General features: G+C 62.8%; 48 protein-coding genes (1 of these 48 running past the window's edge). 30 read left to right on the forward strand and 18 right to left on the reverse strand.

The features are described 5' to 3' along the window. The 7 genes from ACWKWE_RS26855 to fhuF all read left to right on the forward strand — a co-directional run. Nucleotides 1-2,661 (forward strand): condensation domain-containing protein (locus tag ACWKWE_RS26855; RefSeq protein ID WP_483852198.1); only part of this gene is annotated, 2,661 nt, incomplete at its 5' end. Further along, the gene (locus ACWKWE_RS26860; RefSeq protein WP_483852199.1) at nt 2,654-4,063 is read left to right on the forward strand and encodes a diaminobutyrate--2-oxoglutarate transaminase; all 1,410 of its coding nucleotides are present in this window, start codon (nt 2,654-2,656) and stop codon (nt 4,061-4,063) included. The genes ACWKWE_RS26855 and ACWKWE_RS26860, both read left to right, overlap by 8 nt. 167 nt (nt 4,064-4,230) lie before the next feature. Then, entirely contained in the window at nt 4,231-6,429 is a 2,199-nt protein-coding gene (locus ACWKWE_RS26865) for a TonB-dependent siderophore receptor (protein ID WP_483852200.1), read from the forward strand. 339 nt (nt 6,430-6,768) lie between these two features. Beyond that, entirely contained in the window at nt 6,769-6,969 is a 201-nt protein-coding gene (locus ACWKWE_RS26870) for an MbtH family protein (RefSeq protein WP_081569556.1), read from the forward strand. A gap of 47 nt (nt 6,970-7,016) precedes the next feature. Beyond that, complete coding sequence (locus ACWKWE_RS26875; RefSeq protein WP_483852359.1) at nt 7,017-8,003, forward strand: TauD/TfdA family dioxygenase; 987 nt, start codon at nt 7,017-7,019, stop codon at nt 8,001-8,003. An 11-nt stretch (nt 8,004-8,014) separates the two neighbouring features. Continuing rightward, complete coding sequence (locus tag ACWKWE_RS26880) at nt 8,015-8,848, forward strand: formyltransferase family protein (RefSeq protein ID WP_483852201.1); 834 nt, start codon at nt 8,015-8,017, stop codon at nt 8,846-8,848. A 42-nt stretch (nt 8,849-8,890) separates the two neighbouring features. Beyond that, entirely contained in the window at nt 8,891-9,628 is a 738-nt protein-coding gene (gene fhuF / locus ACWKWE_RS26885) for a siderophore-iron reductase FhuF (protein ID WP_483852202.1), read from the forward strand. Nucleotides 9,629-9,787: 159 nt separating this feature from the next. On the opposite strand, the gene ACWKWE_RS26890 is transcribed toward fhuF, so the two are convergent. The 10 genes from ACWKWE_RS26890 to ACWKWE_RS26935 form a co-directional block, all read right to left on the reverse strand. After that, nucleotides 9,788-10,621 carry an oxidoreductase gene (locus tag ACWKWE_RS26890; protein ID WP_166595195.1) on the reverse strand — a complete coding sequence of 278 codons (834 nt, stop codon included), beginning with the start codon at nt 10,619-10,621 and terminating at the stop codon, nt 9,788-9,790. 264 nt (nt 10,622-10,885) lie between these two features. Next, nucleotides 10,886-12,211 (reverse strand): MFS transporter, encoded by a 1,326-nt coding sequence (locus ACWKWE_RS26895; RefSeq protein ID WP_341963983.1) that lies wholly within the window; start codon nt 12,209-12,211, stop codon nt 10,886-10,888. 343 nt (nt 12,212-12,554) lie between these two features. Then, nucleotides 12,555-12,836: a hypothetical protein gene (locus ACWKWE_RS26900; RefSeq protein WP_341963984.1), complete on the reverse strand. Its 282-nt coding sequence runs from the start codon at nt 12,834-12,836 to the stop codon at nt 12,555-12,557. A gap of 90 nt (nt 12,837-12,926) precedes the next feature. Continuing rightward, entirely contained in the window at nt 12,927-13,667 is a 741-nt protein-coding gene (gene hutC, locus ACWKWE_RS26905) for a histidine utilization transcriptional repressor HutC (protein WP_483852203.1), read from the reverse strand. A gap of 130 nt (nt 13,668-13,797) precedes the next feature. Beyond that, complete coding sequence (locus ACWKWE_RS26910) at nt 13,798-14,622, reverse strand: amino acid ABC transporter ATP-binding protein (RefSeq protein WP_483852360.1); 825 nt, start codon at nt 14,620-14,622, stop codon at nt 13,798-13,800. Nucleotides 14,623-14,701: 79 nt separating this feature from the next. Beyond that, the gene (locus tag ACWKWE_RS26915) at nt 14,702-15,373 is read right to left on the reverse strand and encodes an amino acid ABC transporter permease (RefSeq protein WP_166595199.1); all 672 of its coding nucleotides are present in this window, start codon (nt 15,371-15,373) and stop codon (nt 14,702-14,704) included. Next, on the reverse strand, nt 15,370-16,029 hold the full coding sequence (locus tag ACWKWE_RS26920; RefSeq protein ID WP_401144001.1) for an amino acid ABC transporter permease: 660 nt from the start codon (nt 16,027-16,029) through the stop codon (nt 15,370-15,372). The genes ACWKWE_RS26915 and ACWKWE_RS26920 overlap by 4 nt, the downstream gene beginning before the upstream one ends. A gap of 214 nt (nt 16,030-16,243) precedes the next feature. Continuing rightward, nucleotides 16,244-17,095, reverse strand: coding sequence for a transporter substrate-binding domain-containing protein (locus ACWKWE_RS26925; protein WP_483852204.1), 852 nt, complete (start codon nt 17,093-17,095; stop codon nt 16,244-16,246). Nucleotides 17,096-17,217: 122 nt separating this feature from the next. Next, nucleotides 17,218-18,594: an FAD-binding oxidoreductase gene (locus ACWKWE_RS26930; protein WP_483852205.1), complete on the reverse strand. Its 1,377-nt coding sequence runs from the start codon at nt 18,592-18,594 to the stop codon at nt 17,218-17,220. 4 nt (nt 18,595-18,598) lie between these two features. Beyond that, entirely contained in the window at nt 18,599-19,786 is a 1,188-nt protein-coding gene (locus tag ACWKWE_RS26935; protein ID WP_166595202.1) for an alpha-hydroxy acid oxidase, read from the reverse strand. Nucleotides 19,787-20,113: 327 nt separating this feature from the next. Here ACWKWE_RS26935 and ACWKWE_RS26940 point away from each other — a divergent pair, with 327 nt between their 5' ends. The 7 genes from ACWKWE_RS26940 to ACWKWE_RS26970 all read left to right on the forward strand — a co-directional run bounded on the left by ACWKWE_RS26940 (nt 20,114) and on the right by ACWKWE_RS26970 (nt 29,523). Next, the gene (locus tag ACWKWE_RS26940; protein WP_483852206.1) at nt 20,114-21,073 is read left to right on the forward strand and encodes an isopenicillin N synthase family dioxygenase; all 960 of its coding nucleotides are present in this window, start codon (nt 20,114-20,116) and stop codon (nt 21,071-21,073) included. 205 nt (nt 21,074-21,278) lie between these two features. Then, the gene (kdpF, locus tag ACWKWE_RS26945) at nt 21,279-21,374 is read left to right on the forward strand and encodes a K(+)-transporting ATPase subunit F (protein ID WP_037009437.1); all 96 of its coding nucleotides are present in this window, start codon (nt 21,279-21,281) and stop codon (nt 21,372-21,374) included. 5 nt (nt 21,375-21,379) lie between these two features. After that, a complete protein-coding gene (gene kdpA, locus ACWKWE_RS26950; protein ID WP_483852207.1) occupies nt 21,380-23,074 on the forward strand; it encodes a potassium-transporting ATPase subunit KdpA in 1,695 nt (564 codons plus the stop codon). A gap of 10 nt (nt 23,075-23,084) precedes the next feature. Further along, nucleotides 23,085-25,145, forward strand: a complete 2,061-nt coding sequence (gene kdpB / locus ACWKWE_RS26955; RefSeq protein WP_483852208.1) for a potassium-transporting ATPase subunit KdpB — start codon at nt 23,085-23,087, stop codon at nt 25,143-25,145. 69 nt (nt 25,146-25,214) lie between these two features. Continuing rightward, the gene (kdpC, locus tag ACWKWE_RS26960) at nt 25,215-25,766 is read left to right on the forward strand and encodes a potassium-transporting ATPase subunit KdpC (protein WP_483852209.1); all 552 of its coding nucleotides are present in this window, start codon (nt 25,215-25,217) and stop codon (nt 25,764-25,766) included. 193 nt (nt 25,767-25,959) lie between these two features. Further along, nucleotides 25,960-28,617 carry a DUF4118 domain-containing protein gene (locus ACWKWE_RS26965; protein WP_483852210.1) on the forward strand — a complete coding sequence of 886 codons (2,658 nt, stop codon included), beginning with the start codon at nt 25,960-25,962 and terminating at the stop codon, nt 28,615-28,617. Between the two features lie 216 nt (nt 28,618-28,833). Beyond that, complete coding sequence (locus ACWKWE_RS26970) at nt 28,834-29,523, forward strand: response regulator (RefSeq protein WP_166595208.1); 690 nt, start codon at nt 28,834-28,836, stop codon at nt 29,521-29,523. Nucleotides 29,524-29,544: 21 nt separating this feature from the next. Here the strand turns inward: ACWKWE_RS26970 and ACWKWE_RS26975 are convergent, their stop codons facing one another. Continuing rightward, nucleotides 29,545-30,606, reverse strand: coding sequence for a patatin-like phospholipase family protein (locus tag ACWKWE_RS26975; protein WP_166595209.1), 1,062 nt, complete (start codon nt 30,604-30,606; stop codon nt 29,545-29,547). A gap of 189 nt (nt 30,607-30,795) precedes the next feature. Here ACWKWE_RS26975 and ACWKWE_RS26980 point away from each other — a divergent pair, with 189 nt between their 5' ends. From ACWKWE_RS26980 to ACWKWE_RS27005, 6 genes are all read left to right on the forward strand, one after another. Next, nucleotides 30,796-31,074, forward strand: a complete 279-nt coding sequence (locus ACWKWE_RS26980; RefSeq protein ID WP_166595210.1) for a hypothetical protein — start codon at nt 30,796-30,798, stop codon at nt 31,072-31,074. Nucleotides 31,075-31,390: 316 nt separating this feature from the next. After that, the gene (locus tag ACWKWE_RS26985; protein ID WP_166595211.1) at nt 31,391-32,308 is read left to right on the forward strand and encodes an AAA family ATPase; all 918 of its coding nucleotides are present in this window, start codon (nt 31,391-31,393) and stop codon (nt 32,306-32,308) included. Continuing rightward, nucleotides 32,308-33,261 carry a DUF58 domain-containing protein gene (locus ACWKWE_RS26990; protein WP_483852211.1) on the forward strand — a complete coding sequence of 318 codons (954 nt, stop codon included), beginning with the start codon at nt 32,308-32,310 and terminating at the stop codon, nt 33,259-33,261. The genes ACWKWE_RS26985 and ACWKWE_RS26990 overlap by 1 nt, the downstream gene beginning before the upstream one ends. Nucleotides 33,262-33,286: 25 nt before the next feature. Further along, nucleotides 33,287-35,290: a transglutaminase TgpA family protein gene (locus tag ACWKWE_RS26995; protein ID WP_483852212.1), complete on the forward strand. Its 2,004-nt coding sequence runs from the start codon at nt 33,287-33,289 to the stop codon at nt 35,288-35,290. A gap of 34 nt (nt 35,291-35,324) precedes the next feature. Further along, on the forward strand, nt 35,325-36,104 hold the full coding sequence (locus ACWKWE_RS27000) for a CHAD domain-containing protein (protein WP_483852213.1): 780 nt from the start codon (nt 35,325-35,327) through the stop codon (nt 36,102-36,104). A gap of 99 nt (nt 36,105-36,203) precedes the next feature. After that, complete coding sequence (locus ACWKWE_RS27005) at nt 36,204-36,998, forward strand: acyl-CoA thioesterase (protein ID WP_483852214.1); 795 nt, start codon at nt 36,204-36,206, stop codon at nt 36,996-36,998. Nucleotides 36,999-37,031: 33 nt separating this feature from the next. On the opposite strand, the gene ACWKWE_RS27010 is transcribed toward ACWKWE_RS27005, so the two are convergent. From ACWKWE_RS27010 to ACWKWE_RS27020, 3 genes are all read right to left on the reverse strand, one after another. Further along, nucleotides 37,032-37,253, reverse strand: a complete 222-nt coding sequence (locus ACWKWE_RS27010; RefSeq protein WP_483852215.1) for a hypothetical protein — start codon at nt 37,251-37,253, stop codon at nt 37,032-37,034. Between the two features lie 443 nt (nt 37,254-37,696). Continuing rightward, nucleotides 37,697-39,016: a methyl-accepting chemotaxis protein gene (locus ACWKWE_RS27015; RefSeq protein ID WP_483852216.1), complete on the reverse strand. Its 1,320-nt coding sequence runs from the start codon at nt 39,014-39,016 to the stop codon at nt 37,697-37,699. A gap of 253 nt (nt 39,017-39,269) precedes the next feature. After that, nucleotides 39,270-40,076, reverse strand: a complete 807-nt coding sequence (locus ACWKWE_RS27020; protein ID WP_483852217.1) for a TatD family hydrolase — start codon at nt 40,074-40,076, stop codon at nt 39,270-39,272. 187 nt (nt 40,077-40,263) lie between these two features. Between ACWKWE_RS27020 and ACWKWE_RS27025 the strand changes: the two genes are divergently transcribed. Both ACWKWE_RS27025 and ACWKWE_RS27030 read left to right on the forward strand, forming a co-directional pair. Then, the gene (locus tag ACWKWE_RS27025) at nt 40,264-41,694 is read left to right on the forward strand and encodes an MltF family protein (protein WP_483852218.1); all 1,431 of its coding nucleotides are present in this window, start codon (nt 40,264-40,266) and stop codon (nt 41,692-41,694) included. A 208-nt stretch (nt 41,695-41,902) separates the two neighbouring features. Continuing rightward, the gene (locus ACWKWE_RS27030; protein WP_166595220.1) at nt 41,903-42,220 is read left to right on the forward strand and encodes a class I SAM-dependent methyltransferase; all 318 of its coding nucleotides are present in this window, start codon (nt 41,903-41,905) and stop codon (nt 42,218-42,220) included. A gap of 1 nt (nt 42,221) precedes the next feature. Here the strand turns inward: ACWKWE_RS27030 and ACWKWE_RS27035 are convergent, their stop codons facing one another. The 3 genes from ACWKWE_RS27035 to ACWKWE_RS27045 all read right to left on the reverse strand — a co-directional run bounded on the left by ACWKWE_RS27035 (nt 42,222) and on the right by ACWKWE_RS27045 (nt 45,616). Further along, nucleotides 42,222-43,145 carry a PI-PLC domain-containing protein gene (locus ACWKWE_RS27035; protein ID WP_483852219.1) on the reverse strand — a complete coding sequence of 308 codons (924 nt, stop codon included), beginning with the start codon at nt 43,143-43,145 and terminating at the stop codon, nt 42,222-42,224. A 155-nt stretch (nt 43,146-43,300) separates the two neighbouring features. Next, complete coding sequence (locus tag ACWKWE_RS27040; RefSeq protein ID WP_166595222.1) at nt 43,301-44,317, reverse strand: zinc-dependent alcohol dehydrogenase family protein; 1,017 nt, start codon at nt 44,315-44,317, stop codon at nt 43,301-43,303. Between the two features lie 396 nt (nt 44,318-44,713). Continuing rightward, entirely contained in the window at nt 44,714-45,616 is a 903-nt protein-coding gene (locus ACWKWE_RS27045; RefSeq protein WP_166595223.1) for a LysR family transcriptional regulator, read from the reverse strand. 99 nt (nt 45,617-45,715) lie between these two features. On the opposite strand from ACWKWE_RS27045, the gene ACWKWE_RS27050 reads away from it, so the two are divergent. Continuing rightward, nucleotides 45,716-46,897: an acetylornithine/succinylornithine family transaminase gene (locus ACWKWE_RS27050; RefSeq protein WP_483852220.1), complete on the forward strand. Its 1,182-nt coding sequence runs from the start codon at nt 45,716-45,718 to the stop codon at nt 46,895-46,897. 108 nt (nt 46,898-47,005) lie between these two features. Here ACWKWE_RS27050 and ACWKWE_RS27055 read toward each other — a convergent pair whose 3' ends face one another. Further along, entirely contained in the window at nt 47,006-48,244 is a 1,239-nt protein-coding gene (locus ACWKWE_RS27055; protein ID WP_483852221.1) for a M20/M25/M40 family metallo-hydrolase, read from the reverse strand. A gap of 169 nt (nt 48,245-48,413) precedes the next feature. Between ACWKWE_RS27055 and ACWKWE_RS27060 the strand changes: the two genes are divergently transcribed. From ACWKWE_RS27060 to ACWKWE_RS27090, 7 genes are all read left to right on the forward strand, one after another. Then, nucleotides 48,414-50,777: a DNA polymerase II gene (locus ACWKWE_RS27060; protein ID WP_483852222.1), complete on the forward strand. Its 2,364-nt coding sequence runs from the start codon at nt 48,414-48,416 to the stop codon at nt 50,775-50,777. Between the two features lie 278 nt (nt 50,778-51,055). Continuing rightward, nucleotides 51,056-52,615, forward strand: coding sequence for a sugar ABC transporter ATP-binding protein (locus ACWKWE_RS27065; RefSeq protein ID WP_483852223.1), 1,560 nt, complete (start codon nt 51,056-51,058; stop codon nt 52,613-52,615). A 149-nt stretch (nt 52,616-52,764) separates the two neighbouring features. Continuing rightward, entirely contained in the window at nt 52,765-53,757 is a 993-nt protein-coding gene (locus tag ACWKWE_RS27070) for an ABC transporter permease subunit (protein ID WP_166595227.1), read from the forward strand. A 63-nt stretch (nt 53,758-53,820) separates the two neighbouring features. Then, nucleotides 53,821-54,762, forward strand: a complete 942-nt coding sequence (locus tag ACWKWE_RS27075) for an ABC transporter substrate-binding protein (RefSeq protein ID WP_166595228.1) — start codon at nt 53,821-53,823, stop codon at nt 54,760-54,762. A 26-nt stretch (nt 54,763-54,788) separates the two neighbouring features. After that, nucleotides 54,789-55,787 carry a LacI family DNA-binding transcriptional regulator gene (locus ACWKWE_RS27080; protein ID WP_166595229.1) on the forward strand — a complete coding sequence of 333 codons (999 nt, stop codon included), beginning with the start codon at nt 54,789-54,791 and terminating at the stop codon, nt 55,785-55,787. Between the two features lie 30 nt (nt 55,788-55,817). Next, nucleotides 55,818-57,302: a xylulokinase gene (gene xylB / locus ACWKWE_RS27085; RefSeq protein WP_483852224.1), complete on the forward strand. Its 1,485-nt coding sequence runs from the start codon at nt 55,818-55,820 to the stop codon at nt 57,300-57,302. 220 nt (nt 57,303-57,522) lie between these two features. Continuing rightward, nucleotides 57,523-57,671 carry the 5' end (the start) of an NUDIX hydrolase gene (locus tag ACWKWE_RS27090; protein ID WP_166595231.1) on the forward strand. The gene runs 253 nt beyond the window's last position, so the window shows 149 of its 402 coding nt (coding positions 1-149); it begins with the start codon at nt 57,523-57,525; its stop codon lies beyond the right edge, outside the window.

Consider the following 57,671-nt stretch of genomic DNA (forward strand, 5'->3'; position numbering starts at 1 on the left):
ATCGATCACCAGATAAAGATTCGCGGTTTCCGCATCGAGGCCGGTGAAATCGAGGCGGCGTTGAAGGGTTGCGAGGGCGTGCGGGAGGCGTTGGTCATCGTCCGCGAAGGGGCAAGCGGCAAACAGCTGCTGGGCTATGTGGGCGGCGATGACGGTGGCAACGTCCTCAGCGAAGACAGCCTCAAGCAGCAACTGGGCCGCACGCTGCCGGAATACATGGTGCCCGCGCACATCGTGATCATGGAACGTCTGCCGCAGCTCCCCAACGGCAAGCTCGACCGCAACGCGCTGCCGAACCCGCAGATCAGCAGCCACGCCTTCGAAGCGCCTCAAGGCGAGCGCGAAACGCAATTGGCGCAGGTCTGGCAGCAGCTGCTGCGCATCGACTCCGTCAGCCGCCAGGACAGCTTTTTCGAGCTGGGCGGCGATTCGATTCAGTCGCTGGCAGTGATCACCCGCTTGCGTCAGGTCGGTTTGAAACTGGTGCCCAAGGACGTGTTCAGCCACCCCCGGTTGAAAGACCTGGCCCTGCGCCTGACAGCGGTTGAAGCCAGCGCGGAAGTGATCATCGAAGAAACACCCACCGGCGAACTGCCGCTGACGCCGATTCAGGCGCATTTCTTCGAACAGCCGATGATCAATCGGGGGCACTTCAATCAGGCGCTGCTGCTGGAGGTTCAGCGTCCGGTGGAGGCGTCGGTGCTGAGCCGTGCGCTGGACGCTGTGCTGCGTCACCACGACGGGCTGAACCTGCGCTTCACGCGGCGTGACGACGACACCTGGCAACAGGCGTATCGCCAGACCCAGGCCAGCGACAGCCTGTGGGTGCGTGATGTGGCCGATGACGCCGGGTTGACTGCGTTGTGTCAGGAGGCGCAACGCAGCCTCGATCTGGAAAACGGACCGCTGTTGCGACTGGTACTGGCGCAAACGGCTCAACGGCAACGCCTGTTGCTGGTGGCCCATCACCTGGTGGTCGATGGCGTGTCCTGGCGGGTGCTGCTGGAAGACCTGTCCCGGGCCTACGCGCAGCTGGCGTCGGACACGGCCGTCAATCTCGGTGCGAAACCCAGCAGCTATCAGCGTTGGGCGCAGCATCTGGTGCAGGCGGCGCAGGCCCCTGAACGCCAGGCCGAAGCCGCGTGGTGGGCCGCGCAAACAGAGCAGGGCGAGGGCGTCTGGCCGGTGGACCATGCTGAAGGTCGCGCCACCCAGCAAGACCTTGAACAGACTGAACTGCTATTGGACGCCGAGCTGACCCGTCGCCTGCTGCGCGAAGCCCCGGCGGCGCTGGAGGCGCGGGTGGATGAAATCCTGCTGGCCGCATTGGCTCAGGCCCTTGGCGGCTGGACCGGTCAACACGAGCACCTCATCGCGCTGGAAGGCCACGGCCGTGAAGCGCTCAGCGAAGGGCTGGACGTTGGCCGCACCGTGGGTTGGTTCACCAGCCTGTTCCCGGTGCGGGTCGAGGCCGGGAGCGACATTCGGCAGACCGTCGAGCAGGTGCGCTCTGTCGTACGGGGCCTGCCAGACAAAGGCGTCGGTTTCGGTCTGCTGCGTTACCTGGGCAGCGAGCCCGTGCGTCAACGACTGGCCGCGTTGCCGGAGCCGAAGGTGGTGTTCAACTACCTCGGCCAGTTCGATCAGGACCTGGGGGATGGCCGTTTCGCGCCGTCGAAGGTGCCTGCTGGTGACCTGATCGACCCGGCGACGCCGCTCAACCGCGAGCTGGAAATCAACGGTCAGGTCTTCGCCGGGCAGTTGGGGCTGACCTTCCGCTTCAGCAGTCAGCGTTATGAGCGTCAGACCATCGAGCGGCTGCAAGCGGCCTATCGCGCCGCGCTGGTGGCGTTGCTGGAGGGCCTGCCGATCAACGACGCCTCGCCAGTCGCTCAGGTCCAGGCGACGAGCAACCCTGGCACGCCGAACCCGCTGATCCGCCTGAGCAGCGGCGCCAGCGACAAGCCCGCCGTGTTCTGCGTGCACCCGGTCAGCGGCACGGTGGTGGGTTATTACGCGCTGGCGCGGCGTCTTTCGGCGCAGTGGGACGTGTGGGGGATTCAGAACCGTCAGGTGCTGGACGGCCAGTGGCGCGACACGTCCATCGAACAAATGGCCCGCGACTACGTCAAGGCGTTGCTGGAGCAGCAGCCCTCCGGGACGTATCGCCTGATCGGCTGGTCCATGGGCGGCACGATGGTGCTGGAAATGGCCCGTCTGCTGACCCGGCTGGGCAAGCGCGTGGAATTCGTCGGCCTGATCGACGGCTACGTGCCGGGCGCCGGGCAGCCGCGTCCACCGGTCCCTGAAACGGCGCCGCAGTCCCTGACTGACGGCGAGACTGAAGGCGACGAACACTGGCAGCAGTTGCTCGGCGTCGAGCGGCACATGCGCCAGTTGGCCAACCAATGCCGGGACATCCCCGCCCTCCGCGTGCCGGTGTACGCGTGGTGGGCCGAGCGGTCTCCGGAAAACAACGAAAACGCACCGGCTCTTCTGGAGCAGGGCATGGGTGGGCGCATGCAGGTTTCAGCCTGGATCGATGCCGACCACCTCTCGATCGTCCGTGATCAGTCGTTCATTACCCAATTGGCCGAGTCCCTCGCGCAGGTCAACGAGCGCCCTCAGTCCCACGATTTCCAGGAGCAGGAATATGCATAGCCCACACAACGTGACGTCCATTGGCGAGCTGAGCCCCGAGGCGGCACTGATCAACGCCGATTACCGGTTTGCGCCCACTGCGCGACTGGAGCGGCAGGCGGCCGTGGAATCCAACGCCCGCAGCTACCCACGCCGCATTCCGCTGGAACTCAAGCGCGCCCAGGGCATTCACGTGCAAGACAGCGAAGGGCGCTGGTTCATCGATTGCCTGGCCGGTGCGGGCACCCTCGCATTGGGCCACAACCACCCTGAGGTGGTGCAGTCGATGCGCGACTTGCTCGACGGCCAGCGCCCGCTGCACACCCTCGACTTGATGACCGAGGCCAAGGACGAATTCATCCGCGAGCTGTACGCCTTGCTCCCGCCTGAATTCGCCAAGGACGCGCGCATTCAATTCTGCGGCCCGGCAGGCACCGACGCGGTCGAGGCGGCGCTGAAACTGGTGCGCACCGCCACCGGGCGCAGCAACCTGATGGCTTTCCACGGCGCCTACCACGGCATGACCCAGGGCGCGCTGGGCCTGATGGGCAACCTGGGGCCAAAGGCGTATCTGGACGGCATGGCCTCGAACGCGCAATTCCTGCCGTTCCCCTACGACTACCGCTGCCCGTTCGGCGTGGGCGGTGAAGCGGGGGAACGCATCGGCCTGCATTACATCGAGAACCAACTGACCGACCCGGAAAGCGGTGTGCTGCCACCGGCCGGGATGATCCTCGAAACCCTGCAAGGAGAGGGCGGTGTGGTGCCGACGTCTGCCCACTGGTTGCGCGAGATTCGCCGCATCACCCACGACGCCGGGGTGCCGCTGATCCTCGATGAAATCCAGTGCGGCGTGGCGCGGACCGGCAAGCCGTTTGCCTTCCAGCACGCGGGCATCGTCCCGGACGTGTTGGTGCTGTCCAAGGCCATCGGCGGCAGTCAACCGATGGCGGTGGTGGTCTACAACAAGGCGCTGGACGTCTGGAAACCGGGTTCTCACGCTGGGACGTTCCGTGGCAACCAGCTGGCCATGGTCGCCGGTTCCACCACCCTGCGCATCGTGCGCGAACAGCAACTGGACCAGCACGCGGCGGCCATGGGCGAACGCTTGACCGGCCATCTGCGTGCCCTGCAAAAAGACTACCCGCAGATGGGCGACGTGCGTGGCATGGGCCTGATGCTCGGCGTGGAAATGGTCGATCCCGCAGGGCGTCCGGACCTGCTCGGGCGGTTCCCTCACAGCGGTGAGCTGGCGTCGAAGATTCAGCGCCACTGCTTGCAACGCGGGCTGATCATCGAGGTGGGTGGCCGTCACTCCAGCGTCATCCGTTTCCTGCCGCCGTTGATCGTCACGGCGACGCAGATCGATCAGATCGCCGACATCTTCAGTGCCGCTGTTTCGGCTGCCATCCACACCCGTTAAGCCCGTCCGTGTATCCGCGAAGTGACAAGGGAATGCACTTCGTTGTTTGTATTGAATACCAATAGTAATGAGAACGTTTCTCTGTTACATTTTCACGCTTTTTTGACATATGCAGTCAAAATTTGGGGCTTGAGGCCCCGTGTTTCTTCAAGGGAGGGGGAGTTCGGATGGTCAGCAACAACAAAAATCAATTCAAGGTGAAAGCCCTGGCAGCGCTGGTTGCAACAGTCGCGTGCCACGGTCTGGCATGGGCCGACGATGCCCCTGCGAAATCGGCGAAAGGGTCCACCATTCAATTGCAGAATTCGGTGGTGTCAGGTGAAGCCCCGGTGGCTGAAACGGACGTAGGCTATCAGGCGAAAAACAGCACGGCGGGCACCAAGACCAGCACGCCATTATCGGAAACCCCGCGTTCTGTATCGGTCGTGACACGTCAGCGCATGCAGGATCAGGCGTCCCAAACCCTGACCGACATCCTCGGCTACGTGCCGGGCATTTTCGCCCCACCGTTCGCGGTCGGCGACGGCCTGGCCGGTGACCTGTTCTCGATTCGCGGCTACAACGCCACCGACTACGGCTACGGTCTGCTCAAGGACGGCCTGCGTCTGCAAGGCAACCGCTACGACACCACCACCGAGCCGTATGGTCTGGAGCGCACCGAAGTGTTCCGGGGCCCGAGCTCGATCCTCTACGGCGAAAACGCGCCGGGCGGTCTGGTCAACCTGGTCAGCAAGCGCCCGACCGAAGTCGCGCAAGGCGAAGCCAAGTTCACCTACGGCAGCAACAACCGTCGTCAACTGAGCCTGGACGTCTCCGGCCCGCTGACCGACGACAACCGCATTCTGGGTCGTGTGGTCATGCTCGGCCGCAACGCCGACACCCAGGTCGATTCCGTGCCGGACGACCGCATTTACATCGCGCCGTCGATGACCTTCAACTTCGACGAAGACACCGCGCTGACCCTGCTGTCTTCCTACCAGCGCGACCGCACCAAACTGGAACTGGGCTACCCGGCGGCGGGCACGCTGCTGAACAACCCCAACGGCAAGATCGGCAAGAGCCAATTCAACGGCAACCCCAACTGGGACGATTTCGAGCGTGAAAGCTGGACCCTGGGCTACGAGTTCAGCCACCAGTTGAACGAGAACTGGCAGTTCCGCCAGAACTCGCGCTACATGGAATCGCGCATCGACCGCCACGAGACCTGGCCGAACAACCTGAACAACGGCGGCTTCGGCAGCACGTTGACCAGCACCGCGTACGACCGCGACAACAAATCCATCGCCTACTCGGTCGACAACCAGTTCGAAGGCCACTTCACCTCCGGCGCGCTGGACAACACCGTGCTGCTGGGCGCGAGCTACGACCGCACCTCGTTCAACCAGGATTGGGCGGCGGGCAACGGCGGTACGTTCAACGCCTTCAACCCGGTGTTCCCGGCGGGCAATCCACGGATGCTCGCAACGATCCAGAACTCGCAGCTCGACCAGCAGATGTACGGTTTGTACAGCCAGTTGCAGAGCAAGTACGACAACTGGATCTTCCTGCTCGGCGGTCGCCAGGACTTCGTGAACAGCAAATACCGCAACCGCGCCGGTACCACCAGCGGCGTGGCGGATCTGGACGGCTGGGATCACCGTTTCAGCTGGCAGACCGGCCTGATGTACCAGTTCGAAAACGGCATCTCGCCGTACGTCAGCTATTCGACGGCCTTCACTCCGGTGCAGCAGTCGTCGCAGCCGAATGGTGATTTGCTGCACCCGATCCTCAGCCATCAGTACGAAGCCGGTTTGAAAATCGAGCCGAAAGGCTGGAACACTACGTTCAGCGCAGCGGTGTTCGAACTCACCAAAACCGATGACGTCGTGGCCGGGTCCAACGGTTTCAGCCAGCAGGTGGGCGAGAGCAAGTCCAAGGGCATCGAACTGGAAGCCAACAGCGACATCACCCAGAACCTGAGCCTGACGGCGTCGTACACCTACACCGATGCACGGGTGACCAAGGATGCGCCGGGGTCGTTGTACGAGGATCACCAGTTGACCGGTATTCCGCGTAACCAGGCGTCAGGCTGGGCGACCTATCGTTTCCTCGACGGTCCGCTGAGTGGCTTCCGTGTGGGCGGTGGTGTGCGGTATTTCGACAACACCTTCGCGTACACCGCACCGACGTTGTACGGCAAGTTGAAGACCGGCGATGTGACGCTGGTGGATGCGTTGGTCGGGTATGACATCGACAAGCACTGGTCGGTGGATGTGAACGCGAAGAACCTGTTTGACAAGGAGTATGTCAGCGGCTGCAACAACGCCGGTCGTTGCTATTGGGGCGAAGAGCGCACCGTGTTGGGTACGGTGGCGTTCCGCTGGTAAGAATTGGCGGTTGAAGAGAAGGGCAGGCACGGGTGACGTGACTTGCCCTTTTTTGTTTTTGAATTGCGTTCATATCCATTTCATCGGATGTGGCTGATATCGGTTCCGCCCTTACGGCGGGTCACTTTCGAAAACGGGCCGGCACTCCGGCTTTTCGAAAGTGACCCGCCGGGGGGGCGGAAAGGTGAAGCAGTGTCGCCACCGCAAATGGATATACATGCATAACAACGCACCGCCTTTGATCCGCTTCAAGAAAAAACACTAATCATCCGCCCCCCTCATTCGTCTTCTAGATAAACCCGCATCACACGCGGCCACTCATCACGAAGAGGCAACCCCATGAGCTTTGACGGCGAAAACACCCAATTCCGCGTGGTCATCAACCACGAAGAACAGTACTCCATCTGGCCCGACTACAAAGCCATCCCCGAAGGCTGGAAAAGCGTCGGCGTCGAAGGCGACAAACAGACCTGCCTCAACTACATCGAAACCACCTGGACCGACATGCGGCCCCTGAGCCTGCGCAAGGCCATGGCCTGATTCACCCCCTTTTTGAACTGCTGCCCTGGAGCGTCTTGCCCATGAACATGAGCATGCTCACGCCACATACCCTCCACGTCGAAACCGGCTTCCCGCTGCGTGTCTACCCCGGCCAGACCGGCGCGACCCTGGCCGCCGAATTCGAATCCCTGCGCGGCGTGGTCGACCGGTTGCTCGAACGCGACGGCGCCATCCTGTTCAACGGCTTCAACAGTGAAGGCGTCGACGGCTTCCAGCGTTTCGCCGCCGCGTTCGGCCATCCGCTGCTCAACTATGAATTCGGCTCCACCCCGCGCAGTCAGGTGGACGGAAAGGGGGTCTACACCTCCACCGAATACCCGGCGCACCGCTCGATCCCGCTGCACAACGAACAGGCCTACACCAACGAGTGGCCCATGCGTATCTGGTTCTACTGCGCCAAGGCCGCCGCCAGCGGAGGCGAAACGCCGATTGCCGACAGCCGCGAAGTGTTCCGTCGGATCAATCCGGCCCTGCGCAAGCGCTTCGAAGAGAAGCGCCTGATGTACGTGCGCAACTACGGCAACGGCCTCGACCTGACCTGGCAACAGGTCTTCAACACCGAGCGCCACAGCGAGGTCGAGGGCTACTGCCGCAAGCGCGGCATTCAGTGCGACTGGAACGAAGACGGCGACCTGCGCACCCGACAACGCGTCCAGGGCGTTGCCCAACACCCGCGCACCCAGGACTGGGTCTGGTTCAACCAGGCGCACCTGTTCCACCTCTCCAACCTCGACCCTGAAATGCAGGAAATCCTGCTGGACACCGTCGGCGAGGAAGGCCTGCCGCGCAACGTCTATTACGGCGACGGCAGCCCGCTGGAAGACGACGCGCTGGCGGAAATTCGCGGCGTGCTCGGTGAGTGCGAAGTGGTCTTTCCCTGGCACACCGGCGACGTGCTGATGCTCGACAACATGCTCACCGCCCACTCGCGCAAGCCCTTCAGCGGTGAACGCAAGGTGGTCGTGGCAATGGCCGAAGGCGTCAATGGCGACGCGCTGCTCAACACCCCATGAGTTCGAAACCCATGCAAAAAACCAAACTGGTGTACGTCTGGTCGCTGCGCAATGGCGCGGCTGACAAGGCCGGTCAATACGTCGATTACCACGGCGAACAACGCTACATGAAGTCGCCGCTGGAGTATCTGGTGCAGGCGCTCAACGACACGCCACTGGGCGATCATTACTCGCTGGAAGGCATCATTTGCGACGACAACCCCGAGTCGGCGCGGGACCGCGAGAACATCAAGGACTACGGCTTTGGGCCGGGGCAGGGCGAGCACTGGTTCTACCCGGCGGACCTCAAGGTGCAGGGCCGTCCGGTCAACGATTTGCTGGAAAATGTCCCTTCGACGTATCGCGCCTTGCCGTTGGGCGACAGCCAGCGTCCGGCGGGGAAATCGGATTTCGAGCGACGCTTGGGCGAGCGTTTGCAGGGGCTGCAAGCCGAGGTCGTGGTCCTCGACGGGCTACTGGTCATCCTCGACGAACTGGTGCGGCCGGGTGCGGATTTTCATCGGCGCATCGTCAACATCCATCCGGGCATTACCCGTCTGGAATCGCCCTACGAACGTCGCGGCGCCTACGCCACCCTCGACGCGCTGTACGGCGCGCAGGGCAAGAAAGTCATCGACTGGAAGACCCGCGAAACCGTCGACATCCCGGTGGTGGACATGACCGGCGCTTCGTTCCATTACGTGGACAACGGCATCGATTCGGGCGAGGTGATTTTTGACGTCCTCGACACGCCGATTGCGCCGGACGACACCATCCTCGAACTGCGCTGGAACAACTTCAACAACAGCCTGTTCCCGGCGCTGGAGCAGGGGTTGCTGGTGTTGGCGCGGCGCCAGCCTCATTAACATCTGGCTGGAAAAAGCGGCGTCGACCCGGGGATTCGTGCAGTGATCCCTGCGCTGACGCCGTTGTTCATTGCCGATTTCGCGCACTACCGCGACGTGCTCGTGCTCGACGACGATCCGCGCCCAAGCGTACCGCTGAGCACCTTCTTCAGTTCGGGTGCATTCGACGACACCTTGACCCGTTTCGGCGAGCACTACCCCGACAGCGACCGACGTGGGCTGGCCTCGGTCTGGGCCAAGTATTACTGCGTCAAACTGATCCCGCCGGTGGTGGCGTCCTCGCTGATTCTTGACCACCGGCTGCCGCTGGACTTCGATGACTTGCAGCTGATGCTGGACGGGCAGGGCATGCCCCTGGGGTTCAAACTGCCCGATTCCGGTCGGCGATGGTCGCCTGAACCTGCCGATGGAGTTGAGCGTTTCGACGACCTGATCGAGCATCATCTGCGCCCCTTCATCGAGGGCGTCACGAGTCGCATACGGCTTTCACCCCATGTGCTGTGGAGCAACGCGGGCAATTACTTTGATTGGTTGCTGGGCGTGCTGGCGGGGGCGATGCCTCACGCCAACCTGCGCCATGGGCGTGACGTGCTGAACGCCAAACAACTGCCCGATGGCCGACGCAATCCGCTGTACCAGCCGGTGTGTTATCTCAAGGTCGAAGGGCAAACCGAATTGAGGCGCCAGCGGCGGGTGTGCTGTGTGCGGTATCTCGTCGGTGGGTTGGCGTACTGCGAGAGTTGCCCGGTGCTGCGCCGTCCGGAGCGGCAATCTGTTTAGCCCCAGGGCAAACGCGAAACCCTGTAGGAGTGAGCTTGCTCGCGAAGGCGTCGTATCAGTCGCCGCAGGAGGGACAACCCCACCGCTTTCGCGAGCAAGCTCACTCCTACAAGGGATCGGGGAGAGCCACACGTTCGGGCTGCCCCCACGCTCACCGCATCAAATATCCGTCGAGCGCGTCACGTCTTCCCACGCGGCAATCTCGGCTTCCAGTTGCGCCAGCTTGTCCCGCACCAGTTTCAACGCATCGCTGCCCAGCAACAAATGCGCGGGCGGTGCGTCGCTGGCGATCAGCGTCAGGATCGCGTTCGCGGCCTTGACCGGATCACCCGGTTGCTTGCCGCTGCGCTCTTCCCGGGCCTTGCGGATCGGGTTGAAAGACTCATCGTAATCGGCGATCTGCCGTGGCGAGCGCTGCATCGAGCGACCGGCCCAGTCGGTGCGGAATCCGCCCGGTGCGACCGCCGTCACGAACACGTTGAACGGCTTCAATTCCTTGCCCAGCGTTTCGGAAATGCCTTCCAGCGCGAACTTGCTGCCGTGGTAGAACGAGATACCCGGCATGGTGATGAAGCCGCCCATGGACGTGATGTTGATGATGTGCCCGCTGCGGCGCTGACGGAACAGCGGGACGAACGCTTTGGTGATCGCCACAGCGCCGAACACGTTGACGTCGAACTGATGACGCATTTCGTCCAGCGTCGACTCCTCGAACACCCCTTCGTGGCCGTAGCCTGCGTTGTTGACCAGCACGTCCACCGGGCCAAAGGCCTTGTCGACATCATTGACCACACTGTCGATGGCGGCGAATTCAGTCACGTCCAGCAGCACGCCGTGGGCGCGGCCGGGGGCCTGAGCTTCGAAACTTTCGATGGCGTCCTGATTGCGCAGCGTGCCGATGACCTTGTGTCCCGCGGCCAATGCCTGAGCGGCCAGTGCCTTGCCGAAACCTGTGCTGACACCGGTGATGAACAGGGTTTTTGTCGAACTCATAACGTTTCCCTCTCGAAGCGTGTTGCGGTTGCTGAAAGTCCCCATGGTAGGAACAGCAGACCGAAACCCGCTCACCCAGTTCTACGCGATGATTGCCTGATTCTGCCGTGGATATCGACAACACCACACGCCCTCTGTGGGAGCGAATTTATTCGCGAATGGATTCAGGCGGTGGAGACGGGTGGGGTGAACCGGCCCTTCGTCGGATTGCCGCCCAACATGAGGTCGCTCCCACAGGTTCTGTGCCGGTTGCCTGATCGGGGCTCAGACCCGAGGATTCGCCGTGTTTTTAGTCACCAACCGCAACCCGCTGGCAATACTGCCCACCGCCGCGAACCCCGCACCAATGCTCAACGCCAGCACTGGCCCGTGGGCGTTGGAAATGCCGAAACTCAACGCCACCAACGCCGCGCCGGTGGCTTGCCCGATCAAACGGGCGGTGGCAATGGTCCCGCTTGCGCCGCTGGAGCGTTCCTTCGGCGCGCTGGTCATCAGGGCTTTCTGGTTCGGCGCCTGGAAGAACCCGAAGCCGATGCCGCACAGAATCATCCGCACGATGATCGAGATCACGCTGGCGTCGGCCGGCATGGTCGCCAGGGAAATCATCCCGACGCAGAGCATCGCCAGCCCGATGCCGCCCAACAGCCCCGGCGGATAACGGTCCGACATACGCCCGGCAAACGGCGCGATCATCGCCACCACCACTGACCACGGCGTCATCAGAAACCCGGTCTGCACCGGGTCGCGGCCCAGCGTGGTTTCGAAAAAGAACGGCAGCGACACGAACGCCAGGCCTTGGGTCGCGAACGAGCAAAAGGCTGTCAGCGCCGAGAGGGCGAACATCGGGCGTTTCAACAGATCCAGCGGAAACATCGGCGCCGGGTGCCCGGCCTCGCGTTTGAGCATCGCCGCGCCGCCCACCAGAAAGATCGCCAGCGCAATCAACACGCTGCTCATCGACCCCAATTGCGCTGCCTGGCTCAAGGCGAAAATCAGGGCGCCGAAGGTGATGACGTTGAGGATTGCAGTCACGCGGTCGAAGGTCAGGCTGCCGGGTTTGGTCACCGGCAACGAATTCCAGGCGAACACCAGCGCGAAAATACCGATAGGCAAGTTGATCGCGAACAGCCACGGCCAATGGGCCACCGACAACACCAGCGAGGCGATGGTCGGGCCGATGGAGAACGACGTGCCGACCACCAGCGCGTTCATCCCCAGCCCGCGCCCGAGGCGTTCGGCGGGGAAGATCGAGCTGATCAGCCCGGCGTTGACGCTCATGATCGCGCTGGCGCCGATGCCTTGCAGCACGCGGGCCACGGTCAGGGTCGGCAACGACCAGGAAAAGGTGCACAACGCCGACGACACCACGAACAGGATCAGGCCGCCGAGGTACACCTTGCGCTGGCCCAACACCCCGCCCAGCGCCGCGAAGGGCAGCAGCGTTGCCACCGCCGCCAGTTGGTAGGCGTTGATGATCCACACCGACGCGGCGGGGGAAGCGTTGAGGTCGGCGGCAATGGCCGGCAGGGCGGTGTTGGCGATGGCCGTATCGAGGGTGGCGAGGGCGATGGACAGCAGAATCGCCACCATGCCGCGAAATTCGCGGGAGGAGAGTTTATCGCTGACGCGCGGCGGATTTTGAGGGGCGGGCTGAGGGACAGGTTGGACCATTATCGACAACGCTCCGGGAAAAAGTGCAAGCAGGGCTGCATACGCAACCAGAAGCGTGATGGTGCCGGTTTGTTAGGGGGCTATGCAATGGACAGAGCGCAGGAATTGAAGCGGATTATTGGATGATTCACCGGAGACAGACACGACGCATAAACCGGTGGGAGCGAATTCATTCGCGAGGGGCGGGTACATCCGAGGCATAGCTTGCGGCTGTACGTGCGTTTCGCGAATCGATTCGCTCTCACAGGGCCTGAATCCCGGTTTAACCCCCGGGCGTATCGATGTCCCGATCCGTCTCGCCCGTTTGCGACTCGTCCTTGGTCTTGTCCGGCGACTCATGCTCTTCCGGTTCGAAGTCCGGGGTGAAGCTGTTCTCGCCTGAACGGTTGCCGTTGTTCTCCTGGCTTTGCGCGCCGTTGTTGCTCTGGCTTTGCGACCCTCCCGACGCCGGTGGCTTGTCCTGACCCATGTGATTGTCAGGGGTGTCCGGGTCGATGGCCGGGTCGTTGCGGTCGTTGGTTTGACGCGTGTCTTGGGTAGCCATATGCACCTCTTCTTGATACCGGATTCTCCGGGGCTTACCGATATCGAGGGCATTGCGAGGCTGGCGTTCGATGAATCTGCCGAGCGGTTGTCAGCTGTCGCGGTAAGCGCCAGTCACGGGCAGGCGACTGCCGAGGCGATAGCGGGATGAAGGGTGAGCGAGGCGCACGTAGGTGACGACGCGGCCGTTGTTCCAGGTGCGGCGGATCAACACCAGACAGGGTTCGTCGGCCTCGATCTGCAGATACTTGAGCTCGTCGGGAGAGGGGTGGCTGGCCTCGACGATGTGCTCCATTTCGTCCGGCTGGATGATTTTCAGCAGGTAGCGCGCCGACTGCAAGGTGTCGCCAAAGGGCTGTTGGAGGAACTCCGGTGCGCTCTGCGGGTTGACGTAGCGGTCTTCCAGCTGGACCGCCACGTCGTCTTCATAATGCACGCACAGCAGATGAAACACCGACGCGCCGGTGGGCAACGACAGCGCTGATGCGATGGGCATCGACGCCGATTCCCGCGCCAGGTGCAGCACGTGGCAACGATAGCGGTGGCCCCGGGCGAGGATTTCATCGGCGATGTTGGTGATGTGCAGCAGGTTTGACTGCGGTTTGCTCTCGGCGACGAACGTACCGACCCCGGAGATTCGCAGCAGACGGCCTTCTTCGGTCAGCTCGCGCAGCGCCCGGTTGACCGTCATGCGCGACATGCCCAGCTCCAGCACCAGCCGGTTCTCCGACGGGATAAGGTCGCCCGGTTTCCATTCCCCGGACACCAGCTTGCCCTGCACGAAATCCTTGGCCTGGCGATACAGGGCCTGGGGTGCGGGTTTGTCCATCATTGACCTCCCAGGACCTGTAGGAGTGAGCTTGCTCGCGATGAAGATTTACCTGTCAACGCATGCGTCTCACACACCTCTATCGCGAGCAAGCTCACTCCTACAGGATTCGCGTGTATTCAGATCGACCCGTCTACGATTTTCCGTCCTGCCAAAACGCGTTGCGGTCCAGATAATTCTGCAAAAACTGCTGCAACCTCGGCTGTTCGGCGTTGTGGAAGATCTGCTGCGGTGTACCCCGGGCGACCACTTCGCCTTGATCGAGGAAGATCACCGAATCCGCCACCTGCGCGGCAAAGCCCATTTCGTGGGTCACCACGACCATGGTCATGCCTTCTTTGGCGAGGGTCTTCATCACCTGCAGCACTTCGCCCACCAGTTCCGGGTCCAGCGCCGAGGTCGGCTCATCGAACAGCATGATGTGCGGCTCCATCGCCAGCGCCCGGGCAATCGCCACGCGCTGCTGCTGACCGCCCGACAACTGCGCCGGGTAAGCCGTGGCCTTGTGCGCCAGACCGACCTTATCCAGCATCGCCATGCCGCGTTTGTTCGCCTCATCGGCGGACAATTTACGCACCCGGCGCAGTGCCTCACAGACGTTGCCGATGGCGGTCATGTGCGGCCACAGGTTGAACTGCTGGAACACCATGCCGACGTTGCGGCGCACCTGATTGATCTGCGATTGCGGCGCGCGGCGACGGCCCTTGTCGGTGTCCTGCCAGCCGAGCAACTGGCCTTCGATGTGAATCGAGCCTTCGTCGTATTCCTCAAGGAACGCCATGCTGCGCAACAGCGTGCTCTTGCCGGAACCGGACGGGCCGATCAGGCACACCACTTCCGAGCGCTGCACCTGCAAATCGATGCCCTTGAGCACGCGAAGGGTGCCGAAGCTTTTGCCGACCTTGTTCAGCGTCAGAATGGTGGGCTGCTCGCCGGGTAGGGTTGCCGAAGTCTTCATGCGTTCACCTTGTTTCTCGCGTGTATTGTCGGACACGGCGCCGCTGGGAATCAGGAGACTGTTCATAGGGTGGCTTCTTTCATCGGGCTTGCTTGTTCATGAAGCGGCCGACACGGCTTTCCAGGAACATGCCCAGCCGCGAGCACAGTTCCACCAGAATCAGATAGCCGATGCACAGCATCAGCAGGGTTTCGACGAAGGCGAAGGTCTCCGAGCCGATGCCGGTCAGGACCATCGTCAGCTCCGGAATGGTGATGATCGACAGCACGGCGGTCTCCTTGCACAGCACGGTGATCATGTTGATCAGCGCCGGAAGGATGATCACCAGCATCTGCGGCACCTGAATCCGCCAGATGCATTGCAGGCGGGTGATGCCCAGGCAATCCGCTGCTTCCAGTTGACCACGGGCGACCGAATCGAAACCGGAGCGGAAGATTTCGGCGAAGTACACGCTGCCGTACACCCCCAGCCCGAGGATGCCCGCCGGGATCGGATCGAGGCTCAGGCCGAACGACGGCCCGCCGTAATACACGAGGAACAACTGCACCAGAAATGGCGTGCTGCGGATCAGTTCGATGAACACCCGCAGCGGCGCGCGCACCAGGTTGTTGCCGAAGATTTGCGCGACGGCGATCAGCATGCCCAGCACGATGCCGAGCACCACACCGCTGCTCCAGGTGCCGAGGGTGACCAGAAAGCCCGAACCAATGTCGTCGAGGTGATCGGTGATGATTTTCGGGTCGAAGATCATGCGCCTTGCTCCTTCAACCGGCGTTCCAGCACGCCACCGAAATACGCCAGCGGGATGTTGATCAGGCAATAGAAGCCCGCGAGCATCAGGTAATCCTGCACGAACATGTAATCGCTGGCGGCGAGGTTTTGCGCGGTGCGGGTCAGGTCAGCCAGGCCAACCACCGACACCAGCGATGAGGCCTTGATCAGCAGGATCATTTCGTTGACCAGTGCAGGCAGGGTCAGGCGCACGGCCTGGGGCACGCGGATACGCACCAGCATCTGGCTGGCGCTCAGGCCCAGCAGACCGGCGGCTTCCAGTTGGCCGCCCGGAATGGCCAGGAATCCACCCCGCAGAATTTCAGCGGTATAGGCGCCCGCTGCCAGCGACAGGCCGATCACGGCGGCCACGGTGGGCGAGACGTTGGGCAGGCCGACGCGGGGCAGGAAGTAATAAATGAACAGCAATTGCACCAGCAGCGGAATGCCGCGGAACACGAAAATATAGGCCCCGCCCAAACGACGGAGCAGGGGAATCGGCGACAGGCGCAACGCCCCGACGACCACGCCAATGACGAAACCGATCGCCAGCGCGGCGATGGACACCTGCAACGTCACCCACAAGGCGCCGAGCAATAAAGGTGCGTTCTGTTGCAGCAAGGGCCAATCAAACACGGTGTGACTCCAGCTGTGGATCGACGCTTATGGAAAATCTCGGCAGTCAGATCGCGCTCAATCTTGACCACTGCTAAAAACACTGTAGGAGTGAGCTTGCTCGCGATAGCAGTGGGTAAAACACATCATCGGCTATAACCAAGCTCCCATCGCGAGCAAGCTCACTCCTACAGAGAGGTGCGTCCTTCCCGCGAAAATGGAACGACGCCAAGGCTTACCAGGTCGGTTCGAAATCACCCTTCGGCACGTCCATCTCGGCGCCCAGCCATTTTTTCTGCAGGGCAGCCAGGCGGCCGTCGTCGTGCATTTTGTTCACGGCGGCATCGAGCGCGGCGATCAGGCTGTCGGCATCGGCGTCCTTGCGGCCCAGGTAGGCGAAGTAGGATTTCTTGCCGAACGGCGGCTGCACCACTTTGTACAGATTGGCTTTCTGTGCGGCGACGAACGAGATGTTTGGCAGCGAGTTGGCCACCGCGACAATACGCTTGGCGGCGAGGTCAGCGTAGGCCTGGTTGTTGTCGACGTATTCGCGAATGGTGACCTTCTCCGGCAGGGTCGCGGCGAAGGTTTTCAGCTCTTCCAGTTGCGCCGAGCCTTTGCCTGCACCCACGGTCTTGCCCGCGATGTCTTCAGGCTTCTTGATGCTGTCGTCCTTGGCGCCGACCATCAGCGCCACGGTCGCTTCGGCAATCGGCGAGACGAAGTGGTAACGCTCCTTGCGCGCCTTGGTCACGATGATCGGACCGGCCACGACGTCGAATTTCTTCGCTTCCAGGCCCGGCAGCACGCTTGGCCATGGCAGGTCGAGGAACTTGATCTTGACCCCCAGTTCTTTGCCCAGCTCGGCGAACAGTTCGGCGTTCAGGCCCTGCTGTTTGCCCGCCTCGAGAAAGTCGAACGGCGCGAACTGCATTTCCGTACCGACCACCAGCTCACCGGCTTTCTTTACGTCGGCCAACTGGTCGGCGTGGGCGGCCAGAGGCAACAGGGCGAGTGCCACTGCCATGCTCAGGCGTTTGACTGTCTTGTTGAACACGTGTGTACCGAAGCGGGAATCGAGTTGCATGGGGTCACTCCTCATTCATCAGATGCAGTGTTGTGTCGTCGTGATCGGGGTCAGGTGGAACGGTTGTGTGATGTGAATGTGCAGTTAGCGTGCCATACCGGTCTATACAACCCGCCCAGCGTTCAACCGAAGATTTTTCCCGGATTCAAAATGCCGTTGGGGTCAAAGCTGCGCTTGAGCTCGGCCATGGTTTGCAACGCTTCGGCGCTCACGGAGTGGTGCAGAAACTCGCGCTTGAGCAGGCCGATGCCATGCTCCGCCGACACCGCGCCGCCCAACTGGCCCACCGCGCGGTACACCAAATCTTCGATTTCAAAGACCGGCGCGGGCTGGGGCAGGCTGTTAAGGTCTACGGTCAGGTGCAGGTTGCTGTCACCGATGTGGCCGAAATACACGCTGTGATTGCCTGGCCAGCGCAGGTCCAGACGCTGGCGACACAGGTCGGCGAATTCGCCGATCTGGCCGATGGGCAGGCTGATGTCGAAGTTCAGCGGTGTGAGGCGAACCGGGAATTCGCCGGTGGCTTCGCGAATCGTCCACAGGCTGCGGGCCTGGGTCTGGGAACTGGCGAGGATCGCATCCACCACTTCACCGGCCTCAAGGGCCGCGTTCAACGTCTGTTCCAGCACCTCGGCACTGGCCGATGATTCCAGCAGCACGTACAGCGGATGATGATCGGGCATCGGCGCGACGGGGTTTTCCAGCCATGACACGCCCATGCGGTAGAAGTCCTGCCACATCAATTCGTAGGCTTGCGGCGTCCCGGCGCTGCGCTGCACACGACGCAAAAAGGCGACGGCGCTGGCGTAGTCGGGCAGGGCGCACAACAACGTGGTGCTGTGGCCGGGTTGCGGCGCCATTTTCAGCACGGCGCGGGTGATCACCCCAAGAGTGCCTTCGCTGCCGATGAAGCACTGTTTCAGGTCATAACCGCAGTTGTTCTTGATCATCTTGTTCATCAGGTTCAACACGCGACCGTCGGCCAGCACCACTTCCAGGCCGAGCACCAGATCGCGGGTCATGCCGTAGCGAATCACCGCGTTGCCCCCGGCATTGGTCGCGATGTTGCCGCCGATCTGGCACGAACCCCGCGCACCCAGATCCAGCGGGAACAGATAGCCCGCGTCGGCCACTGCCTGTTGAATCGCCTGCAACGTGGTGCCCGCCTTGACGGTGACGGTGGCCGCCGCTTCGTCGATCTCTTCGATGCCTTGCAAGCGGTCCAGCGACAGCGCGAAGTCGGTGGGACGCGGGACCGCGCCGCCTGCCAGACCGGTCATGCCGCCTTGGGGCACCACCGATTGGCGCGCCGCGTTGCAGATGCGCAGGGCCGTGGCGACTTGCTCGGTGTCCGTGGGCAGGATCAAGGCCGCAGGGCAGGCGGGCGCGTGGCGGGTCCAGTCGGTGTGGTGACGCGGGCTGATGGCGTCGCCGGTCAGCACCTGGGCATCGCCCAACGCAGCGCGTAATGCTTTGAGGGTGTGTTGCACGTCACTCATGGGGTCAACTCACGGAAAAGGTCGCGTCAGCCTTCGGGCTCACACGCAATTGATTCAGGTCTGGCTGGCCGAGCAAGGTCAGGGCCAGGTGCAGTTCCCGGCTCAGCAGGTCCAGCGCATGCCCGGCACCTGCCTGACCACCGACCGCTACGCCATATAAGGTGGCGCGGCCCAGCAGCACGGCGTCGGCGCCCAGCGCGCAGGCCTTGAGAATGTCGGTGCCGCGACGAATGCCGCTGTCCAGCAGAATGCTCAACTTGCCCTTGGCCACATCCGCGATGGCGGGCAGGCAATCGAGGCTGGCGGGCACGCCGTCCAGCTGTCGGCCGCCGTGGTTGGTAACGACAATGCCGTCCAGCCCCAGCTGCACGGCCTGTTCGGCGTCCTGCGGATGCATCACGCCCTTGAGCAGCAGGCGATGAGGCCAGCGGTCGCGCAGGCGGGCGAGGAAGTCCCAGCTCAGCTGATTCTCCATCTTCGCGCCGATGAAATGCGCGGCGCCTGCGGCATTGCGCTGATCGGCGGGCAGGTAGCGGTCGAGGTTGGCCATGCTTGGCATGCCGTGGGGCCAGAGGGTTTGCCGGACCCAGCGCGGGCGGCGCAACACGTCGAGCTTGTTGCGCAGGCTCAACTGGCGTGGCCGGGAGAAATTGCGTTTGTCCCATTCGCGATTGCCCAGCAGCACGGCGTCGGTGGTCAGCAGCAGCGTGCGACAGCCCACGGCGTCAGCCCGTGCGAGCAAGTCTTCCTGCACTTGCGGGTCGCTCATGGCGTAGAGCTGAAACCACAGGTTGACGTCCGGGACGGCCGCGACAATCTGCTCCAGCGAGCTGGTCGACACGGTGCTGAGGGTGAACGGCAGGCCGCGCTCGGTGGCGGCCCGGGCCAGGTGAATGTCGGCGTCGCGGTGCAGCATGCCGTTGTAGCCGGTGGGGGCGATCACCATCGGCATGGGCTGTTCGCGCCCGAACAGGGTGCGGCGTGTGTCGGGCGTCTTCCACGGCACCAGTGTGCGCGGCAACAGGCTGACGTCTGCGAAGGCCTGACGGTTACGGGCCAGGGTCAGCTCTTCTTCAGCGCCACCATTGAGGTATTCCCACGCGAAATGCGGCAGCCGCCGACGGGCCATGTCGGCCAGTTCGGCAATGCTGTGCGCGCGCAGGCAATCGGAACCGGTGTGATAACGACGCATGGGAGTCCTTGGACGAGCTGTATAGACAGCTGAGGCAAGATGCAGGCCAGTTGAGATTAGCCAGTACGCCCCCGTGGCAGGGCTGTTCGATCTTGGGGCAGTGACAGCGATGTCACCAAAAGTTGCACCGAATGAATTCGGCGTGCACGTTGCTGGGGCGTTGCGAAACCTGACGTGCACTCACGACACGGTCACGGTGAGCGCTATTGGAGGTTGCCACCGTGGGGAAGGGGCTATCTGACGCACCCCATTCGTCTAAAAGACGCGCGGCATACAAAATGCTTCTTCCTGTCTATACAGCCCTATTTCCCTCTCACAGGAGCCCCCATGACTGTCACTGCCAATCTCCCGCTGATCGACATGGCCGGTGTCCGCGAAGGCGACGAGGCCGCGCTGCATCGCGCCGGCGAGGCCATTCGCAAGGCCTGTAGCGAAACGGGGTTTTTTTACATCATTAACCACGGTGTGCCGCAGGCGGTGATCGATGCGGCGATGGCGGCGGCGAAAACCTTCTTTGCCTTCCCGCCCGACGTGAAACGCCAGGTGGCGGTGAACAAACGCCATCGCGGCTGGCACGCGTTGGGCGGGGCGTTGATGTACGAGGCGACCAAGCCGGATTTCAAGGAATTCTTCAGCATGGGGCTGGAGCTGCCGGAAGACGATTCGTGCGTCCTGGCGGGGGAGGCGCTGCGCGGGCCGAACCAGTGGCCGGATTTCATGCCGGAACTGCGCCTGGCGCTGGACGCCTATTACGAGGCCATCGGCCGTGCAGGCGCGGATTTGCTCAGGGCTGTAGCCGTGGGGCTGGGCATCGAGCCGGAGTTTTTTTCGCCGAAATACGGCAAGCGTTTGCAGCGCACGCAGATGGTGTATTACCCGCCGCATCCCCCGATGGCAGAGTCCGATCAGTTCGGCGTCGCGCCGCACACTGATTACGGGTGCATCACGTTGTTGTATCAGGACAACAGCGGCGGGTTGCAAGTGCGTGAACTGTCCACTGACAGCTGGATCGATGCGACGCCGATCGAAGGCAGCCTGGTGGTGAACGTGGGGGATCTGTTGGCGCGCTGGTCCAACGACCGCTTCCGCTCGACGTTGCACCGGGTCATCAATAGGTCCGGGCATGAACGGTATTCGATTGCGACGTTTTACGACCCGACGTTCAGTGCGGTGGTCGATCCCTGTGACCTGGGCGTGGACACCGGGTCATACCCTCCGGTGACGGCCGGGGCCTATATATTGAAGCGGATCGATGATTCGATGGCCTACCGAAAAAAGGCGCAATAACGCCGTTTCATTGAGTCGACGCCCCAAAGCCGACTCACTGCCGCACCCGCGGCGCACGAGCCTTTGCTGACGGGCCTCGATCCCGTCTGCGCATGACTCTTTACGCTTTCTTTATGGGTTTGGCGCCCCGTCGATCTCGTTCCTTTACACCCTCCGATCCGACAATTCCCTCACACGGCAGTCGCCGTATGACGGAGAGTTTTTCATGAGCGTTCTGGATGGGGTGTCTCTGCTGTTGGCGGCAGGGTTGTTCGTGTATTTGCTGGTGGCGCTGCTGCGTGCCGGCCGGGTCGAGGAGTGACGGCCATGCACGGGTATGACTATCTGCTGATTCTGGCGTTCTTCGCGCTGGTGCTAGTGCCCGCGCCGCTGTTGGGCCGCTTCTATTACAAGGTCATGGAAGGCAAGCGCACGTGGCTGAGCCCGGTGATGGGGCCGGTGGAGCGTGTGTGTTATCGCCTGTCCGGCGTCGATCCCACGGTCGAGCACAACTGGAAAACCTACACACTGGCGCTGCTGGCGTTCAACCTGGCGGGCTTTGTCGTGCTGTTCGCGATTTTGCTGTTCCAGGGCGCGCTGCCCCTCAACCCCCAAGGCCTGCCGGGGATGGAGTGGTCGCTGGCGTTCAACACGGCAATGAGTTTTGTCACCAACACCAACTGGCAGAGCTACAGCGGCGAATCGTCCCTGAGCTACCTGAGCCAGATGGCGGGCCTGACGGTGCAGAACTTCGTCAGCGCCGCCACCGGCATTGCCGTGCTGGTCGCGTTCTGTCGCGGGATTGCCCGTCGCTCGACGCAGCACCTCGGCAACTTCTGGGCCGACATGACCCGCGCCACCCTCTACGGCCTGCTGCCGCTGTGCATCGTGCTGGCGCTGTTTCTGGTCTGGCAGGGCGTGCCGCAAACCTTCGCCCATTACGTCGATGCCGTGACGCTGCAAGGCGCCGACCAGACAATTCCCCTCGGCCCGGCCGCCAGCCAGATCGCGATCAAGCAACTGGGCACCAACGGCGGCGGCTTCTTCGGCGTCAACTCCGCGCACCCGTTCGAGAACCCCACCGCGTGGAGCAACCTGTTCGAGATGGCATCGATCATTTTGATCCCGGTGGCGCTGGTGTTCACCTTCGGCCATTACGTCAAAGACCTGCGCCAGAGCCGCGCCATTCTGGCCTGCATGCTGGTGCTGTTCCTGATCGGCGGGGCCACGGCGTTGTGGGCTGAATACCAACCCAACCCAACGCTGAACCTGGCATCGGTGGAGCAGACCGCGCCGATGGAAGGCAAGGAAACCCGCTTCGGCACCACCGCCACGGTGCTGTGGGCGACCACCACGACAGCGGCCTCAAACGGTTCGGTCAACGGCATGCACGACAGCCTCAATCCGCTGACCGGCATGATCGCCCTGGCCAACATGATGGTCGGCGAAGTGATCTTCGGCGGCGTCGGCGCGGGGTTGTACGGGATGCTGCTGAACGTGCTGATCGCCGTGTTTCTCGCCGGATTGATGATTGGCCGCACCCCGGAATACCTCGGCAAGAAATTGCAGGCCCGAGAAGTGAAACTGCTGGTGGCGACGTTGATCGTCATGCCCGTCGGTGTGCTGGTGTTCGGTGCGCTGGCGGCGTCGTTGCCCGGTCCTGCCGGGGCGGTGAGCAACCCCGGCGCCCACGGCTTCAGCCAACTGCTGTACACCTACACCTCGGCCACGGCGAACAATGGCTCGGCGTTCGGCGGGTTCAGCGCCAACACCCTGTTCCACAACCTGATGCTCAGCCTGTCGATGTTCATCGGCCGCTTCGGTTACATCCTGCCGGTGCTGGCGCTGGCCGGGAGTCTGGCGGCGAAAAAGACCGCGCCCCTTGGCCTGAACAGCTTCCCGACCCACGGCCCGCTGTTCGTCACCCTGTTGACCGTGACCATTTTGCTGGTGGGGGGCCTCACGTTTCTGCCGACCCTGGCGTTGGGACCGATTGCCGAACACTTGAGCCTGGGCTTCTGAGGACCGAATCATGAACATGCATGCGCCTGTGACAAAGCACCCCGAGCACACCGCCGAACCTGCGAAAACCGCCATCGCTGCCTTGTGGCGTCCGGCGTTGGTTCAGGCCTTCGTCAAACTCGACCCGCGTCAGTTGCAACGTGCGCCGGTGATGCTGGTGGTCGAGCTGACCGCGATCCTCACCACCATCCTGTGCCTGATCCCCAACCCGGCCGTGCCGACCTTCGTCGCGGTGCAGATTGCGGTGTGGCTGTGGTTCACCGTGCTGTTCGCCAACTTCGCCGAAGCCTTGGCCGAGGGACGTGGCAAAGCACGGGCCGACAGCCTCAAGGCCGGGAGCGAAGGCCTGAAAGCCCGCCTGCAAGGGGCGAACGGCGCGTTTATCACGGTCAACGCCAGCACCTTGCGCAGGGGCGACGTGGTGCGCGTCGAAGCGGGGGAGCTGATTCCCGGCGACGGCGAGGTCATCGAAGGCATCGCGGCGGTGAACGAAGCGGCGATCACCGGGGAATCCGCGCCGGTGATTCGCGAGTCCGGCGGCGACCGTTCGGCGGTCACTGGCAACACCCGGCTGGTCTCGGACTGGCTACTGGTACGCATCAGCGCCAACCCCGGCGAGTCAACGCTGGACCGCATGATTGCGCTGGTGGAAGGCGCCAAACGCCAGAAAACCCCCAACGAAGTCGCGCTGGACATCCTGCTGATCGGCCTGACCCTGATCTTTCTGCTGGTGGTCGTGACCCTGCAACCCTTTGCCCATTTCGCCGGGGGCAGCCTGCCGCTGGTGTTTCTGGTGGCGTTGCTGGTGACGCTGATTCCCACCACCATCGGCGGCCTGCTGTCGGCCATCGGCATCGCGGGGATGGACCGCCTGGTGCGCCTGAACGTCATCGCCAAATCCGGCCGGGCCGTGGAAGCGGCGGGGGATGTGCACGTGTTGCTGCTGGACAAGACCGGCACCATCACCTTCGGTAATCGTCGCTGCGCAGCGGTCTATGCGGCGCCCGGCGTAAGTGGCAAGGAGCTGAGCGAAGGCACGCTGCTGGCCTCGCTGGCCGACGACACCGCCGAGGGCAAATCCATCGTCGAGTACCTGCGGGGCCTGCACCCCATGGCCGAGCCTGTGCTGAGCCAGTTGACCGCCGTGCCGTTCAGCGCTGAAACGCGCTTGTCCGGGGTGGATTTCAACGGCCGCGTGTACCGCAAAGGCGCCGTGGATTCGCTGCTGACATTCATTGGCCGTGACCGCGCCGACCTGCCGCAAAGCCTGGCCCGAGAGATCGACAAGATCGCCAAGACCGGGGGCACGCCGCTGCTGGTCTCGGTCGACAACACGCTGCTGGGCGCGATTCACCTCAAGGACGTGGTCAAGCCAGGCATCCGCGAGCGTTTTGATGAGCTGCGCAAACTGGGAATTCGCACGGTCATGGTCACCGGCGACAACCCGCTGACCGCCGCCGCCATTGCTGCTGAAGCGGGGGTGGACGACGTGCTGGCCGAAGCCACGCCGGAGAAAAAACTGGAGCGCATTCGTCAGGAACAGAACGACGGGCGTCTGGTGGCGATGTGCGGCGACGGCGCCAACGACGCTCCGGCGCTGGCCCAGGCGGACGTCGGCATGGCGATGAACGACGGCACCCAGGCGGCGCGGGAAGCGGCCAATATGGTCGATCTGGACAGCGACCCCACCAAGCTGCTGGACGTGGTGCAAGTGGGCAAGGAATTGCTGGTCACCCGAGGTGCGCTGACCACGTTCTCCATCGCCAACGACGTGGCCAAATACTTCGCGATCCTGCCCGCGCTGTTCGCGGCGATCTACCCGCAATTGGGCGTGCTCAACATCATGGGTTTGGCGAGCCCGCAGAGCGCGATTCTGTCGGCCATCGTGTTCAACGCGCTGATCATCGTGGTGCTGATTCCGCTGGCCTTGCGCGGCGTGCGGGTGCAGGCGGCGAGTGCGGCGCACCTGCTCCGTCGCAACCTTCTGATCTACGGGCTGGGGGGGATTCTCGTGCCGTTCGTGGGGATCAAGGCGATCGACCTGCTGTTGACCGGCCTGCATCTGGTGTAAGCGCTGTTTTTCGGCGGCGGGGTGGCGTGTCCTGCCTCGTCGCGACCCGATTTGATTGAGGAATGAATGATGTCGACTATAGTGCGTCCCGCTGTGAGCCTGATCGTGCTGATGACCCTGATCACCGGCGTGGCTTATCCGCTGGTGGTGACCGGCGTCGCGCAAGTGGCGTTCCCGGAACAGGCCAACGGCAGCCTGGTGTATGACGATCAGGACAAGGTGCGCGGCTCGGAATTGATCGCGCAGAATTTTACCGGCGAAGAATGGTTTCACCCTCGTCCGTCGGCCGGGGCTTATGCCACGGTGGCGAGTGGGGCGAGTAACCTGGCCCCGAGCAATCCTGCGCTGGCCACCCGGATCGGTGATGATGCGGCGAAAGAACAGGTGGAAGGGCAGGGGCCGGTGCCGTTGAACCTGCTGACCACGTCGGGGAGCGGTCTCGACCCTCATCTGTCGCCAGCCGCTGCCGATTATCAAGTGACGCGGGTGGCGGCGGCGCGGCATGTGTCTCGGGAGACCGTGCAGCGGCTGGTGGTGGCCAACACCTACAGCCCGCTGATTGGCCCGGCAGTGGTGAATGTGCTGGCGTTGAACCAGCGTTTAAGTGAGATTCGCCAATAACGATGTTCCACATGTAGGAGCGTGGCTTGTCCCGCGATCGGCGGGGAACCCGTCGTAAAGTCAGCGCACGCGGTGCGTCTGACGAGGCCGAGGTGTCCAGTTTTGCTGCCGGTTCCCGGCAGATCGCGGGACAAGCCACGCTCCTACACCGGGGCACCGCGCTACGATTTGATCATTACATCAGGACAACCCCGTGAACTCAGACACCCGCGCCGATGCCTTGCTGGCCACGCTCCCCCGGGATGACCGTGGCCGCTTGAAGGTGTTTCTCGGCGCTGCTCCCGGCGTGGGCAAGACCTTCGCCATGTTGCAGGCCGCGCACACGCAACTGCGCCAAGGGGTGTCGTTGTTGGCCGGGGTTGTCGAAACCCATGGCCGCGCCGAAACCGAAGCCCTGCTCGGCGGCCTGCCGCAATTGCCCATGCTGCGTTCCGAATACCGGGGCGTGGTGCTGGAAGAAATGGACCTCGACGGCTTGCTCGCGGCCCGGCCAAAGCTGGTGCTGGTGGATGAACTGGCCCACAGCAACGCGCCGGGCAGCCGCCACGCCAAACGCTGGCAGGACATTCAGGAGCTGCTTTCGGCGGGGATCGACGTCTACACCACGGTCAACGTGCAACACCTCGAAAGCCTCAACGATCAGGTGCGCGGCATCACCGGCGTGCAGGTCCGCGAAACCCTGCCGGACTGGGTGCTGCAGGAAGCTTACGAACTGGTGTTGATCGACCTGCCGCCGCGAGAACTGCTGGAGCGACTGCGCGATGGCAAGGTCTACGTGCCGGAGCAGGCGCGAGCGGCCATCGACGCGTTCTTCACCCAGACCAACCTCACCGCCCTGCGCGAACTGGCGATGCAAACCGCAGCGGCCCAGGTCGATAACGATCTGGCCTTGGGGTATCGGCAACTGGGCCAGTCGGCGCCCGCCGTTCGTGGTCGCTTGCTGGTGGGGGTCGATGGCGATGCCCAGGCCGAGCGTCTCGTGCGACACGCCAGCCGCGTGGCTCAGCGCAGGCACCTGCCGTGGACACTGGTGCACGTCGACAATGGCCGTTTTTTCGATGAACTGGCGCGCAGCCGCCTGCAAAGCGCGCAGCAGCTGGCGGAACGGTTGGGCGGCGAAGTCGTGGTCCTGCGGGCCCCGGAAGTGGCGAAAACCCTGATCCAGCACGCCGCCGAACGCCGCGCCAGTCTGGTGCTGGTGGGGCAGTCGCGGCCTTTATTGCGTCGACGGGTGTTCGGCGGTGGGCTGGCGTCGCGTCTGCTGCGCAATGCCCACGGCCTGGAAATCAACGTGCTGGACAGCGAAGCGCGACCCGATCAGCCGTATTCGACCACGCCCCGCACGCTCAGCGGGTTCGACTATCTGTTGGCCGTGCTGGCGACGATCTGCGCCAGCGCGCTGGCCTGGGCGGTGTCCAGTGTCTTGGCCTTGCCGAACATCTCGCTGGTGTTTCTCGCAGCGGTGTTGCTGGTGGCGGTGCGCAGCAGCGTGGGCCCGGCGATGGTTTGCTCGGTGCTGTCGTTTCTGGCCTATGACTTTCTGTTCATTCCGCCGAATTTCTCCCTGAGTATTCAGCGCGAAGAAGACGTGCTGACCCTGCTGTTCTTCCTCATGATGGCCGCGCTGACCGGCAATCTCGCCGCCCGCCAGCGTCGCCAATTGCAGGCGTTGCGCGACACCCAGGAAGAGACCAGCGAGCTGCTCGACCTGTCGAAACGCCTCACCGCCGCCACCGACCGGCAGGCCGTGCTGAGCGCCGCCGACCATCACCTGTCGGGCTGGAAAGAACTGAGCGTCTGCATGCTTGACCGGGACGGCGATCAAGGCTGGAAGGTCGAGGTCGGCGGCGCGCTGGAGTTTTCCGAGTTCGAACGCGCCGCCGCCGACTGGGCCTGGCAACACGGCCAGCCCGCAGGCCGAGGCACCGGGACGCTGCCGTCGGGTGAGTGGTGGTGGCTGCCGTTGTGGGTCGATGAGGCGCCGCTGGCGTTGCTCGGCGTGCGGTCGCGTCCGGGGCAGACGTTCAGCGCCCAGCGTCGGCGATTGTTGACGGCGTTGAGTCAGCCGCTCGGGCAAGCCTTGGCCCGTGCGCGACTGGCCGAAGACCTGGAAGCCGCGCGTCTTCACGGCGAAACCGAACAATTGCGCAGCGCCTTGCTGGCCTCGGTGTCCCACGACCTGCGCACCCCGCTGACCGCGATGCGCGGCAGCATCGACAGCCTGTTGGCGTTGGGTGAGGCGATTCCGCTGGACGACCGCCGCGAGCTGTTGGAAGGCACTCGCGACGAGGCCGAGCGGCTGGACCGCTACATCCAGAACCTGCTGGACATGACCCGACTGGGTCACGGCGCGCTGAAACTGGCGCGGGACTGGGTCTCGCCGGGAGACATCGTCGGCAGCTCCCTCAACCGCTTGCGTGCGGTGCTGGCGCCGTTGCAGGTCAGCACGGAACTCTCCGCCGAACTGCCGCTGCTGTACGTGCACGCGGCGCTGATCGAACAAGCGCTGATCAACGTGGTGGAAAACGCCGCGCGCTTCTCGCCGACCCATGGCCGCCTGCAGATTCGGGTCGCCGCGTCGAGCGATGAGCTGACCTTTGCTGTCAGCGACGAAGGGCCGGGGATTCCGGAAGCCGAGCGGGCGAAGATTTTCGACATGTTCTACACCGCCGCCCGGGGGGATCGCGGCGGGCAGGGCACCGGGCTGGGGCTGGCGATCTGTCAGGGCATGGTCGGTGCCCATGGCGGGCGGATCAGCGTCGGCGAGGGCATCGACGGACGCGGCACCTGCATCTCGCTGCACCTGCCGTTGCAGGCCCAGCCGCAGGCGGACGTGGAGCAGGTGTGGTGAATAGGCGATGGGTGACCCTCGGTGTTAACAAAAAAAACAGGCCTGTAAATGAATGACTCACCGGTGTCGCCAATCAACCTGTGGGAGCGAATTCATTCGCGAAGGGATCGTACGGTCGACACTGTTCTATCGACTGGACTATTTTTCGCGAATGAATTCGCTCCTACAGGTTTTGGGTCCGTTACGGACCAAGGGTGACAACGTGACAGGAAAACCATGAGCCAGACCGCAACCATTCTGGTGATCGACGACGAACCGCAGATCCGCAAATTCCTGCGCATCAGCCTCGCCTCACAAGGCTACACCGTGATCGAAGCCGGAACCGGCACCGAAGGCCTCACCCAGGCGGCGCTGAACAAGCCGGATCTGCTGGTGCTCGACCTCGGTTTGCCGGACATCGACGGACAAGACGTGCTGAGCCAGTTTCGCGAATGGTCGACCGTGCCGGTGCTGGTGCTGTCCGTGCGCGCCAGCGAGGCTGAAAAGGTCCGCGCCCTCGACGCCGGGGCCAACGATTACGTGACCAAACCGTTCGGGATTCAGGAGTTTCTGGCGCGGATTCGCGCATTGTTGCGGCAGGCACCGGACACCGGGCAGGCCGACTCGGCGCTGGTGATCGGCCCGCTGACCGTGGACCTTGCGTATCGGCGGGTGCTGCTGGACGGCAACGAAGTCGCTCTGACCAAAAAGGAATACGCGGTGTTGGCACAACTCGCGCGGCATCCGGGGCGGGTCATCACCCAGCAGCAATTACTCAAGGACATCTGGGGCCCGACCCATGTGGAAGACACCCATTACCTGCGCATCGTCGTCGGGCACTTGAGGCAGAAACTGGCGGATGACCCCGCTGCACCCCGGTTCATCCTGACCGAGGCGGGGGTGGGGTATAGGTTGGTGGCGTCTTGAGGTTTCTGTACACCCTTGCTCTCAATGCTCCCGCTCATACCGATCCAGCGTATCCCGCGCAATCTCCCGTCCCAGTGCGATCAGCTCCGGGGCCTTGTAGAACTCGAAAAACCGGCACACGCGCTTGGGCACGTTGATCAGGATGTCCGGCGGATACCCGGCGATCTTGTACTGCGCCAGGGACGTCTGCATTACTTCGAAACTCTGGTTGATCAAATCGAGCAGGGACGCAGGCCCGACGTTGTCGATGATCACCGAGCCGCTGGCCGACTTCGGAGCGCCCGGTTCGGTCGGCGCGGCGGCGGGTTGCTGGCCTTGGGGATCGGCAGAGTCGGCGTCGTGTTGGCCCAGCCAGGAGTCGGGCAGGGTGGCCGCCGTGGTCTTGAGGCTGTCCTGCTCCAGACGCAACACATCGCCCGCCGCCACGTCCATCTTGCGCCGGAACGGCAGGTGCGAGCCGATGGAGTTGATCAGGGCGTCGAAGCGTTTCTTCACGGCCGGCGGGCGTTCGATCACCGGCAAGTGGTATTGCTTCTGGTTGGTGGAGTTGAGGTTGACCGCCACGATCAGGTCGCAGTGGCTGGACACCACCGGCACGATGGGCAACGGGTTGAGCAGGCCGCCGTCCACCAGCGTGCGATTGCCCTGAACCACCGGGGTGAACAGGCTGGGAATGGCCGCCGACGCACGCATGGCCGAGTGCAGGTTGCCTTCCTGAAACCAGATTTCCTGCTGATTGGTGAGGTCCGTGGCCACGGCGGTGTAGGGAATACGCAGGTCTTCGATGTTGATCTCGCCGACGATCTCGCGAATCTGCCCGAAGACTTTTTCCCCGCGAATCGCACCCAATCTGAAGCTCACGTCCACCAGCCGCAGCACGTCGAGGTAATCCAGGCTTTCAATCCAGGCCTTGTATTCCGGCAGTTTGCCCGCCGCGTAAATCCCCCCGATCACCGCCCCCATCGAGCAACCGGCGATGCAGGCAATGTCGTAGCCGCGTCGCTCCAGTTCTTCGATCACCCCGATGTGTGCATAGCCTCTGGCGCCCCCGGACCCCAAGACCAGCGCGATTCTTTTTTTCATTCGCAGGCTCCCCGTTGCAGTGGCTCTACCCTACGCCCAAGGGTGCCGTTTTTCATCCGGCGCGTGTATAACCGCTACGACAAAAAACAACGGCCCTGCGACCTGTGGTTATGGCACTTTTACATCGCCGCATCGTCAAACCCGCATCGTTGATTCCATTGTTGACTTTCCACCCTTGAGGAACACCCGATGAAAGCCTGGATCTGCCTGCCACTGCTCGCCCTTGTTCTCACAGGCTGCGCGGGGAAAACCGCTTATCGCGACAGTTGCGCGACCAACCTGGACGCTGCCTGGCACGAACTGGACCTCGCCAAAGCCGAAGGTTTTGCCGGGACCGTCAGCTACTCCAAAGCGCTTTCGCTGTTGACCGGCGCCAAGACCCAGCAACAGTTCGAAGCGTTCGAAGGCTGCAACGAGAAAGCCGAGAAGGCGCGTTTCTACATCCGTGAATCCCGCGCCGGGCGATAAGCCTCGCTGTCGGCTGATGCGCCGGTATTAGCGGACACGTAAATCCCCTGTGGGAGCGAATTCATTCGCGAAAGGATTTGGCAGGCCCTCATCTGCGCCAGATGTACCGCCTTCGCGAATGAATTCGCTCCTACAGGTCCCGGCCTGGCCTGAAAATCTCGCGTCAGAACGCCTGTCCCCGCATCCTCCTCATAATTCCTCCCGATTCCTCTCATCCGCTCTGGCGAAAAGGCCTACGCTGACTTTAAAGTGGCTGCACGTCTGGCATCTGCTGCAGTCCTACTAGCCAAGAGCTGTCGCCTGGGGAGGCTTTCCGATGGGCAGAAAACTGGATGCGTGTCTCAACGCAATCAATGAAGTGGTGTTGGGCAAGGAGCCTCAAGTCCGTCTGGCCCTGACCTGTCTATTGGGCGGCGGTCATCTGCTGATCGAAGATTTGCCCGGCATGGGCAAGACCACCCTGAGCCACACGCTGGCGCGGGTGCTGGGGTTGAGCTTTCAGCGGATTCAATTCACCTCCGACCTGTTGCCGGGAGACATCCTCGGCACGTCGATTTTCGACCGGGAGACTGGGCAATTCACCTTCCATCCCGGGCCGATCTTCGCCGAACTGGTGCTGGCGGACGAGATCAACCGCGCCACGCCGAAAAGTCAGAGCGCGTTGCTCGAAGCCATGGAAGAAGGGCAGGTGACCATCGAAGGCGCCACCCGGTTGCTGCCTGATCCGTTTTTTGTCATCGCCACGCAAAACCCGTTCAGCCAGGGTGGCACCTTTGCGTTGCCCGAGTCGCAACTGGACCGCTTTCTGATGCGTCTGTCCTTAGGCTACCCGGCGCGTTCAGCTGAAAAAGCCTTGCTGCTGGGCGAATCGCGGCGGGAACTGCTGCCGCGCATCGAGCCGATTCTCGACCACACTGAGCTGGCCATCTTGCAGGAAGAAGCCCGACGGGTGCGCGCCAGCGACGCGCTGGTGGATTACGTGTTGCGGTTGGTGGACGCCACCCGCAGTCAGCCGCAGTTCGCCTACGGCCTGTCGCCCCGGGCGAGCCTGGCGATCCTCTCGGCGGCGCGTGCGTGGGCACTGCTGATCGGGCGCGATTACGTGATACCGGAAGACGTTCAAGCGATCCTGCCCGCAGTGATCGGTCATCGTCTGCGCGACCGCAGCGACCCGACCGGGCATGGCGGCGGGGCGTTGGTTCAATGGCTGCTGCGTGAGGTGCCGGTGCTTTGATGCCCCAATTCAAGCCGTTCTGGCAGCGCTGGGTGGGACGTCGCATCCCCCCGGCTTCGCGGATCGAGCTGAATCACCGTCAGATCTTCATCCTGCCGACCCGGTCGGGGGGCACGTTCATGCTCGTGCTGTTTTTGCTGCTGCTGGTGTCGATCAACTACCAGAACAGCCTCGCCTACGGCCTGACGTTCCTCATGTCGTCGGTGGGCATCCTCGGCATTCTCCATACCTACCGCAATTTCAGCGGGCTGGTGCTCAGCGCGACCCATGCCCGTTCGGTGTTTGTCGGCGAGCCGGTCCAGTTGCGTCTGCGTCTGGAGAGCGCGTCCAACGGTCATCAGGCCATCGCCTTGGGCTGGGACACTGAAAAGCTGGAGCAAACCGATGTCGAGCCTGAACAGCAGGTGGAGGTGGCGCTGACCTTGCCTGCGCTCAATCGCGGCTGGTTGCGGGCACCGCGTCTGCGGGTCGAGAGCGTGTTTCCGCTGGGCATCTTCCGTGCCTGGAGCTGGCTGGACCTGGAGCAGACCGTGTTGATTTACCCGCGCCCGGTGGCGGGCAGCCTGCCATTGCTGCAAGGGGTTCAGCCCCACGCCGACGACGATGGCCAGGCGACCCAGGGGCAGGGCGTTGATGATTATCAAGGCTTGCGCCCCTGGCAGCCCGGGGATTCCATGCGTCGCATGCACTGGAAAGCCTGGTCGCGTGGGCAAGGGTTGATGGTCAAGGAATTCACTGACCTGAGCGGCCACGACCTGTGCCTGGACTTCATGGCCCTGGGCGGCGACATCGAAGAGCGCCTGTCGCGGCTGTGCTATTGGGTGCTGGAGTTGTCCCACCGACAGCAGCCGTTCGCCTTGCGCCTGCCGGGCTTTCTGTCGGCGGTGGACAGCGGCGACGCGCACCGCGAGGCCTGCCTGCGGCAATTGGCGCTGTACGGGGTGCGGGCATGAAACCGAGCCTCAAGGTGGCGTGGGCATGACCTCCGCCAACCTCGCCCAGCCGATTCCTCGGGTCAGCCTCAACTGGTTGCTGATCGCCCAAGCGCTGGTCATCGTGCCGTTTTCGATGCACATCCCCATCGCCTTGGTGGTGCTGTGGCTGGTGTGCAGTTTCTGGCGCATCCAGATTTTTCGCATGCGTGTTCGGATGCCTGGCACATGGGTCAAGTGCGGCCTGCTGGTGGGCACGGCGGGGGGGATTTTTCTGGCGCGGGGCAGCCTGGTCGGGCTGGATGCCGGGGCTGCGCTGCTGATCGCTGCGTTCATCCTCAAGATGCTGGAGATGCAGACCCGGCGGGATGCGCTGGTGCTGATCTTTCTTGGCTTCTTCTGCGTGGCGGTGGGTTACCTGTTCGAAGACGCGCTGCTCTGGGGGCTGTTCACGCTGCTGCCGGTGGCGACGCTGTTGGCGGGGCTGATCGGCCTGCAGCAGTCCAGCCTGTCCAGCAAACCGGCGGGCACCCTGAAACTGGCGGTCAAGCTGCTGTTGCAGGCGGTGCCGCTGATGGTGCTGCTGTTTCTGTTCTTTCCCCGTCTTGACCCTCTGTGGTCACTGCCGCAGCCCAGCAACAAGGGGCTGACAGGGCTTTCCGACACGATGGCGCCGGGGGACGTGGCCGAGCTGAGCCGGTCGGCGGCGCTGGTGTTTCGCGCCAGTTTTGAGGGGCCGGTTCCACCGCGCGATCAGCAGTATTGGCGCGGCCTGACGCTGGAGCAGTTCGACGGGCGTCGCTGGTCGCAGTCGTCCCGCGCGCTGGTGCCGGACGCGCCGGACTGGCAAAAAACCGGTGAAAAAGTCAGCTACAGCGTGGTCATGGAGCCCAGCGGCAAGCCGTGGCTGATGACCTTGGACGTCGGCGAGACCGACCTTGTCGGTGTGCGACAGATGAGCGATTTCCGCTGGCAGCGACGGCGGCCCATCGAGCAGTCGGTGCTGTACAGCGTCAACGCATGGCCCGACGCGGTGCGGGAAACCAGCCTCAGCGACGGGGCGCGCTCCCAGGATTTGCAACTGCCCGCCAAAGGCAATCCTGAGGCCCGGGAATGGGCGGCGGACATGCACCGGCGCCACCCCAAACCTGACGCGCTGGTGGAAAGCCTGCTGGCGTATTTCACCGAACAGCCGTTCCGCTACACCCTGAAACCGCCGACCCTCGGGCAGAACGGCATCGACGACTTCCTGTTCGGCAGCCGCGCCGGGTTCTGTGAGCACTACGCGGGGGCCATGACCTTAGTGCTGCGGGCAGCGGGCATTCCGGCGCGTGTGGTCGCGGGCTATCAGGGCGGCGAGCTGAACCCGGATGGCAATTACATCAGCGTCCGCCAGTTTGATGCCCATGCCTGGGTCGAATATTGGCAGGCGGGTGTCGGCTGGCGCAGCGTCGACCCGACCGCCGCCGTGTCACCCGCGCGGATCGAACAGGGGCTGGAAGCGGCACTCGGCGACGATGAAGAGTTTCTTGCCGATTCGCCAATGTCAGTGCTGCGCTACCGTCACCTGGCCTGGATCAATTCGATTCGCTTGAGTTGGGATAACCTCAACTACGGCTGGCAGCGCTGGGTCCTGGGGTATCAGGGACAGCAGCAATTGCAGGTGCTGGGGCGTTGGTTCTCGGGCTTTCAGGCGCCGGTGTTCGCGGGCGGCGCGCTGGTCATTCTCGGGCTGCTGGCGCTGTGGCTGTTCAAGCCGTGGCGGCGGGAGAGCGATTCGCAACTGCGCCTGTTCAACAGGTTCGCACGTCTGTTGGCGCGGCACGGTCTAAAACGTCAGCCGGGGGAAGGGGCTCGGGCCTTCGCATCCCGCGCCGCCCAGCGCTTCCCGAATCATGCCGAGGCCATCGAAGGGTTCGCTCAGGAATTCGAAGCCCAGCGTTATGCCGGTGTCTCCGGTTCGATGGGGCACCTGCGTCGGCGTCTCAAACACTTGCGTCGCCGTTTGCCCTGGCGCTTGTCAGCAGTCAAAGACAAGCCGTCGTCATGAAGAACCGTCATCATGAAAAACCAAGGAGTGTTCAATGTCTGCCATGGTCGATCACCTGATCGCCGAGATTCTTAGTCTCAATGTCAAGCTGCTGGCGTGCCATGCCAGGTTGGCCGCGTCCACCGACAGCGAAGCGCTGCATGACCTGCGCACCACGGTTCGGCGTCTGCGCAGTGTGCTGCGCCCTCTGCGGGGGTTGCCGGGGCTGGACCAAGTCGAAGAAGCCGCCAAGGGCGTCGGTGACCTGACCACGCCGCTGCGTGACATGCAGGTGCTGGCCGCGTTTTTGGTGGAGCAGGGCCAGGATCAGGCAACGCTCAAACGCACGACGTTTCTGAACACCGCCTGCCCTCAGGTCGCAACGTCTCCGGAATTGAACCGGCTGTTCGGGGTGCTCGATCAACTGCCCGCGTTCCTGCGCGCCCAACAGCGTCACGGGTTGCTCAAGAAACTGCGCCAGCGCATTGAAAAGCGCATGGACAAACAGTGGAAGAAACTGCGCGAAGCCATGGCCGACCCGGCTCACGACCGGCATCGCCTGCGGCTGTTGATCAAGCGCGTGCGCTACGCCGCCGAGGCCTACCCCGAACTCAGTCATCAACCCGACGGCATGCAGAAACGCCTGAAGTCGGCGCAAGGGGCGCTGGGCGACTGGCACGATCACCTGCAATGGCTCACCCAAGCGGAACACCAGCACGACCTTTCGCCCTGTATGGCGGGCTGGGAATTGGGCATCCTGCGTGCCGAAGAGAAGTCGGACAAGGCGTTGGACAAGCTCGCCCACGCCTGCTTTGGCGATGCCCCGAGGCATTGATCCCGATCAGGCCGCAGAATTGGCAGTTATGAGCGCTGTTCGGGAAGCAGCGTCTCGCTAAGATCCGGGCATGTTTCCAGTGAACCCCACGGAGTGCCCATGACCTTTTCCGAATTGCTCGACGCCGTTCGCGCCCACCCGCAGGCCGTGACGATTCCGGCGTCCTGGTCCCAGGGGCGCTCCTGTTTCGGCGGCCTGATGGCGGCGCTGCAATTCGAAGCGATGCGCGCCAAAGTGCCCGCCGACCGGCCGGTGCGTTCGCTGGCGATCTGTTTTGTCGGCCCTCCCGCCATTGATGTGCCGATCTCGTTCGAGGTGGAAATCCTGCGCGAAGGCAAGGCGGTCAGTCAGGTGCTGGGGCGGGCAGTGCAGAACGGCGAAACGGTGACCTTGATTCAAGGCAGCTTCGGCGCGCCCCGTGAGTCGTCGATTTCGGTCGCTGCCGAGCCTGCGCCCACGTTGAAACCCGTGGAGGACGTGTCGCCGTTCCCATTCATTGCCGGCGTGATGCCGGAATATTTGAAATTCATCGAGATGCGCTGGGCGCTAGGCGGTTTTCCGTACAGCGGCACGCCATCGCCAGCAATTGGCGGGTATGCGCGGTTGCGGGACGTGAAGGTCGAGCCGTTGACCGAGGCCCATCTGCTGGCGCTGGTCGACACCTGGCCGCCTGCGGTCTTGCCCCATCTGAGCAAACCGGCACCGGGCAGTTCATTGACCTGGACGATTGAATTCGTGCAGCCGCTCCCGGCCATGACCACCCATGACTGGACGCAATACAAGGCGGTGATCGAGCACGCGCGGGACGGCTACGGCCATGTGGCAGCAGGGTTGTGGACGCCGAGCGGGGAGTTGGTCGCGATCAGCCGTCAGACGGTGACCGTGTTTGGCTGATGGACAAGTGGGGAGGGGTTAGCCCCGAGACCGTTACTGGCCTCGGGTTTTGATCGCTTGCGCGGCAATGAGCCCCAGAATGCCGATGCCCGCCGAGGCGATGCTGGCGCTCAGCGCACCGTCGAGCAGCAACAGGCCCGAGACGATCGACAGCGGAAACGCCAGAGACGACAGCACCAGATTCGACGACAGCCCGGACTTATGGGCGCTGGAGAAGAAATCTTCAAGGTGCAGGTTTGCGATGAATTTGGGCATGACGTTGACCTCACAAAGCCTAATAAGAACCGTTTTCGATGGGTTCAGAATAGGCCTGTGAGTGCATCGCGGCGAATCGAGGTTTGCTATGGGCTTCATAGGTGGAATGGAGGAAAGCAATCGACCCCTTTCACCTGCGTCTGTAGCAAGCACCGCGGCGTCCCCACTGTGGGAGCGAATCATTCGGGAAGGGATTCTGCAGGCGACACATCTGTGCGGGATGTACCGCCTTCGCGAATGAATTCGCTCCCACAGGGTTCTGCGGCGTGCCCGGTTTTTGCGAATAATCCCGTCTGCGGTTTCACCTGCGCCTCTAGCAAGCACGGCGGTGTCCCCACTGTGGGAGCGAATTCATTCGCGAAAGGATTTGGCAGGCGACACATCTGTGCGGGATGTACCGCCTTCGCGAATGAATTCGCTCCCACAGGGATCTCCATCGGTTTTCAACCCCGCAGTTTCAACTGCCCGATCGCCGTATTCAGCTCACCCGCCAGGGTCGCCAGTTCATCACTGGTACTCGCTGAATCCACCGTCTGGCGCACGGTGCGTTCGGTGACGTCGCGGATGCTGACCACTGCCCGGTTCATCTCTTCCGCGACCTGACTCTGCTGCTGCGCCGCGAAGGCAATCTGCGTGTTGCTTTCGCGCATCTGGGCGACGGCATCGGCGATGGCCGTCAGGGCTTCACCGGCTTCCTGAGCGTGCTGCACGCAGTCATCGGCCTTGTACGAACTCTCCTGCATGAAATCCACCGCATCGCGGGTGCCCGCCTGCAACGCGGCAACCATGGTGGTGATTTCGTCGGTGGAGGTCTGCACGCGCTTGGCAAGGTTGCGCACTTCGTCGGCGACCACCGCAAAACCGCGGCCCATTTCCCCAGCCCGGGCCGCTTCGATGGCGGCGTTCAGGGCCAAGAGGTTGGTCTGCTCGGCGATGCTGTGGATCACGTTGACCACGCCGTTGATCTTCTGGCTGTCTTCGGCCAGGCGCTGAATCATTCCTGCCGTTTGCTGTACGCCGCTGGACAGCCCGGCAATCGAACTCTGCACCCGGTCCACCACGGCCTTGCCGCTACCCGCCAGCGCGTCGGCGCTTTGCGATTGGTCGCGGGTGGCGTTGGCGTGTTGCGCGATGTGATAGACCGTGGCGGTCATTTCGTTGATCGCGGTGGCGACTTGGTCGGTTTCGCTTTGCTGGCCGAGCATGCCTTCGCGCACATCGCTCATGCCGGTCGCCAAATGCACCGCGCCCTGATCCAGCCGCGCCGCCGACTGCGCGACAGTGCCGACGATGCGCTGATACCCGGCCTGCATGGCGTTGAACGCCTTGGCCATTTGCCCGACTTCATCTTCGCCCGTGAGAGGCACACGCGCCGACAGATCGCCGCTGCGCTCAACGTGCAGCATCACGTCCTTGAGGGTGTTGAGGTGGGTCAGCAGGAAGCGGATCAACAACTGCGAGGCGCTGAGCATGGCGAGCATCAGCACCAGCACGGCCACCGCGTATTCGGTGAAATGTTCGGCCAGCAGGTCGTTGAGCCCCGGCACCGCGGGGAGCGGTGGGGGCGTGGGCGCCGGTTGCCCGGCAGGCCAGGCGGCCAACAATTGCGCCTGAGCCTGGACCGCAACTCGGGCGTCCTCGGCGCGGCTGTGCTGTTCCAGGTTCAGTGCATAAAGCACCAGCAGCAAGGTGGTGATGAACGCGACGGCGTTGACCGCCCAGAATTTGTATTTCAGCGAAATGTTGCTCAACCAGCGGCTCATGAGGAAGCTCTTCTGTGATTGCACGTGATAAGGCAAGGTGCCATCAGTTTCTCAGCTGCGCATGACAGATGTGTTGATCTGTATCAATTCCTCCGGTTGCCTGTTCGGCAAACCGGCCTCCAGGCGCAGATCCCCCTGTGGGAGCGAATTCATTCGCGGAAGGATTTGGCGGCGACACATCTGCGTCGGATGTACCGCCTTCGCGAATGAATTCGCTCCCACAGGGTTTTGCTCGGTGCATGACCCGAGGGTGTCAATCAATCACAGGCAGCGAAAAGAATGCGCGGGCGCAGGCCGTGGTGTGGGCAGCGAGGTCTTCCGGGGTTTCGCCCCGATGCAACGCTACTTCGCGCAGGACTTCCGGCAGGTACGCCGGTTCGTTGCGGCCGTTTTTCGGTTTGGGCCGCAGGGTGCGCGGCAGCAGGTACGGCGCGTCGCTTTCCAGCATCAGGCGGCCTTGCGGAATTTCGCGCACCAGTGGGTGCAGGTGGGTGCCCCGGCGTTCGTCGCAGATCCACCCGGTGATGCCGATGTGCAGGTCCATGTCCAGATAATTGAACAGCGCGCGTTTTTCGCCGGTGAAGCAATGCACCACTGCGCCGGGCAGGTGATCGCGATACTCGCGCAAGATCGCCAGCAACCGTTCGTCGGCATCACGCTCATGAAGAAAGACCGGCATGTTCAAGGCCACGGCCAGCGCCAGATGGGCTTCCAGAACCTTTTCCTGTTGCGGGCGAGGGGAGAAGTCACGGTTGAAATCCAGGCCGCATTCGCCTACCGCGCACACCGAATTTTCTTTCAGGAGGGCGTGCAACTGTTTTTCAGTGTCCAGTGTCCAATCGCTCGCCGAATGGGGGTGAACCCCGGCGGTGCTGAACAATCGCTGGCCGCTTTCGTCCAGTTGGCGGCACATCTGCAAGGCCTGTTCGCTGCCCTCGACGCTGGTGCCGGTGAGGATCAATTGCCCCACGTTGGCAGCGTAGGCGCGGTCGAGAACGTCGCGTTCCTTACCCGCAAAACTGGAATTCACAAGATTGACGCCGATGTCGATTAGTTGCATGGTTCACCTCAGGCCGGAGGCCGAGAAGAATACCAGAGCGATTGAAGCCATAAAAAATCAAGCAGACTCAACTGCTTGGCATGATTAGACCCCTGTGATGTTGCCAGCTCAGGCGCACGCCTGAGGCGAACGCAGCTGCCCGACACAGACTTCAAGCCCGTTTTTTCGGCATTTTCCCGGAGCGTCAATGATCCGAGCCTCATTCATTTCGCTGTGTCTGCTGCTCGTCAGCCACTCGGCATCCGCCCAGGCCTCGACCCGCCCGGCAGGGCCGCCGGTCATCGTCAAGAAAACCCAGATTCGCGATCTGTCGGCCATTCGCAGCAGCAAAGTCCTGCGCGTGCTCGTCAACCAGAGCCGCAACAGCTCCGGTGAAGTGCAGGGTGAGCCGATTGGCGTCGAATACCGCCGCCTGCAAGCCTTCGAAAAATACCTCAACGGCCATGCCCGCGATGGCCAGAAAATCTCGATCAAACTGATCCCCAAAGCCAAGGACCAACTGCTCGCTGCGCTGCAACGGGGCGACGGGGACATGGTAGCGCCTGGCGAACTGCTCGACGCCAGTGCCGCCCATTACGTCGATGCGACCGAACCGGTGGTGAGCCATGTGCCGCTGGTGGTGGTCGGTGTGCGGGGCGAGCGGGTGTTCAAGCGCCCCGAGCAACTGTCCGGCCGGACGGTCATGCTGACCAACGGGAGCGCTGCCGACGAAGCCCTCGCGCAACTGAACCAGAAGCTGGCCCTGCGCAAATTGCCGCCGGTGAAAATCGAATGGGTCGATCCCAGCCTTGCCGTCGAAGACGTGCTGGAAATGGTGCAGGCCGGCATTTATCACCTGACCGTGGTCGAACAGCCGATTGCCGAGCGCTGGGCGCGGGTGATGCCCAAATTGCGTGTCGATCGTGGGTTGTCGCTGAGCGATCCGGGGGACATGAGCTGGTTCGTGCGTAAGGACGCGGTGATGCTCCACGCCACGGTGGACCGTTTCCTCGAAACCTATGAACCGCCCGCCAATCAAGACGCGGCGTTCCAGAAGGCTTACAAGGATTTGTACCGCGTTCACTATCCGCTGGCCCGTGAAGACCGCCAGCGTCTGGAAAAACTGCGTCCGACCCTGCAACGCCACGCCGACGCGCAGAAAATGGACTGGCTGGACCTGGCAGCGCTGGCGTTCAAGGAATCCCAGCTCAACCCGAGCGCCAAGGGCGGCAGCGGTGCGACGGGCTTGCTGCAAATCACCCCGTCAGCAGCGCAGCGGGTCGGCGTGGGCAATATCCACGACGTCGACGGCAACGTGCAGGCCGCGAGCAAATATCTGGCGATGATTCGTCACAAGTTCTTTGCCAGCCCGAAGATCAACGAACGCGAGCGCATGGCATTTACCCTGGCCGCCTACAACCTGGGTCCGGAGCGGGTTCAAGCGATGCGCACCGAAGCGAAGCGTCAGGGCCTGAACCCCAATCAGTGGTTCTTTCAGGTGGAGCGGGTAGCGATGGAGCAGGTGGGGATGAACGTGGTCACCTACGTCAACAGCGTGAACAAGTACTACCTCGCTTACGATCAGGAACGCAGTTCGCTGGAGAGCCCGTCGCCGCGCAAGGTGGCGATCCGCGAATGAATGTTCCTGAAACAATCGACAAAGCCTGACACACTCAATTGACAATCCCCGTGCGGCTTCTCTAGGATGCCGCTCATGCGCCGATTTAAACAGCTACTTGCGGGGCGCCGGGTGTCGTGAGCAACGACACCGAAATACCGCTAAAGCGCTGGTTCGGTGTTGCCTCTCACCGCTGCCCAGCGGAACACTGAGGCAGAGAAACGACACTATGAGCAGCACTTCCAGCCCCCGCCCCCTCGTTCGCCTGGCGCCCATCGGCAGCCAGTTCAGCCGTCGCAATCCGAAGATTCTGCTGGGCGGTTCGCACCAGCCCACGCTGTTGCGCTACCTTGATGGCTGGCCCCGTCGCCAGCACGGCCCCCACGCTTTTCTCATTCAATTCATCGACCTGCACGACACCCTTGAGCGGTTTGGCAACGACCAGTTCGACCTGGCCGTCATTCAGTCGCCGACCGCCGAAGCCGCTGCAGGGGTGATCCGCCATCTGACGCGCATTGCACGGCAAGGGCTGATCACCCGCACCTGAATCAGCGTTTCAGGGGTTGCAACTCCTCACGGGGATGGCTCAGTTTGCGCCCGCCACGAATGGCGTTGGCGTGCCGGCAGTTAGCGACCAGCCGACTGCGCGATGTCCAGTCCGTATTAATGATGTAGAAGTTCTGGATGTAACTGTTCTCGTCGACCGAATCGAACCACTCATCGACCTTGTGGCTCAGGTCGGTCGGCGCGTGGAGCGGTAGAGAATATTTGGCGCATTGCACGACGCGCAGCTGCTCGATGCGTTTGTGTTCCCCTGCCACTTGGTCCACGAAGGCCTTGAGCGTGTTGGTGTTAAACAGGTTTTCGCCCGGCCAGCGCTGGCTCACACCATCCCAGCCTTCATCGGACACACTGCCGTGGTTGTAGGCGACGACGACATTACGACCAGGGTGCTGCGCCCAGAGGTGTTCCAGCGCCCAGCCGCGCAGGCGATCCGGTATGACGCGAGCGCCCAGTTCGTTGAAGACCATGGCTTGCAGCTGGGCATGAGCCCGATCAGTGAAACCGTCGAACTGGTGGAAGTCGAGAATGACGATTTCCCGTGCCGGTTCACCCGAGCTTTCCAGCTCTGCGAAGAACTTGCGAACGGCTTCGACGATGTCAATGGCGACGGTTCGGCCAGAGGAGGTGAGGTGGAATAGCTGGAAGCGGTTGGGGTCGCCTTCGACGTAGCCTTCCTTGAAGGTGACGCGCAGGTCGAGCACGCGAATCCCTTGGCGCAGTTGTTCCAGCGGCGATTCGTCCTGTGCGTATTCCTGGGGCACGCCCAGATTGGGCGATTGTTTGTCGCTGCCGGAATTGTGAGCGCCCGGCAGGATCAGTTCATCGATGCGCAGTTGCTCGATGTCAGGGGTTTCGGCGATCCAGCTGAGGTGAGCGGGCGCGCCTGCGTGGCGTTGAGTGCGGTTCATGGTGTCAGTCCTTGACGTGGTAAAAGACGGCTGCTGTTCTGGGCCGCCCGGGCGTGTACTTGCCCTTGGAATCGGTCAAAAGACTTGCCTGCTTTTGGCCTTTGGTCAACCGAACGGCCTCAGGGCAAGCGTGACCTGATGTGTTGCGGATGCGTTTACTTGACCAGCAACACCACGCGGCCCCGCACCGGGTCTTCATCCAGATGGTTGTGCGCCTTGCCGAACTGTTCGAACGGCCAGGTGCGATGAATGTCAGGCTTGAGCTGCCCGTTGACGGTCAGTTCATTGATGACCTCAAGAGCGCGTTTCATCGCCGCGCTGTCCTGTTCGATCCCCAACTCCGCTTTACCGGTGAAGTTTTCCAGGCAGTGCACGAAGAAGCGCATGTTCTTCTTGAACGCCTGCAGGGCCGGGAACGGCGTGCGGTTGCCACCGCGCAGGCCGTACAGCACCAGGCTGCCCCGAGGCGCAAGAACGTCACCGAGCATCGACATCTGCATGCCGCCAAAACCGTCAAACACGGCTTCGATGCCTTGGCCCTGGGTCAGGGCGTCGATGCGCAGACAGATGTCGTCCTCGTCGGTCACGATCACTCGTTCAGCACCGTTGGCGAGCAGGTATTCGCGGTCTTCGGCGTGCTGAGTGGCCGCAATCACCCGCAGGCCGAGTGCCTTGCCCAACTGTACGAACGCGATGCCGGGGCTGTAGGCCGCATCAGTGACCAGCACGGTCTGACCCGCCTGAACATGGGCCAGGTCGACAAGGGCGAAGTACGCCAGCAGCATGGGCGTGTAGTGAACGCTGGCTTCCACCGGCGTCAATACGTCGGGGTAGCGGACCAGGGCGTTGCGCGGCACCAGCACGTGGTCGCCACACACCGGGTAGTCGTTGGCGCTCATCGCCTTGAAGCTGGCGACCTTGTCGCCGACTTTCAGATCGGTGACGTCCGGACCTACAGCCTCGACGATACCGGCCATTTCGCTGCCAATGCCCGCAGGCAGTTGAACGGGGGCGAGGGCCAGGTTCTGCCGCCACAACACATCGTCCCAGCTGATGCCGATGGCTTCGGCACGAACCAGCACTTCCTGTGGGCCGGGTGACCGGTCAGGCTGCTCCTCGCAACTGAGCACATCGGCTTTGCCGAAGCGATGAAATTTGATGGCGCGGGACATTTCCAACCTCGACTCATGTGATTAGGGTTGTAATGACTTTACGGAGGTAGGGCTTTATCGACTATTTCTGTCTGTCGATACCGGACATGCCCGTTATCAATTGGGGTTTTTGGAACTCTCGGCACCGGCGTCCACATAACGTGTTTTTTGCGGCGCCTGTCGTGTCAGAGTGAGGTGGCGGACGGCATCCCTCGCGCTGCCAGGGGCATCCTCACGCCGCACACCTTGTGGGAGACGCCGGAGGTACGACGGCAGCGACAGCGTCGGGTCAGGGTTGAATGCATCCGCTGACCCACCGCCTTCGCGGCCGTCGCACAGCTCCGGCTGCTCCCACAGGTTTGGTGTCGGTCGCGGACCTTGAGCCACCCCCGCTGCGGCCTGCCCGGCGGCAGCTTTTCATTTCCCCCACGCCGCCAGGGCGCTCTCGACGAAATGCCTGACCTTGGGCAGTCGGTAGCGGTCCTGGGGGTACATCAGCCACATCGGGCGGCTCGGTGGCGTGTAGGCCTGCAATAACGGAATCAGGGTGCCGGCCTTCAAATCTTCGCTGATCAGCACGTCCGGCAGCATCGCCACGCCCATGCCCGCCAGCGCCGCCTGACGCAGGGCGGGGGAGCTGTTGACGATCATCGGGCCGGACACCGGAATTTCCATCACGCCTTCAGGCCCTGTCAGCTTCCACAGCTTGTCGGCGGCGCGCCAGTCGTCGCCAGCGGGGTAGGCGAACGCCAGGCAGTTGTGATCGCGCAGGTCGTCTGCCGTGTGCGGCGTGCCACGGCGGTTCAGGTAATCCTGCGACGCGCAGATGGTCAGGGTGTAGTCGCGCAGGGGGCGGGCGATCAAGGCCGATGACTCGGGGACGCCCAAGCGGATCGCGGCGTCGAACCCGTGCTCGACCAGGTCCATCAACTGGTTGCTCAACACCAGTTCGACCTTGATTTCCGGGTAGCGCTGGGTGAACGCACTGAGCATCGGCGACAGCCGCTCCGCGCCGAATGCCGGGGCCGCCGTGAGGCGCAACGTGCCGCTGGGCTGGGTCTGCACGTGTTCGGCCATGCGCTCGGAGTCATTGACCAGCCCCAGCACCTCGACACAACGGCGGTAATACTGAATGCCGAATTCCGTCAGGTTCTGGCGACGGGTCGTACGCTGCAACAGGCTCACGCCCAGACGTTGCTCCAGCGCCTTGAGGTGATTACCCACCATGGTCGTCGACATTTCGCACTGGCGGGCGGCGGCGGTCATGCTGCCGGTCTCCACCACTTTCACGAACACGGTCATCGCCTGGAACACGTCCATTATCAAGTCCTGCTTAAAAGTCACTCAAGAATGTCGATCTTTATACAGGAAAACGGGTTAACGATACTGGCGTCACACACCACTGCTGGAGCGAAACCCATGACCGCCGCCTGCCTGATGAACACTTACAAATCGATGCCCTTGAGTTTCGTCAGAGGCGAAGGCGCGCAACTCTGGGACGACACCGGTCGCCAATACCTCGATGCCGTGGCGGGCGTCGCCGTGACCAACGTCGGCCACAGCCATCCGCAGATCGTCGCGGCCATCACCGAGCAGGCGGGTTTGCTGCTGCACACCTCCAACCATTACCGCATCGACTGGCAGCAGCAACTGGCGGCCAGACTGACGCAGCTTGCCGGGCTGGATCAGGCGTTCTTCAATAACTCCGGCGCTGAAGCCAATGAAACCGCGCTCAAGCTGGCGCGGCTGTATGGCTGGGCCAAGGGCATCGAGCAACCGCTGGTGTTGGTGATGGACAACGCGTTTCATGGCCGCACGCTCGGGACGTTATCGGCCAGTGACAACGGTACGGCGCGGCTGGGGTATCAGCCGATGTCCGGGGAATTCATCAAGGTGCCGTTCGGCGACATGGGCGCGATCAAACAGGCCGCCGCAATTTACGGCGAACGGATCGTCGCAGTGATGCTGGAGCCGGTGCAAGGCGAGGGCGGCGTGGCCGTGCCGCCGCCGGGTTATCTGAAAGCCGTGCGCGCCCATTGCACGCAGAACGCCTGGCTGATGATCCTCGACGAAATCCAGACCGGCATCGGGCGGACCGGGCGCTGGTTCGCTTACCAACACGACGGCATCGTTCCGGATGTCGTGACACTGGCGAAAGCGCTGGGCAATGGCATCCCCGTTGGCGCCTGCCTCGCGACCACGGCCGTCGCCCGGCTGTTCACCCCGGGCAGCCACGGCAGCACCTTCGGCGGCAACCCGCTGGCGTGCCGGGTCGGCTGCTCGGTGCTGGACATCATCGAACGCGAGGGCCTGCTGAACAACGCGGCCGGGCAGGGCGAACGCCTGCTGACCCTGCTGCGCGATGCCTTGGCCGGGCACCCGAACGTGGTGCAGGTGCGCGGGATGGGGTTGATGGTGGGCATCGAGTTGAAGGCACCCGTGCGGGATGTGTGCCTGATGGTGGCGCAGGAATATGGCGTGTTGATCAACGTGACGCGGGGCCAGACCATTCGGTTGCTGCCTCCGTTGATCATTGATGAGGTCGATGTGGAGCGGATCGTGGTGGCGGTGGTGGGCGCATTGGCAAATAAGCCGATGTGAACGTCCTGTAGCCGCACGGCTTGCTGGCGGTGGCGATCCCATGTCCGTCACCGCCGGCTAGCCAAACCGCTACAGGGATCGAGGCGATCACCTGGCCTGCGGCACGATTTATTTCTCCGCCGACAACGTCATGATCATCGCCGCCGACAGGTACAGCCTCGGGGCGATGCTGGTCAGGTCGGAATACTCGTCGTCCGCATGCAGCCCGGCGCCGACGACGCCCAAGGTTTCCAGCACGGCAGGCTTCTGGTTGTCCGGGACGTAGGCGTAACCGGCATCGGTGCCGAAGCGCATGGCGATGGGTTCGATGGAGCGACCGATCTTGCCGTACAGCGTCTGTGCGGTTTTGGCGAGGTCTTCGCTGGCAGGGTTTTTCACTAGGGGTGGACGGCCTTTTTCGAGGCGGAAGGTGACCTCGGTCCCGTCGATCAGCTTGTTTTTCACGATACGCTCACCGTCGGCCTGCACCCGGTCCGATTCACTCAGGTCCGAATAACGCATGTCACCCTCGGCCGAGGCGCTGGAAGGAATAATGTTGCGCTTTTCGCCACCCTTGATCAGCGTCCAGTTCACGGTCGTGCCCTTGGCCGGGTCGCCCAGGTCCTTGAGTTGAACCAGCTGGTGGGCCAACTCCATCGCCGCGTTACGCCCCGCTTCAGGCGCCGATCCTGCGTGGGACGACTTGCCCTTGACGTCGACGAACACCCCGTTGATGCCGTTGGTGGCGACGGTCACGGCGTCCTTGTCCGGCGGCTCGTACGAGAAGACGTAGTCGTGCTTGCGCGCGAGGTCGGCGATCAGTTTTTTCGAGCCTGCCGAGCCGGTTTCTTCATCGGGGTTAAACAGCACGGTAATCGTGCCGAAACCTTTGAATTTTTGATCTTGCAGCAGTTTCAGCGTGTGCAGGACCATCGCCACGCCACCCTTGGCATCCGCCACGCCCGGCCCATAGGCCCGGTCGCCGTCGATGCGGAACGGGCGCTTGGCCGCAGTGCCCGGCCCGAACACGGTGTCGTAGTGAATCATCAGCAGAAAAGTCTTGCTGCCGGTGCCTTTGATCGTGCCGACGATGTTGTCCCCGGCGGAAGGGGTGGCCGGGGTTGTCTCGACCGTGGCGCCCAACGCTTTGAGCCGGTCCACCAACACCGCGCTGACGGTTTTCAGCCCCGGCGCCTGGCCGGTGCCGGTGTCGATGTCCACCAATTGCTTGACGGTGGCCAGGTAAGGCTTCTGTTCAGCCTCGGCTTTTTTCAGCAGTTGATCGGGCGGCAGGTCGGCCGCGAAGGCCATGGAGCAAAGCAGCGAGGCGGCTACGGCGGTCGCCAGGGAGGTGCGTCGAACGAGCATGCTGGATCCCTCAGATGATGTGCGAGTCTCGTAGGGTCTGATCACCCATGGTTCGGCATTGTTCCCCTCGAATGAATGGATGAGCCGTGAAGGGGCGTGTACGACGCGCTTTCCCACACCGATCCCCGTAGAATCCCACCTCGGCACGTGAGTTTTCGAGGTTGCAGCGGTGGATTTACAGCAGGGCTTCGTCCTGACCCGGCATTGGCGCGACACGGACGCAGGGACGGAGGTGGACGTCTGGTTGGCCACCGACGACGGCCCGCGTCACTTGCGCTTGCCCCTTCAAACCTCCACAGCGTTCATTCCGGAACAGCACCGGGCGAGGGCCGAGGCGGTGTTGCGGCAGGAACAGGGCGTCGAGCTCAAGCCATTGCAGCTCTGCGATTTTCGCCACCGTCCGGTGTTGGGCCTTTACACACAGCACCATCGCCAATTGATGGGGTTGGAGAAAGCGCTGCGTCAGGCCAGTGTCGACGTCTACGAAGCCGACATTCGACCGCCCGAGCGCTACCTGATGGAGCGTTTCATCACCGCGCCGGTGCAGTTCAGCGGCACCCTTGATGGCGACGGTATCTGGCAGAACGCGCAACTCAAACCCGATCCTCACTATCGCCCGCGCCTGAAACTAGTGTCTTTGGACATCGAAACCACCGAGCGCGGGGAGCTGTATTCCATCGGACTGGAAGGCTGCGGCGAGCGGCAGGTGTACATGCTTGGCCCGCCCAATGGCGATGATTCCATCGTCGATTTCAAACTCGATTATTGCGACAGTCGCGCGCAGTTGTTGGAACGGCTCAATGACTGGATGGCCTTGCACGACCCCGACGCGATCATCGGCTGGAACGTCGTGCAATTCGATTTGCGCGTGTTGCACGAACACTCCCGGCGCCTCAACGTGCCGCTACGTCTGGGGCGCGACGGCGAGGCCATGGGCTGGCGTGAACATGGCGCGCGCAACAGCCATTTCTTCGCCTCGGCGGCGGGGCGCCTGATCATCGACGGGATCGAGGGCCTGCGCTCGGCGACCTGGAATTTCCCGTCGTTCAGCCTGGAAAACGTGTCGCAGACCCTGCTCGGTGAGGGCAAGGCCATCGACACGCCTTACCAGCGCATGGACGAAATCAACCGCATGTTCGCCGAGGACAAGCCCGCGCTGGCGCGCTACAACCTCAAGGATTGCGAGCTGGTGACGCGGATTTTCGAAAAGACCGAGCTGCTGACCTTCCTGCTCGAACGCGCCACCGTCACCGGTTTGCCTGCCGACCGCAGTGGGGGTTCGGTCGCGGCGTTCGAGCATCTGTACATGCCGTTGATGCACCGGCAGGGTTTCGTCGCGCCGAACCTCGGTGAACGCATGCCGGAAGCCAGCCCCGGCGGATTCGTCATGGATTCTCGCCCCGGCCTGTACGAGTCGGTGCTGGTGCTGGACTACAAGAGCCTTTACCCGTCGATCATTCGCAGTTTTCTCATCGACCCGGTGGGCCTGATCGAAGGCCTGAAACACCCCGAGGACAGCGAGTCGGTGGACGGCTTTCGCGGCGGGCGTTTCTCCCGCACGCGGCATTGCCTGCCCTCTATCGTCGCGCGGGTAGCCGAGGGCCGCGAGGTGGCCAAACGCGAGCGTAACGCGCCGCTGTCCCAGGCCCTGAAAATCATCATGAACGCCTTCTACGGCGTGCTCGGTTCCAGCGGCTGCCGCTTCTTCGACACCCGGCTCGCGTCGTCCATCACGATGCGCGGCCATCAGATCATGCGCCGGACCCGCGAACTCATCGAAGCCCAAGGCTACGAGGTGATCTACGGTGACACCGACTCGACCTTCGTCTGGCTCAAACGACGCCACGGTCAGGAAGAAGCGGCGCAGATCGGCAACGCGCTGGTCAAGGGCGTCAACGACTGGTGGCGCGAGCATCTCCAGGCGGAATACGGGCTGGAAAGCGCCCTTGAATTGCAATTCGAAACCCACTTCAAACGCTTCCTGATGCCGACCATTCGTGGCGCGGAAGAGGGCAGTAAAAAGCGTTACGCCGGGTTGGTTACCCGCGCCAATGGCGAAGACGAGATGGTCTACAAAGGCCTGGAAGTGGTGCGCACCGATTGGTCGCCGCTGGCCCAGACCTTCCAGAAAGAACTCTATCTGCGCATCTTCAACAGCCGGCCGTTCGACGATTATGTGCGTGATTACGTGCGTCGCACCCTCGCCGGGGACCTGGATGACCAGTTGATCTACCGCAAACGCCTGCGCCGCCCGCTGGACGACTACGAACGTAACGTCCCGCCCCACGTCCGCGCCGCCCGCCTGGCCGATGAATACAACCGTCAGCAGGGGCGCCCGTTGCAATACCAGAACCGGGGCTGGATCAGCTACGTCATCACCTTGGCAGGGCCGGAGCCGCTGGAAGTGCGCACCGCGCCGATCGACTACGACCACTACATCACCCGGCAGCTGCAACCGATTGCGGATGCGATCCTGCCGTTCGTGCAGGAAGATTTCGCGACATTGATTGGGGGGCAAATGGGGTTGTTTTGAACCTGGAGGGCCATTCAGAGCCAAGGTATGGGGTGCTGATATGACGAGACCCACAATCAGCCCGCCTTTCATCGCCCTCAAAAAGCAAGCGCTTGCGTGAAACGATTCAGCTGTTCTAGAGTGTTTCAACGTTATTCCCGAGCGCCACCCGAAAACGAGGTGGATCGCCGATAAGAACAAGAAACCTCGGAGAGACCCATGAACAGCTTTTTGGCTGGACTGCCGCGTGTTTTCCCTGCGCTTTGTGCGCTGTTTTCCCCTGTTTCAGGCACTCTCACATGAGTGCCGTCCTCGCTGAACATCCCTTGCCCGTGCTGGAAATGAACGCCATTTCCAAGACCTTCAACGGCCTGCGCGTGTTGAAAAATGTCGCCCTGAAAGTCTATGCCGGTGAAGTCCATGCGCTGATGGGCGAGAACGGTGCGGGCAAGTCAACGTTGATGAAAATCCTCTCGGGGGCCTATCAGGCTGACGCCGGGGGTGAGATTCGCATTGGCGGTCAGACGCTGGCGGCGTTCGATCCGCTCACTGCGAAAGCCCAAGGCATTGCGGTGATCTATCAGGAACTGAGCCTGTGCCCGAATCTCAGCGTCGCCGAGAACATTTACCTGGGGCGAGAACTGCGTCGCGGCTGGAGCATTGATCGCAAGGCGATGGAAGCCGGTTGCGTCGAGGTGCTGAGCCGCTTGGGTGCGGATTTCAAACCTGCGACCAAGGTCAGCGTGTTGTCGATTGCCGAGCGCCAACTGGTGGAGATCGCCCGTGCCTTGCACGCCAACGCGAAGATTCTGGTGATGGACGAGCCCACCACCCCGCTGTCGTCCCGGGAAACGGACCGGCTTTTCGCGCTGATCAAGCAGCTGCGGGATCAAGGTCTGGCGATCATTTACATCAGTCATCGCATGGCGGAAATCTACGAATTGTCGGATCGCGTGTCGGTGTTGCGGGACGGTGAGTACGTGGGCATGTTGCAGCGCGACGGGCTGTCGGCGGACGTGCTGGTGAAGATGATGGTGGGCCGCGATCTGTCCGGGTTTTACAAGAAAGAACACGCGGCGTACGACCCTGGCGAAGTGGTGATGCGCGTGCGCGACATGGCGGACGGAAAGCGGGTCAAGCCGTGCAGTTTCGACCTGCATGCGGGCGAGGTGCTGGGCATCGCCGGGCTGGTCGGGGCAGGGCGCACAGAGCTGGCGCGGCTGATTTTCGCAGCCGACCCGCGCACCTCGGGCACGCTGGAAGTCGCAGGAAAACCAGTCACTGAGCTGCGCAATCCCACCGATGCCATTCGTGCGGGCGTGGTGTACCTGACTGAGGATCGTAAGGCTCAGGGCCTGTTTCTCGACATGAGCGTGCGCGACAACATCAACGTCTGCGCCTGCGTGGCCGACGCCCATGCCGGTGGCGTGCTGGATCGTGGACGCGGGGCGCAGCGGGCGGTGGAAGCGATTCGTTCGCTGTCGATTCGCGTGGCGTCGGGCAAGGTCAACGTTGGCGCGCTGTCCGGTGGCAATCAGCAGAAAGTGCTGCTGGCGCGGCTGCTGGAGGTCAAACCCCACGTGTTGATTCTCGACGAACCGACCCGTGGCGTGGACATCGGCTCGAAATCGGAGATCTACCGGATCATCAATGAACTGGCCAAGGCCGGAGTGGGGATCGTGGTGATTTCCAGCGAGCTGCCGGAAATCATCGGCACCTGTGATCGGGTGCTGATCATGCGCGAAGGGGAGTTGGTGGCGGAGGTCGGCGGCGCGTCGGGGGAAGCGATTTCTCAGGAGCGGATCATTGATCTGGCGACAGGTGGCGAGCAGGTACCAGGTATCACAGCCCCCGCGTGACCTGTAGGAGTGAGCTTGCTCGCGATGACGTGGGCTCGGACGCATGAGATGTTTCGGATGTACCGGCCTCTTCGCGAGCAAGCTCACTCCTACAAGGGATCTGCGCCCGCTCTAAACATTATCTACAACAATAAAAAGGAACCCAGGCCATGAGTCTGCCTCTGGAGAACTCGCCCACCGTCGCCGCGATCAGCAAGCGCGAGCGGGTGCGTGAGCTGATGCGCACCATCGGTATGCTGCCGGTGTTGATCCTGTTGCTGATCGGCTTTGCGCTGATGACTGACAGCTTCATGACCCTGCAGAACCTTTCGATCATCACCCAGCAGGCGTCGGTGAACGTGGTGTTGGCGGCGGGCATGACGTTCGTGATTCTGACGGCGGGGATCGACCTGTCAGTGGGCGCCATTCTCGCGGCGTCGGCGGTGGTGGCGTTACAGGCCTCGATGTCGCCGCAGTGGGGCATGCTCGGGATTTTCGCCGGGGTCGGGTTCGGCCTGTTGCTCGGGCTGGTCAACGGCGGACTGATCGCCTTCATGCGCCTGCCTCCCTTCATCGTCACCCTCGGCGCACTGACCGCCATGCGCGGCCTGGCGCGATTGCTGGCCGACGACAAGACCGTGTTCAACCCCGATTTGCCCTTTGCCTTCATCGGCAACGATTCGGTGCTCGGCGTGCCGTGGCTGGTGATCATCGCCGTGGCCGTCATCGTGATCTCCTGGTTCATTTTGCGGCGCACGGTCATGGGCGTGCAGATCTATTCCGTGGGCGGCAATCCCGAGGCGGCGCGGTTGTCCGGGATCAAGGTGTGGAAGGTCTTGCTGTTCGTCTACGCCGTTTCCGGTGCGTTGGCAGGGCTGGGCGCGGTGATGAGTGCGTCACGCCTGTTCGCTGCCAATGGCCTGCAACTGGGGCAGTCCTACGAGCTGGACGCGATTGCGGCAGTGATCCTTGGCGGCACCAGTTTCACCGGCGGTGTTGGCACCATCGGCGGCACGTTGATCGGCGCGCTGATCATTGCAGTGTTGACCAACGGCCTGGTGCTGCTCGGCGTCTCGGACATCTGGCAATACATCATCAAAGGCATCGTGATCATCGGCGCGGTGGCGCTGGATCGTTATCGCCAGTCCGGCGCGCGGACCTGATTCGTCATTCTGGCTGTACGCGTTTCATCCTTTGGCTCTGACAATAACCACAAGAGAGGCATCATGAACTTCAAACGCAAATTCCCTGCTGTCGTGTCCCTGTGTCTGGCGGCGCTGTTGTCCCAGGTCGTCGAGGCCCGCGAACTGAAATCCGTGGGCATCAGCCTCGGCTCGCTGGGCAATCCGTATTTCGTGACCCTGGCCGACGGCGCCAAGGCCAAGGCGTTGGAAATCAATCCCAACGCCAAGGTCACGTCGGTGTCCGCCGATTACGACCTGAGCAAGCAGTTCTCGCAGATCGACAACTTCATCGCGGCGGGCGTGGACCTGATCCTGATCAACGCCGTGGACCCGAAAGCCATCGCGTCGGCGATCAAGAAAGCCCAGGCGGCAGGTATCAAAGTCGTGGCCGTTGACGTCAGCGCCACCGGTGTGGACGCTACGGTGCAGACCGACAACGTCGAAGCCGGCAAGCTGGCCTGCCAGTTCATCGTCGACAAGCTCTCGGGCAAGGGCAACGTGATCATTGAAAACGGCCCGCAAGTGACCGCCGTGACCGACCGCGTGACCGGCTGTAAATCGGCCTTCGCTGCGGCGCCTGACATCAAGGTGCTGTCCGATGATCAGGACGCCAAAGGCTCCCGCGACGGCGGCTTGAACGCGATGCAGGGCTACCTCACGCGCTTTCCGAAAATCGACGGCCTGTTTGCAATCAACGACCCGCAAGCCATCGGCAGTGATCTCGCGGCCCGTCAGCTCAAACGCAGTGGCATCGTCATCACCTCGGTGGACGGCGCGCCGGACATCGAGCACGCACTGAAATCCGAGTCGTCGATTCAGGCCTCCGCGAGCCAAGACCCGTGGGCCATGGCGCAGCAAGCCGTGGTCATCGGCAATGACCTGCTCAACGACAAGAAACCGGCCGAAGCCGTCACGCAACTGACGCCGAAGCTGATCACCCGTGACAACGTCGGTTCGTACACTGGCTGGTCGAGCAAGCGCTGAAACGGAAAGCGGAGGGAGTGAACGCAGTGGTCAAAATGGAGGACGTGGCGCGACGGGCTCGGGTGTCGACATCGACGGTGTCCCACGTGCTGAACGGCACGCGCAAGGTCAGCCCGGAAACGGTGGAGGCGGTGCAGCAGGCGGTGCGGGAGTTGGGCTACATCCCCAACACCCTCGCGCGCTCGCTGGCCCGCTCGCGCACCAACACCATCGGCGTGGCGATTTCGGCGCTGTCCAACCACTACTTCAGCGAGACCGTTCACGCCATTGAGACCGAGTGTGCGCGCCACGGCATCATGATGCTGTTCGTCGACACCCACGACGATCCCGCGCAGGAATTGCGCGTGGTCAGGGCGCTGCACCATCGGCGGGTGGACGGCATCCTCCTGGCCCCCTCCAGCGATCCCGAACAGGCGGCGCTGGCCTATCTCCAGGCCAATGCCATCCCTACGGTGCTGGTAGATCGGCTTGCGGCAGACGGCTTCGATCAGGTCGGGGTCGAGAATCGCGATTCGACCCGCGAACTGGTCACGCACCTGATCGGCCACGGTCACACTCGCATTGCCATGATCGCCGGCCATCGCGGGTTGAGCACCACCGAGGAGCGCATCGACGGTTATCGCCTGGCGCTGGAAGATGCCGGTCTGACGTTCGACGACACGCTGCTGGTCAACGGCGAATCCAACAGCGAGTCGGCGCGCAAGGCGGCTGCGGGATTGCTGGCTCTGGCCACGCCGCCGACCGCGATCATGGCCGCCAACAACCTGATGACCATTGGCGCCATGCACGCGTTGCGGGATGCGAAGATTGCGGTGCCCGAGCAGATGGCGTTGGTGGGTTTTGATGATTTCGACTGGGCGGATTTTTTCCTGCCACGTTTGAGTGTCATTGCGCAGCCGGTGCAAGCCCTGGGTGAGCGCGCTGTGCAACTGCTGCTGCAACGCATCGACAACCCAGAGGGCCGACGAGGCTCGGAGCGATTGGCCGCGACGTTACGCATCCGAAACTCATGTGGATGCCCTTGAGCGTCTTTCGCTGACAGGAACTGAACAACGATGAGTCATGCTGTTTCTCTGGGCATCGATCTGGGCACCTCGGAAGTCAAGGCCGTGCTGATGAGCGCCGAGGCTGAGGTGCTGGGACAGGCGGGGGCGCGCATCAGCGTGTCGCGCCGCCAATCCGGCTGGTCGGAGCAGAATCCTGCCGATTGGTGGCAGGCCTGCGTGACCGCGCTGGATCAACTGCGCGCCGAACAACCCGAGGCGTGGAAGCGCGTCGAATGCATTGGACTGTCGGGGCAGATGCACGGCGCGGTCTTACTCGATCAGGCAAACGAGGTGCTTTATCCCGCCATCCTCTGGGACGATTCCCGAGCGATGGCGCAAGCCGAGCAACTGAACCGCGACTTTCCCGATTACGCCGACGCGACTGGCAGCCTGGCGATGGCCGGGCTGACGGCGCCGAAGCTGCTGTGGCTCAAGCAGCACGAGCCCGCGTTGTTCGCCCGCATCCACTGCGTCTTGTCACCCAAGGATTACCTGCGATTGCTGCTGACCGGCGAGCGGGTCAGCGACATGTCGGACGCGGCGGGCACTCTCTGGCTCGACGTGGCCAGGCGCGAATGGTTCGCGCCGATGCTCCACGCCACTGGCTTGACCCTGGCGCAGATGCCGCGCCTGCTGGAAGCCGATCAATTGTCGGGCCACCTGACGACTGAAGCGGCCCGGCAGCTCAAACTCCCCGTGAACCTGCCCGTAGCGGCCGGGGGCGGGGACAACCCGGTCTCGGCGGTGGGCATCGGCGCCGTCAATGCCGGGGATGCGTTCGTCACCCTCGGCACCAGCGCCGCCATCGTCGCGATCACCGATCACGCGGCGGGTCATCCACCAAGCGCCGTGCACAGTTTCTGCCATGCGCTGCCGAACCGCTGGTACACCATGGGCGCGATGCTCGCGGGCGCCAGTTGTCTGCGCTGGGTGACACGCTTGCTCGGTCAGCCGGACGAACAAACGCTGCTGGACTTGATCAACACCACGCTGCCGGTCAGTCAGCCTGTCGCCGAAAACGCCCCGCTGTTCTTGCCGTATCTCGCGGGCGAGCGCACCCCTCATAACGACCCGTTGCTGCGGGGCGGCTTCATGAACCTGGGGCATGACAGCACGCCCGCGATGCTCGGTTATGCCGTGCTGGAAGGCGTCGGTTTCGGGTTGCTGGATGCAATGAATGCCGCGCTGTCGGCAGGCGCATCGGTCAACGCCTGCGCGCTGGTGGGCGGTGGCGCGCGCAGCGAATACTGGGCGCAGTTGCTGGCCAATATTCTGGAGCGGGAAGTCTTCACCTTGCAGGGCAGCGAATTGAGCGCGTGCATCGGGGCCGCGAAACTCGGGTTCATGGCGATCGGGCAGGGGGCCGATCTGCCACGGCAAGGTCTGCCGATCAAGGCGCGGTATCAGCCCATGCCATCGGCACAACCCGTTTTGCAGGCGCGGTACAGGAAGTTTCGGAGGCTGCTGCCCGCTGCTCGCGGGTTGCACGACTGAGAAGTGGCGGGCCAGCGCCGTCTGGCCGCATTTTTTTTTGGAACGCGTTTTCAACGGGGCGGTCGGAGTGGTGGGTGATGGCCGATGGCCCTGCTCACATTGGCTTCGACGACCGCTTCACTGTCATCACTCCGACACGTTCTCCGGGCAAAGTAGTGCGAGCGTCGTTAAGCCTGTTGATTGTCAATTCGACGTTTTGCAACCGCTATCGGGATGACTTATGAGTGCCACGGACGCCAGCGCCATCAAATACAAGGGATTGAAACGCCGCGCCACGGTCATTTATCGACGTGATGGAGACATTCTCTTCGTTCGGAAACGCCGGTCGAAATGGAATCTTCCCGGCGGGCGCGTCGAGCGGGGCGAAAC

It is taken from the genome of Pseudomonas salicis (assembly GCF_057128705.1).

Coding starts and splice junctions, on each gene's coding strand:
- ACWKWE_RS27015 (WP_483852216.1), bottom strand. CDS start 39,016: ATGAGCCGCTGGTTGAGCAACATTTCGCTGAAATACAAATTCTGGGCG.
- ACWKWE_RS26940 (WP_483852206.1), top strand. CDS start 20,114: ATGACTGTCACTGCCAATCTCCCGCTGATCGACATGGCCGGTGTCCGC.
- xylB (WP_483852224.1), top strand. CDS start 55,818: ATGAGTCATGCTGTTTCTCTGGGCATCGATCTGGGCACCTCGGAAGTC.
- ACWKWE_RS27020 (WP_483852217.1), bottom strand. CDS start 40,076: ATGCAACTAATCGACATCGGCGTCAATCTTGTGAATTCCAGTTTTGCG.
- ACWKWE_RS27075 (WP_166595228.1), top strand. CDS start 53,821: ATGAACTTCAAACGCAAATTCCCTGCTGTCGTGTCCCTGTGTCTGGCG.
- ACWKWE_RS27035 (WP_483852219.1), bottom strand. CDS start 43,145: ATGAACCGCACTCAACGCCACGCAGGCGCGCCCGCTCACCTCAGCTGG.
- ACWKWE_RS26910 (WP_483852360.1), bottom strand. CDS start 14,622: ATGAAGACTTCGGCAACCCTACCCGGCGAGCAGCCCACCATTCTGACG.
- ACWKWE_RS26860 (WP_483852199.1), top strand. CDS start 2,654: ATGCATAGCCCACACAACGTGACGTCCATTGGCGAGCTGAGCCCCGAG.
- ACWKWE_RS26880 (WP_483852201.1), top strand. CDS start 8,015: ATGCAAAAAACCAAACTGGTGTACGTCTGGTCGCTGCGCAATGGCGCG.
- ACWKWE_RS27055 (WP_483852221.1), bottom strand. CDS start 48,244: ATGCTCGTTCGACGCACCTCCCTGGCGACCGCCGTAGCCGCCTCGCTG.
- ACWKWE_RS26915 (WP_166595199.1), bottom strand. CDS start 15,373: ATGATCTTCGACCCGAAAATCATCACCGATCACCTCGACGACATTGGT.
- ACWKWE_RS26995 (WP_483852212.1), top strand. CDS start 33,287: ATGACCTCCGCCAACCTCGCCCAGCCGATTCCTCGGGTCAGCCTCAAC.
- ACWKWE_RS26895 (WP_341963983.1), bottom strand. CDS start 12,211: ATGGTGGCGATTCTGCTGTCCATCGCCCTCGCCACCCTCGATACGGCC.
- ACWKWE_RS26865 (WP_483852200.1), top strand. CDS start 4,231: ATGGTCAGCAACAACAAAAATCAATTCAAGGTGAAAGCCCTGGCAGCG.
- ACWKWE_RS27010 (WP_483852215.1), bottom strand. CDS start 37,253: ATGCCCAAATTCATCGCAAACCTGCACCTTGAAGATTTCTTCTCCAGC.
- ACWKWE_RS26985 (WP_166595211.1), top strand. CDS start 31,391: ATGGGCAGAAAACTGGATGCGTGTCTCAACGCAATCAATGAAGTGGTG.
- ACWKWE_RS27025 (WP_483852218.1), top strand. CDS start 40,264: ATGATCCGAGCCTCATTCATTTCGCTGTGTCTGCTGCTCGTCAGCCAC.
- kdpB (WP_483852208.1), top strand. CDS start 23,085: ATGAACATGCATGCGCCTGTGACAAAGCACCCCGAGCACACCGCCGAA.
- ACWKWE_RS26870 (WP_081569556.1), top strand. CDS start 6,769: ATGAGCTTTGACGGCGAAAACACCCAATTCCGCGTGGTCATCAACCAC.
- ACWKWE_RS26900 (WP_341963984.1), bottom strand. CDS start 12,836: ATGGCTACCCAAGACACGCGTCAAACCAACGACCGCAACGACCCGGCC.
- ACWKWE_RS26980 (WP_166595210.1), top strand. CDS start 30,796: ATGAAAGCCTGGATCTGCCTGCCACTGCTCGCCCTTGTTCTCACAGGC.
- ACWKWE_RS26990 (WP_483852211.1), top strand. CDS start 32,308: ATGCCCCAATTCAAGCCGTTCTGGCAGCGCTGGGTGGGACGTCGCATC.
- kdpC (WP_483852209.1), top strand. CDS start 25,215: ATGTCGACTATAGTGCGTCCCGCTGTGAGCCTGATCGTGCTGATGACC.
- ACWKWE_RS27005 (WP_483852214.1), top strand. CDS start 36,204: ATGACCTTTTCCGAATTGCTCGACGCCGTTCGCGCCCACCCGCAGGCC.
- ACWKWE_RS26875 (WP_483852359.1), top strand. CDS start 7,017: ATGAGCATGCTCACGCCACATACCCTCCACGTCGAAACCGGCTTCCCG.
- kdpA (WP_483852207.1), top strand. CDS start 21,380: ATGCACGGGTATGACTATCTGCTGATTCTGGCGTTCTTCGCGCTGGTG.
- ACWKWE_RS27000 (WP_483852213.1), top strand. CDS start 35,325: ATGTCTGCCATGGTCGATCACCTGATCGCCGAGATTCTTAGTCTCAAT.
- ACWKWE_RS26930 (WP_483852205.1), bottom strand. CDS start 18,594: ATGAGTGACGTGCAACACACCCTCAAAGCATTACGCGCTGCGTTGGGC.
- ACWKWE_RS27040 (WP_166595222.1), bottom strand. CDS start 44,317: ATGTCCCGCGCCATCAAATTTCATCGCTTCGGCAAAGCCGATGTGCTC.
- ACWKWE_RS27050 (WP_483852220.1), top strand. CDS start 45,716: ATGACCGCCGCCTGCCTGATGAACACTTACAAATCGATGCCCTTGAGT.
- ACWKWE_RS26970 (WP_166595208.1), top strand. CDS start 28,834: ATGAGCCAGACCGCAACCATTCTGGTGATCGACGACGAACCGCAGATC.
- ACWKWE_RS27065 (WP_483852223.1), top strand. CDS start 51,056: ATGAGTGCCGTCCTCGCTGAACATCCCTTGCCCGTGCTGGAAATGAAC.
- hutC (WP_483852203.1), bottom strand. CDS start 13,667: ATGATGGACAAACCCGCACCCCAGGCCCTGTATCGCCAGGCCAAGGAT.
- ACWKWE_RS26935 (WP_166595202.1), bottom strand. CDS start 19,786: ATGCGTCGTTATCACACCGGTTCCGATTGCCTGCGCGCGCACAGCATT.
- ACWKWE_RS27045 (WP_166595223.1), bottom strand. CDS start 45,616: ATGGACGTGTTCCAGGCGATGACCGTGTTCGTGAAAGTGGTGGAGACC.
- ACWKWE_RS27030 (WP_166595220.1), top strand. CDS start 41,903: ATGAGCAGCACTTCCAGCCCCCGCCCCCTCGTTCGCCTGGCGCCCATC.
- kdpF (WP_037009437.1), top strand. CDS start 21,279: ATGAGCGTTCTGGATGGGGTGTCTCTGCTGTTGGCGGCAGGGTTGTTC.
- ACWKWE_RS26890 (WP_166595195.1), bottom strand. CDS start 10,621: ATGAGTTCGACAAAAACCCTGTTCATCACCGGTGTCAGCACAGGTTTC.
- ACWKWE_RS26925 (WP_483852204.1), bottom strand. CDS start 17,095: ATGCAACTCGATTCCCGCTTCGGTACACACGTGTTCAACAAGACAGTC.
- ACWKWE_RS26975 (WP_166595209.1), bottom strand. CDS start 30,606: ATGAAAAAAAGAATCGCGCTGGTCTTGGGGTCCGGGGGCGCCAGAGGC.
- ACWKWE_RS27070 (WP_166595227.1), top strand. CDS start 52,765: ATGAGTCTGCCTCTGGAGAACTCGCCCACCGTCGCCGCGATCAGCAAG.